Raw genomic sequence first — 53906 nt, 5'->3', positions numbered from 1 at the left:
CGAGCCGCTGCTGGTTTCGGTGCCTATCGACGTGGACATGTGGCCGCTCTGGGACATGATCAAGCTCCCACGGCTGGTCATCCGCGGCGCGCAGAGCGACCTGCTCACCGAGCCCGTATATACCCGCATGCTAGAAAATGGCGCCGAGGGCTACGTGGTGGAGGATGCGGGCCATGCCCCGGCGCTGATGGATTATGAGTCGATGGCGCGAATCAAGGCGTTTCTGCTCGCGGGGCTGTAAGCGGCGGATGACGCTTTTGTGTCGGTGGCGTGACGGGTTTGCCGCCCGGACGGAACTGGCTACATTCCAGCCTGATGGCTGACAGTTTTATCTCCCGCGCGCAATTACCGCTGCTGCGTCGCGCGCTCGTCTCGGCGGGGCGGGCAACAGCGTCACAGCGTGTCTCGCTGGTTGCCGCGGGTTGCGCCTACTACGCCACGCTGGCGCTGTTTCCCACCATCACCATGCTCATCTCGCTTTACGGGCTGGTGTATAACCCCGATACCGTGCAGCCGCAGTTGCATTATCTGCAAAGCTTCATGCCCCCAGCGGCGTTTTCGCTGATCTCTGACCGGATCCAGAACGTGGTGGCGCAGCCGGCCAAGGGGCTGGGGGTGAGCTTCCTCATCTCGCTGGCAATCTCGCTGTGGTCGTCCTCCACCGGCACTAAATCCGTGCTCAACGCACTCTCACTAGCCTACCATGAGCAAGAGACACGGGGGATCCTGCGATTCCAGCTCGTGGCGATGGGCATGACGCTGATCGCCATTATAGGCACGGCCATGGCCATAGGCTTTCTGGTGTTCGTGCCGGTGGTGCTGGCGTTTCTGGGGCTTTCGGGTTCCACCACCTTTCTCGTCGGGCTGATCAGCGCCGCGGCGATGGTTGTGTTCCTGCTGCTGGCGCTGGGGCTGCTCTACCGCTTCGGCCCCGCCGGGGCGGGCAGGGTGTTCCACGCGCCGGGCGCGGTTATCGCGACCTTCCTATGGCTGCTGGCTTCCTGGGCGTTCGGGCTCTATGTCGGGCATTTTGCCGCGTACAGCGTGGTTTACGGGCCGCTTGCCACGCTAATTGGCCTGATGATGTGGTTCTATATCTCCGCTTACGTGGTGCTGTTCGGTGCCGAGGTGAATGCGGCACTCGACCGTGAATGGCGCCATTACAAGCTGCACCATGCCAGCCGGCAGGCGAGGGAACGTGACCGAAAAGCATGACTTGGCTGAAATCGCGGGGCTGGAGCCGAGTGCCGCTTGTGCCCGTGTTGGGGCCGCACCCGAGGGGTTGAGTGCTGTTGAGGTCGCGGCTCGGCTGAAGCGTTTCGGCCCCAACCGCGTGGCGCGTGAGGAGCGCCTGAGCGTACTCGCGGAGCTGTGGCGCAACGCCAAGACGCCGCTGAACTTTATGCTCATAATTCTGGCCGCCGTCTCCTGGCTACTGGCGCAGGATGCCCGCTCGGCCATCGTCATCGCCATCATGGTCGTTCTCAGTGTTGGGCTCGGTTTTATTCAGGAACACCGCTCCAGCGAAGCCGCCGCGCAGCTCGCCAATATGGTGAAGATCCACGCCACGGTGCGCCGCCTCGGCACGCCGGGCGCGGATGAGGAGGGCTATGCCGAGATTGGACTCGATGAGCTGGTGCCGGGCGATATCGTCCGCCTCTCGGCTGGCGACATGATCCCCGCCGATGTCCGGCTGCTCACGGCCAAGGATGTGTACGTTAACCAGTCGGCGCTGACGGGGGAGTCGATGCCGCTGGAGAAATCCGCCTTGGCGCAGGGCAAGGGGGCGGACGATCTGTTCGCGCTGCAGAACATCTGCTTCATGGGCTCGAATGTCATTAGCGGCTTCGCCACCGCATTGGTGGTGCACACGGGGGCGGCCACCAGCTTTGGCCAGCTTGCCGACAAAATTACCGGCGCCAAGGGGCTGACGAGCTTCGACCGTGGCATTGCCGGTTTCGCCGGGCTGATGATCCGCTTCATCATGGTCATGGCTCCCGCCGTGTTCCTCATCAACGGGCTGACCAAGCATAACTGGCTGGAGGCGGCGCTGTTCGCGGTGGCCGTGGCGGTGGGGCTGACCCCTGAGATGCTGCCGATGATCGTGACCGTGAACCTCGCGCGCGGGGCGATCATGATGGCGCGCAGGAGGGTGATCGTGAAGCGGCTGAACGCGATCCAGAATTTTGGCGCGATGGACGTGCTCTGCACCGACAAGACCGGCACGCTTACGCAGGACCGTATCATCATGAAGTTGCACCTCGATGTGCGCGGTGATGAGGATAACGGCGTGCTGATGCTGGCGTACCTCAACAGCCATTTCCAGAGTGGGCTGAAGAATGTGCTCGACCATGCGGTGCTGGAGCATGTGGAGCTGGAGGAGCATCTCGATCTCGACACCGGGTTTCGCAAGGTCGATGAAATTCCCTTCGATTTTTCCCGACGCCGCCTCTCGGTGGTGGTGCGAAAGCCCGATGCGCCGCCGCTGCTCATTTGCAAGGGCGCGGTGGAGGAGATCCTTAGCGTCTGCACCGGTTACGAGCTGAAAGACGCTGTGCAGGCTTTGGATGCGGACGAGCTGCCGAAGATCGCCGCCGTGGCGCGGGCGCTGAATCAGGACGGGTTCCGCGTTGTCGCCGTCGCCACGCGCGAGTTTCCGCCCGAGCGGCTGAACAATTTCAGTGCGGCGGATGAGGCTGGGCTGACGCTGCGTGGATTCATCGCCTTCCTCGACCCGCCGAAAGAGACCGCGCCCGCCGCCATCGCCCGGCTGGAGGCTTCAGGCGTCGCGGTGAAGATCGTCACGGGCGATAATGACCTCGTCACTCGCAAGGTCTGCCGGGATGTGGGGCTGGAGATCACCGGGCTGATGCTGGGGCGCGAGGTGGAGGCGATGAGCGATGCGGAGCTTTCCATCGCGGCTGAGCACGCGAACGTGTTTGCCAAGGTCTCGCCGGAGCAGAAGGCGCGGATCATCGCCGCACTTCGGGCGCGCAAGCATGTCGTCGGCTTCATGGGCGATGGCATCAATGACGGCCCGGCCCTGAAGGAGGCGGATGTCGGCATCTCCGTCGATACCGCCGTGGATATTGCCAAGGAGAGTGCCGGGATCATCCTGCTGGAGAAGAATCTCTCCGTGCTGAATGATGGCGTGCTCGCCGGGCGCGAGGTGTTCGGCAACATCATCAAATACATCAAGATGGGGGCCAGCTCGAATTTCGGGAACATGTTCAGCGTGCTGGGGGCGAGTATTTTTCTGCCATTTTTGCCGATGTTGCCCATCCAGGTGCTGACCAACAATCTGCTCTACGATTTCTCGCAGACGGCGATCCCGACAGACCATGTGGATGAAGATTACCTCACCCGCCCGCGCAAATGGGAGCTGGGGAATATTACGCGCTTCATGATCTTCATCGGCCCGATCAGCTCGCTCTTCGATTACGCCACCTTCTTCACCATGCTCTATGTGTTCCATTGCTGGAATAATCCCGCGCTGTTCCAGACCGGTTGGTTCGTGGAATCGATCCTGACGCAGACGCTGATCATCCACATCATCCGCACCGGGCATATTCCCTTCGTGCAGAGTTGGGCGAGCCCGGCGCTGATCGCCGCCACGCTGATCATTTGCGGCATCGGTATCGCGCTGCCATTCACGCCGCTCGGCGCAACTTTGGGCTTCGTGCCGCTGCCACATTTGTTCTGGCCGATCGTCGGCAGCTTCCTGCTCAGCTACGCGGTGCTGACGACCGTCGTAAAAACATGGTTCATCCGCCGCTGGGGGCTTTAGTCCCGGTACAAGGCCTTCGGCCAGCGGCGGTGCAGCCATAGCCACGCGCCGGGCTTTTCCCTGATCCAGCGTTCAAGAGTCTGGTTCACCGCCGTGGTGAGCGCCAGAGCGTCGGCGGTTTTGTCGCCGGTATTGGGCAGAGCCATTGGCGGCTCGCAGATGATATGCAGCCGCGCGGGCGCCACGCGCACCACATGCACCGGAAAAACCGGGCAGCGGAACTTGAGCGCGAAGCTGGCCAGCGCGTCCATGGTCATGGCCTCGTGTCCGAAGAAGGGCACGGAGATGCCGTTATCCAGCTTCTGGTCCACCAGCAGGCCGAGATGCCCGCCCTTGAGCATATGCGCATAGGCCGCGCGCGCGCCTGCCGCGCCCTTGGGAAACATCGTCACCTTGCGGCCGAAATTCGCCTCGCGCAGGCGCAGGATCATGTCGTTGACCAGCGGGTTGGAGGCGGCGCGATACATGAAGCCGACGTCCACCCCATGCGCGAAGGCGCCGGGGGGCGTGACCTCCCAATTGGCGATATGGCCGGTGATGAAGATCGACGGGCCTTCCGTGCCATTCTTCAGCGCGGGAACTACGTTTTTCTCCCAGCCGATGAATTCGTAACCAGGGCCGCTTTTGGTCTCCTTGATGTCGCCGATGCGCACCAGCTCGGCGGCGGTCTGGCCCAAATTCTGCCAGCACTCCCTGACGATCTTTTTACGCTCGGGGGCGGAGAGTTCCGGCATGGCGAGGCGCAGGTTCTTATCGGCGATCTTGGAGGTGGGGATCAGCGGGCCGATGGCTCCCGCCACCGCGCCGCCAATGCGTGAGGCGGTCTCGGGCTTGAACGGTTGCAGCGCCTTGATCAGCGCCAACACGATGGCCGCTTCCACACGGTGGCCGAATTTGATCTTGTCGTTGCTCATCGCAGCAGTTTTCCCAAGGCGGCCGGGTTCTCCCAGCGCAGGCGGGCGCGTACCACGACGCAGGCATTGCGCAAAGGCGCAGGCAGTTTCACGTAATCCTTCTCCGTCGTCACCAGTAGGGCGGACTTGTCGGCGGCGTCGGCGAGCAGTGTGGTCACGTCCCGCGTGGTGTAGGGGTGATGGTCGGGGAAGGCGTGGCGGTTGATGATTTCGGCACCCAGCGAGAGTACGGAACGGAAGAATTTCTCCGGCCGCCCGATGCCAGCAAAGGCGATCACCCGGCGGCGCTCCAGGGGGGCGACGCAGTCGGGGACTAGGTCGGCGCGCAGCACGGGCAAGCTGGGGGGCAGGGCCGCGAGCGCGCCGGTTTCGTCCTCACCGATGAGCACTGCCGCCTGGCAGCGGGCGGCGGCCTCGGCCACCGGCTCGCGCAGGGGCCCGGCGGGCAGCAGCAGGCCGTTGCCGAAGCCGTAGCCGCCATCGATGACCAGCAGGGAAAGGTCCTTGTGCAAGGCCGGGTTTTGCAGCCCGTCATCCATGACGATGGCGCTGGCCTCCTCGGCCAGGGCAAGCCGCGCCCCAGCGGCGCGGTCGCGCGACATCACGGTGGGGGCGGCTTCCGCCAGGAGCAGGGTTTCATCGCCCACCAACTCCGCCGTGTGTACGGAGCTGTCCACCAGCACCGGCCCGGCGAGCAGCCCGCCATAGCCGCGCGTGAGGGCGAAGGCGCCGGGGAGGCGGGAGAGAATGTCCAGCGCCACGATGGTTTTGCCAGCCCCGCCCACCCCTGCATTGCCCACGCAGATGACCTTGATGCCAAGCTTGAGGCCCGGACGGCTGACGCGTCGTGCCGTGGAGATGCGCGTGATGAGGCTGAAGGGGCGCAAAAGCTGGGCCAGCAGGCCGCGCTTGGTCCAGAAGGCGGGGGCTTTCATGCCGCGTTATCCAAAATCAGCCCGGTGAGGCGCGCGGGCAAAAGAGCGGCATCGGCGAAGCAGGCGGCGGCGCGTTGCCCGGCCTCGTACGCCGCTTCGGGTGCGGCGAGCCAGGTGCGGACGGCGTCGGCCAGCCCAGTGGCGTCTTTCACCCGTACCAGGGCAGCGGCCTCGGTAAGGCGATGGGCGGCCTCGGTGAAGTTCTCCAGATGCGGCCCGGCCAGCACCAGGCGGGCGAGCAAAGCGGGCTCGATGATGTTATGCCCGCCAAAGCCGAGCAGCGAATTGCCGATGAAGGCAAAAGGCGCGAGGCGGAAGAACAGCCCCAGCTCGCCCAGTGTGTCGGCCAGATAGACGTGCCCAGGGCGCGGCATTTGGCCCAGGCTGCGCCGGGGGGCGTTGGCGCAGAGTTCAGCAACCTCTGCCCCTCGTTCCGGGTGGCGCGGCGCGATGATGGTGACGAGATCTGGGTAGTTCGCCACCAGCGCCGCATGGGCGGTGGCGATCAGGTCTTCCTCGCCCAGATGCGTGCTGGCCGCCAGCCAGACCGGGCCGGGGATTTGCGCGCGCAAAGTCGCAAGCGCTTCGGCATCGGCCGGGAGGGGGGCGGCGAAGAATTTCAGATTGCCCCACTCCAGCACGCGGGATGCGCCGAGGGCGCGGAAATTCGCGGCATCGGCCGCCGATTGCGCGTGAATGGCGGCGAACCCGCCCAGCAGCCGCCGTGCCAGATCCGGCACGTGCCGCCAATTGGCGGTGGAGCGGGCCGAGATGCGCCCATTGAGCAGTACGCGCTTGATCCCCCGCGCATCGCAGCCGCGCAGCAGATTGGGCCAGATCTCGCTTTCCACAAACACCGCCGCATCGGGGCGCCAATGATCGAGGAAGCGCTTTACCCAGGCTGGAACGTCAAGCGGCACGAACTGGTGCCGCACCCCTGGTGGGAGCCGCTCCTCCGCCAGCTTGGCCGAGGTGACGGTGCCGGTGGTGAGCAGCACCGGGCCATGCGCCGCCAGCGCACGCAGCACCGGCAGTACGGACATCGTCTCCCCCACGCTGGCGGCGTGTACCCAGATCAGCCGCCCAGCGGGACGGGGCAGGGCGGTGAAGCCCTCGCGCTCGCGCAGGCGGGACGGCACTTCCTTGCCCCGCGCGGCACGGCTGCGCAGCATGCTTCGCAACGCGGGCGCGGCAAGGCGCGTGGCGGCGGCGTAGAGGCCAAGCATCATCCGGCGGCGGCCTTGTCCTGGATTTCAACCATCGCGGCCTGGATGCACGGCAGCGCCTCTTCCCACGGGCCGGTCACATGCATTGGCGCACCGACAGCCAGAACCCCGCGCCCAAAAGGCAGGGGAAAGCGCATTTTGTCCCAGGTGTTCATGGTAATGGCGCGAGAGGTCCAGACGCCGAAGGGCAGCACCGGCGCGCCGGTGAGTGCCGCCAGCCGCGCCACGCCCGGAGCCGCCACGCGGCGCGGGCCGCGTGGGCCGTCTGGCGTGATGGCCACATGCTTGCCATCGGCCAGGGCCTGGGTGAGAGCCTCCACCGCCTCGGCCCCGCCGCGCGAGGACGAGCCCGAGACCAGCTCCATGCCCAGATACCGCATGACATTGCCAATGAGCTTGCCGTCGCGGTGCATGCTGGAGAGCACCACCACGCTGCGGCGCAGGCCGCGCTTGCGGGCGATCTGCCACATGGCCGGGCCGGTGGCCAAGGTTTCATGCCAGAGCGCGGCGATGACCGGACTATTGAGGCTGGCTTGCAGATGCTCATCGCCCACCACGCGCCAGCTTTGGGTACGCAGAGTGAGGTTGACATACGTCGCCGCGAGCCACGCCAGAGCCGCCTGCACGGGCGCCGATTTCAGGAGTTTCTTCACACAAGGCGGGTAGCATTAAGCGCAACCCGCGCCAACACTCGTCAGTTCTGCCACGCGATGGTGAGGTTCTCGCGGAACGCGAACCGGAGTAGATGCCGCTCCACCACATCCTTGAATTCGGACAGCGCCTCGGCGGAGGTGGGCTCCAGCGAGATTGAAAGCCTGGCCTCGTCGGCTTTCAGCTTACACTGTCCCATGGGGAACTCGACCGAGCCCCGCTCGTTCGTCTCCCATCGGGTGAAGGGCAGCTTGTGGGAGAAATGCTTCACGAACTGGCCCAGATAGCGTTTGGCATTTTCGGTGGGGATGCTTGCCATGACGTGCATGGCTCAGGCCTCATCGATCTTGCGGGCGGCCGCATCCAGCGCGTCGGCGATGTGGCGAACCGTCTCCGCCGTGGCTGTGCCGCTGCCGAGCTTCATGCGCAGGGCAGTCTTCAGGTTCTCCATCGCGCGGGCCACGGGCAGGGCGGCCTCGCGGTTGGGGGTACTTTGCAGCCGGGCCCGGATGGCATCCAGCCCCGCCTGGTTCTGCGCCAGCGCCTCACGCCCGGCATCGGTGATGCTGTAGAGTTTCTTGCTGCCCTCGGCGGCGGCTTCGGCTTGGCTAAGTTCCTCCAGCATGGTCAAGGTAGGGTAAACCACGCCGGGACTCGGGGCATAGGCTCCGCCGGTCAGTTCCTCGATGGCCTTGATGATATCGTACCCATGGCGCGGCTGTTGGTTCAGCAGGTCCAGCACCAGCAGGCGCAGATCGCCATGCTCCAGAAAGCGCCCGAGCCGCCCGCCACGGCCGCAGCGCCGGCCGAAGCCTTCGCCACGGGCGAAGCGGCGGTGTTCGAAATATGTGTCATGGTTTTGAAAGCGGTTGAACCGCATGTGACTGTCTCCAAACCGTTAATGATACAGTTTAGATATATCTAAATACAGTTTTATACAAGAGGATTATTCAACAAGGCAGTTCACCCGTATTTTCGGGCCCAGCGAAGCGGAAAGGCTGGCCAAAGCGCCCTCGGAGGCGGCATGGGCCGAGGTGAGGGTGACTTCGGCGCAGGGGGCGGCGCGCAGCAGCGGGGCGGCGGCTGCGACCAGCGGGAAGATATGGGTGAGGTGGGCGGCGTCGCAGACGAGGCCGTCGAGCTTGCCCTCAAGAATCTCGATGCCCATGAGCAGGCTGGCCACCTGGGCGGCATCGGCAAGGTCGCAAATAACGCTGCGCGCCCCCGCCACATGTCTGGTCACCTTGCCGGCGATGATCACGGTGCCGCCCTGTGCCACCAGCCGCCGGGCGATGCCGGAATCGATGCCGCGCGCCCCGCCAGTGATGAGATACACCGCCATGCCTTTGCTCCTTAAGCTGTTGTCAGCCGTGGACCTTTTAAGTCCGCCAAGGGGTTATGCTTGGCCGGTTGTGGCCGAATTCTGGCTTTTCCTGGCCCGCATTGCGGTGATATGGCGCGTCCATGCGGAATATCTACCTTTGCGGGCTGGGGGCGCTCGGCACGATTTACGCGAAAGCCCTGGCTCCGTTTGGCCTGCGCGTGGTGGCCGATGCCGCCCGCGCCGCCCGTTACCGCGCCGAGGGCGTGCGGGTGAACGGGGAGGAAGTGGCACTTTCCTACCTTACACCCGGGGAAAACGCGCCGCCGGCGGACCTCGTGATTGTGGCGGTGAAGTGGCAGAACCTGCCCGAGGCCATCGAGTCCCTGCGCCCCTTCGTTGGGCCGGAGACGGTGATTCTCTCCCTGATGAACGGCATCGAGAGTGAGATCGTGCTGGGCCGGGCGTTCGGGATGGAGAAGCTGCTCTACGCCTTCGTGGTGGAGGTAGACGCGGTGCGCCAGGGGCAGGAGGTGCGCTACTCCAAAGCCGGGACGATCGTGTTCGGCGAGGCGCGCAACGAGACGATCTCGCCCCGCGTGGCGGCGGTGAAGGAACTGTTCACCAAGGGCGGGATTGCCTGCCGTGTGCCGCAGGACATGCTGCGCGAGCTGTGGTGGAAGTTCATGCTGAACGTGGGGGTGAACCAGCTCTCGGCGGTGCTGCGCATGAGTTACGGCGCATTTGCCGGCGAGACACTGCGCGGGCTGGTGCGCGAGGCCTGCGGCGAGGTGGTGAGCATCGCCCAGGCCAAGGGCATCGGGCTGACGGGCGCGGATGTGGAGGCGATCTTCCCCATCCTGGCGCGGCTGGCGCCGGAGCAGAAGACCTCGATGCTGCAGGATGTGGAAGCCGGACGGCAGACCGAGAACGGGATGCTCGGCGAGTCGGTGCTGGCGATGGGCCAGGAGCTAGGCATCCCCACACCGGTGAACGAGATGCTGGTGCGCTTGGTTAAGGTACTGGACGAAAAGTTATAAAAGTTTTCGGGGGTATGGGGGCTTTTTTCAAAAAGCCCCCATCTCGCGCCTTATTCCGCCGCGTCCTTCTCCATCGCGCTCTTCAATTGCCCACACGCCGCCAGAATATCCCGCCCACGCGGGGTGCGGATGGGTGAGGCATAGCCCGCGTTCATCACGATGGCGGCGAATTTCTTCAGCTGTTCCGGCGTGCTGGGCTGGTAGGCGCTGCCCGGCCAGGGATTGAAGGGGATCAGGTTCACCTTGGCGGGCAGGCCCGCGATCAGCTTCACCAGCGCCCGGGCGTCGGCCTCGGAATCGTTGACGCCGCGCAGCATGATGTACTCGAAGGTGATGCGCCGCGCGTTGCTCGCCCCCGGATAGCGGCGGCAGGCCTCGATGACCTCCTTGATCGGGTATTTGCGGTTCAGCGGCACGATTTCGTCGCGCAGCTCGTCCGTCACCGCATGCAGCGAGACGGCGAGGTTCACGCCGAGTTCTTCGCCCGCGCGGTCCATCATCGGCACCACGCCCGAGGTGGAGAGTGTGATGCGCCGGCGCGAGAGGGCGATGCCCTCGTTGTCCATGATGATCTTCATGGCTTTCGCCACGTTCTCATAATTATACAGCGGCTCGCCCATGCCCATCAGCACAATGGTGCTGAGCAAACGCGGCGTCTCGCCCCTGGGGCTCGGCCATTCGCCGTAAGCGTCGCGCGCGGCCATGAACTGGCCGACGATCTCGGCCGCGGAGAGGTTGCGCGCCAGGCGCTGCGTGCCGGTATGGCAGAATTTGCAGGACAGCGTGCAGCCCACCTGCGAGGAAATGCACACTGCGCCGCGATCTTCCCGCCGGTCGGGGATATAGACCGTCTCCACTGCCTCATGGTCGCGGAAACGGAATAGGAATTTGCGGGTGTCGTCCTTGGAGAGCTGGTCGGTCGCCACCTCCGGGCGGCCGACGATGAAGCGCTCCGCCAGCTTCTCCTGCAACGGCTTGGCGATGCTGGACATGGCCGAGAAATCCCGCACGCCCTGGTGGTAGATCCAGTGCCAGAGCTGCTTGGCGCGGAAGGGCTTCTCGCCGAAGGCGTCCATCTCGGCGACCAGTTCCTCGCGCGAGAGGCCGACGAGGTCGCGCCGGCCATCGGACAGCACGTAGTCGGGCGGGGAGAAATGCGCGGCCTTGGCGAGGATGCGCTCGCGCTCGGCGGCGGTGAGGTCGGTTACGGACATGCGGCGGAGATCGCTTTATAGGCGGCGGAGAAGCCGGTGAGGGAGAAGCTGTCCTCGACCGGTTTGCCCTTGGGCCCGGTGCCCTTGGTGGCGGCGCTGTCGGCGCTTTTGAACGCGGTGACCACGGCGGTGCCGCTGGAGGTGAAGGCGTTGGCGCCGCTGGTGTAGAAATCGAACGGCGTGGTACCGACGGTCAGCTTCACGCTAGCGGTCTTCGGGTAGGCGTAGCCGGCGGTCAGCGAGACTTCGTCACGCGAGCCGTGGCGCTGCGTCACGGTCAACATCACCTTGCCGCGGGATTTCCAGTTCGGCTTGGAGATTTGCGGGGTGGTGAAGGCGTAGCAGATCTTCGCGGCACCCGTGCCGTAGGTCGCGGCTGTCCAGTTGCCGAACTTGCCGCCATTGGCCCCGAGCGGGGCGGGGGCGTCGGCAAGGGCGAGCGTGGGCAGCACGGCGAGCAGCGCAGCTATGGGGAGGTATTTCATGCGGCACCAGATAGCTCAGGACGCCGCATGATCCAAGTGAATCTCAGCTGAGATGCAAGGCGAGCAGGGCAAGATTGATGGCAGCACCCAGGAAGAAGCCGACCAGCGTGCCGTTGACGCGGATATATTGCAGATCCTTGCCCACGCGCAGCTCCAGCTTCTCGGTGATGGTGGCGGCATCCCAGGTGCCGACCACATTGCCGATGAACTTCGCGCCCTCGGCCTGCGCGCCGGGGAGCAGGCGCAGCACCAGGGTCTGGAAGGCGGCATTCACCCGCGCCTGGGCCTGCGGGTCTTTCTCTAGCACGTCGCTGAGATTGGCCAGGGCCGCCTCGATCACCGCCACCGAGCGCCCGTGCGGGTTGGCGACGTCCATCTCCAAAGCGCGGCGCATGCGGGCCCACACGTCCCAGGCCCAGGCTTTCACCGTGTCATGCGCGAGCACGCCGCGCAGGGCTTGGCTCAGCTCGGCGGCGCGTTCCGGGTCGGTTTCCATGCGGTTGATCTCACGGTGGACCCATTCGTCGAAGGCGTCGCGCATCTCGGAGCTGTCGGGACTGATGCGCTCCAGCTCGGTATTCACCGCGCTCAGCACGCGGTTGGCCACGGTGGCGCCAAGCGCCCAGCCCACTAGCTTGCCGCCTTGCTCGCGTACACGCTCCTTGATCGCGTCGCGCAGGCTTTCCTCGCGGTTGGCCAGGGTATCCTTGAGCTGGCCGAGGATGAAGGAGAACATTTCCTGGTGCCGCCCTCCCGCTACCAGCCCGGCCAAGGCGCGGGCCACCACCACGCCGGAGGCACGCCCGCCCACCAGCTTGGGCAGCAGCCGCACCAGCAGGCGCCGGGCGCGTCCGTCCTCGATGCTCGCCAGCAGCTTGGGCAGCATCCCGGCCAGCGCCTCGGCCAGGGGGCGGGTGGCGGCGGGGTCGGCGAGGAAGCGGCGCAGGATGGCGGGGAAATCGACATTGCCGAGCACGCGGCGGATATCGGCCTCGGTGAAGACATGGTTGGCCACGAACCGGCCCAGCGCATTGCCCAGCCGTTCCTTCTGCGCGGGCAGGATGGCGGTGTGCGGAATCGGCAGCCCCAGCGGATGGCGGAACAATGCCGTCACCGCGAACCAATCCGCCACGCCGCCGATGAACCCGGCCTTGGCGGCATCGCGCAGCAGTGATGTCCATGGTGAAAGCGGGAGGAGGTAGCCGAGCATGGCGAGAGCCGCCATCAGGGCCAGCAAGCCGCTGGCGAACAGCCTGTGGCGGTTGAGCGAGACGCGCAGGCTTGCATCCGGGTCTTGGGTCATGCGCGGCAGAGTAACCGCCCTGCCGGCGGGCGCAATGGCCGCCGCGCCACCCGTTGGTTTTTGTTGCTTTTCAAGAGCTTTCGGGCGCATAATCCGGTCAGGAAACAACCCAGGCGCCCCGGTAAGGCAGGCCGGGAAGGCTTTGAAAGTCGGGGTACAAAACAATGACCGTAAAAGATTTTCCAACCCTTCATACGCGTGAGACTCAGGACCCGCCGCACCGCGCCGTGAGCCGCGCCCCCGCCAGCCATAACGTGACCGTCGCGATTTTGGGCGTGGTCTGCGTGGTCGCGGTCTTTGGGGTGCTCTGGCTGCTTTACGCGTTCGGTTGAAAAAATTGCCTAAGCCATGGACGGCATGCATGATGTGGTCATGGCGTTTTTGCAGGAAGATGTGCCGCCCCGCGGCGTTGCGTTGAATGTGTTGCCCGGCATCCGCCGCGTGGTGGCGGAGAACCCGGGGGTGATGACGTATCATGGCACCAACACCTATCTGATCGACGAGGCGGATGGGATCACGGTGGTCGACCCCGGGCCGGACAGCGCTAAGCATGTGCAGGATGTGCTGGCCGCCGCCGGGGGTAAGCCGATTCGGCGGCTCGTGCTCACCCATACCCATGGCGACCATTGCGGTGCGGTGCCGGAACTCTCCGAGCGTACAGGCGCGCCAGTTTATGCGTATCGGGAGTGCATCCATCCCGGCATCAGGCCGGATTTCCCGCTTGAGGACGGATCGCGCCTCGCCGGGTTTACGGCCCTGCATACGCCGGGCCATGCGGCGGACCATCTGTGCTATGAATATTATGCCGAGAACGGGCAGAAGATCCTGTTCAGCGGCGACCATGTGATGTCCTGGTCATCCTCCATCGTCAGCCCGCCCGATGGCGACATGCTGGATTACTACCGCTCGCTGGAGCGGCTGCTGGCGCGCGATGACGATGTTTATCTCAGCGGCCATGGCCCGCTGCTCACCGAGCCGCGCGTTTTGGTGGCGGATCTGCTCTCGCACCGTCAATACCGGGAGCGCACCATCCTGGCGGCGCTAGAGGAGCGGGACTGGGCCGTGGCGGCACTGGCGGCTCAACTCTACAACAAGCCCGATCTGTTCCTGAAAGGGGCAGCGCAGCGCAATGTGCTGGCGCATATCCTCAAGCTGGAGGCGGAAGGGATGGTGGAGGAGCACGAGCCGGATACCGAGCCGCACCCGGATACGGTGGCGATGATGCGCCCGCTGGAAGGGGTAAGGACGGAGAGCGGCGGCGATCTCTCGCATTTCTACACAGACTCGCTGCGCCGCTTCGGGCTTCGCCGCGCCGTCTAGCGGGCGTTGAGATAGGCCCTCAACGCGCTGGCGGTGAGCGGCCGGGAGAACAGGTAGCCCTGGCCGTGCGTCACTTGACTGGCGCGCATTGTCTCGTGCTGGTCGCTGGTTTCTATGCCCTCGGCGATGACCGCCTGCTGCCTGGTGCTGGCCTGCGCCGCCATGTCGCGGATGAAATTCCGCGCCGAAGGGTGGAGCGAGGTGACGATGCTGCGGTCGAGCTTGATGGCGCGGATCGGCATTTCCAGCAGGGCGGCCAGATAGGGCATGTCCGGGGTGATGTCATCCAGCGCCAGACCGTAGCCGGCGTCCCGCAGGTCGGTGATGACGGCCCGGGCGGCGGCGAGGTTATGCACGGGCTGGTCCTCGGTAAGCTCGAAGCGCACCATGTCCGGCGATAAGCCGCAGCGGGCGCGCAGATTGTCGATAAGCTGCATCAGCCCGGGATGCAGCATCGCGTCCAGCTTGAGGTTGAAAGCCAGCTTCAGATTACGCGCGGCGAAGCCGAATTCGCTATACTCGTCGAGCGTTCGCTCGATGATCGTCTTGGTGAGGATGACAGCGCGGGTGCTGCTGGTCATGGCATTGAGGATGTTCTCCGGCCCATGGAGTGTGCCGTCGGGGGCGGCGGTGCGGGCCAGGACCTCCACATGGTCGAACATGCCATCGGCCAGACGGACGATGGGCTGATAGGAAATGCGCACGGACGCCAGTAATGCCGGATCTGGCGGGCTGTGCGGCATTGTCTAAATTTTTGTAAAAGTATGCATTTTCAGCGCGAATGTAACATGAATCCGCGCTGAATGCGACAAAACTCTGACTGAATTTTAGATATTTATTTGTCGGAAACCTTCGCTGGCGCGGCGCTGCGGCGCAGCCGGTGCTCACCCAGGAACAGCAGGATCGGCGCTGCGATGAAGATCGACGAGGACGTGCCGACGACGATGCCGAACAGCATGATCCAGGCGAAGCCGGAAAGCGCATGCCCGCCGAACAAAGCCAGCGGCAGGGCCGCCAGGAACACGGTGCCGGAGGTGCCGAGCGTACGGTTCAGCGTCTCGTTGATCGAGAGGTCAATCAGCCCGCGCAGGGGCATGCTCTTATACTTGCGCAGGTTTTCGCGCACGCGGTCATAGACCACTACCTTGTCGTTGGTGGAGTAGCCGATGATGGTGAGGATGGCGGCGATGGTCACGAGGTCGAACGGGATGCGGGTGAGCACCATGAAGCCAATGGTCTTGGTGGTATCCAGCACCAGCGTGGCGACCGCGCCGACGGCGAACTGCCACTCGAAGCGGAACCAGATATAGGCCAGGATCATCACGAAGCTGAGTCCCAGCGCCTCAAGCCCCTGGGCGAAAAGCTGCTGGCTGACCGAAGCGCCAATCGCCTGGGTGGAGAGGATTTTGAAGCCTGGCGCCGCCTTGGCCAGCGCCGTCTGCGCCTCCTGGATGGAGGTTTGCGTGGCGGCGGCGTTGTCGCGGCTTTCCAGGCTGATCAGCACGCCATTGCCGCCCTGGCCAAAGGCCTGGAGCGAGGCATCCTTCAGTCCGGCATCGGCCAGCGCCGTGCGCAGGGCCGGGAAGTCAGCGGGGAGCTGGGTTTGCACCTGCAACACCACGCCGCCGCGGAAATCGAGACCGAGGTTCAGGCCGGGATAGAAGAACAGCGCGATGGACGCCGTGGACAGCACCGCGGAGACGATGAGCCCGGCGAAGCGCCCGTTCATGAAGCGGATTTTCGTGCCGTCCGGGACGAAGCGGAACAGAGGCCGGTAGAACATGATGGGTCCTTAAACGGGCAGGGAGGCCGGACGGCGCGAGATGTACCAGCGCCCGGTGAGCAGGCGCACCAGCACCGTGGCGGTGAACATGGTGGTGATGATGCCGGCGCAGATGGTGACGGCGAAGCCGCGCACCGGAGGAGAGCCGAAGATGAACAGGGTTACGTGGGCGAGGAGGGTCGTCACGTTACTGTCGATAATGGTGCCGTAGGCGCGCTTATACCCGGCCTCCAGGGCGGCCAGCGGCTTGCGGCCGTTCTTCACCTCCTCGCGAACGCGCTCGTTGATGAGCACGTTGGCGTCCACGGCCATGCCGAGGGTGAGCAGGATACCGGCCATGCCGGGCAGGGTCAGTGTGGCGCCCATCACCGAGAGGATGGCGAGCATCAGGAACAGGTTCATCACCAGCGCGATATTCGCGAACCAGCCGAATAGCCCGTAGAACGTGCCCATGAAGGCCAGCACGAACACGAAGCCCGCGCCCAGGGCGAGCGCACCGGCGCGGATGGCATCCGCGCCCAGCTCCGGGCCGACGCTCTGTTCTTCCACGATGTTCAGCGGCGCGGGCAGGGCGCCGGCGCGCAGCAGGAGGGCAAGGTCGGTGGCCGATTGGGCGGTGAAATTGCCGGAGATCTGACCTGAACCACCGGTGATCGGTTCGCGAATGACCGGGGCTTCGATGATCTTGCCGTCCAGCACGATGGCGAAGAGCTTCCCGACATTGGCGGTGGTGACATCGGCGAACTGACGCGCGCCGAGCGCGTTGAGCGAGAAATTCACCACCCACTGGCCGCTTTGCGGGTCGGTGCTGGCCTGGGCGTTCTCAAGGCTGGCGCCATCCACGGCGACGTTGGAGTACACGTCCAGCGTCTGCTGCGGGTTGTCGGCCATTGGCAGCTGCTCGTCGCCCAGCGGGGCCACGGGGCCGGGGGCGGCTGTGGAATCCACCATCTGGAAGGTCATATGCGCGGTGGTGCCGATCAGCGTCTTCACCCGCTCGGGGTCAGAGATGCCGGGGAGCTGCACCACGATCTGGTCCTTGCCCTGGCGCTGGATGGAGGGGTTGAGCACGCCCGAGCCGTCGATACGGCGCTGGATGATGGTGATGGCCTGATCCACGGCCTGGGAATTGCGCGCCGCCTGGGTGGCCTGCGGAATTGCGATGGCGATGGAGCCGTCAGCCGCCTGCGAGAGCGCAACGCTGGGGCTGGAGGAGCCAGGGGTGTAGGTGATGAGCTTTTGCAGCGCCGTCATGGCCTGCGGGCCCTGACCCTCCAGCGGGTGCAGCACAACTTGGTTGCCCGCGAGGTCCGCGTGCAGCCCGGTATAGCCGAGCCCGGCATTGCGCAGGGTCTGGCGGGTTTGGTCCACCAGGGCGTTGAGGTCCTGCTTCACGATGGCGCTGGTGTCGATTTGCAGCAGCAGATAGGAGCCGCCGCGCAGGTCGAGCCCCATATGCACCTGATTCCAGGGCAAGAAGCCCGGCCAGAAGCTGGGGCGGGCCGAAAGGTTCGGCAGGCTGAGCAGGATGCCCAACCCGCAGAGCAGCATGATGCCGAAAGTCTTGGCGCGGCTGAAGTAAAGCACGGTGGCTCCGAAATTTCCCTAAACCGGATGCGGTATGGCCGGGCGAGGCGTTGCGCGCAACCCCGTGGCGGAATACCACGGGGAACATGAGCGAGCGTTTGCAAGTGGGCTTGATCGGGGCGGGCCATTTTGGCCGCTACCATGCATTGAAACTGGCCGGTGCGAAGAGGGCGAAGCTGATCGGTTTGGCCGACGCCAACCCAGAGCGGGCCAAGACTGTGGCCTGGGAGGCCGGGTGCCCGGTGCTCGGCGAGGACGAGATTCTAAGCCGCGCCCAGGCGGTGGTGATCGCCGCTCCCGCCGAGTTCCATTACGATCTCGCCGCGCGCGCCTTGCGGGCGGGCAAGCATGTGCTGGTGGAAAAGCCCATCGCGGCGACGCTGGAACAGGCGCGCGCGCTGGTGGCGCTGGCCAGGGAGACCGGGCTGGTGCTGCAGGTGGGGCATCTGGAGCGCTTCTCGGCCGCGCACGGGGCCGTGGCCAAGCGCATGGGCAAGCCGCTTTATATCGAGGCCGTGCGCATCGCGCCGTTCAAGGTGCGGGGCACGGATGTCTCGGTGATTCTGGACCTGATGATTCACGACCTGGACCTGATCCTGGCCCTGACCGATTCGGAGGTGGTGAGCGTGGATGCCGTGGGCGCGCCCGTGGCCAGCCTGCATGACGACATCGCCAATGCGCGCATCCGCTTCGCCAATGGCGCGGTGGCGACGATCACGGCCAGCCGCATCTCGCTGAAGACCGAGCGCAAGATGCGCATCTTCTCCCAGACCGGCTATCTCACCGTGGATTTCTCGGCCCGCAAGCTGACGCTGGTGGGGCGCGGGATCGGGGTGAAGCTGCCGGGGTTCGAGGAATTCGGGGTGGAGCAGGCGGGCTGGCAGGACCATGACGCGCTGAGCGCCGAGCATGAGGCGTTCTTCGCCTCCTGCCTGGATGGCGCGCCCGTGGCGGTGGACGCCCAGGCAGGCAAGCGCGCTCTGGCGGCGGCGCTGATGGTCAGCCAGTCGATCGCCGAAAGCCGGGCCGTGGCCGAGGCGAGCGGGTTGATACCGAAATTCTCATAAAAGCTGCATAAACGCCGCCCCTTCTGTAAAACGGGCGGCGTTAAAAAAACATTTAGAAACAACAAACTATTACCTCATCTTCGACTTAACCTTGAGCATCTCGCCATCCACGGAGAAATGCCCGAAGCCGTGATGGTGGATCATCTTGGCGTCGTGCAGCTTGGGGTTCACCCAGGCCTTCACGCATTGCATGACGAACAGGTTATAGGTGCCCATCAAGGTGGTGTCCTTGACCTTGCACTCCAGGTTCACGATGGCCTCGCCGATCAGCGGCGCCACCACATGCGCGGCGGGTAGGGGGGTTAGGCTATAGACGCCGAATTTATCGGTGTCGTTGCCCGTGCAATTGCCCAGCGCGGAAACGGTTTCCACCAGTTCGGCGGGCGGCACTGCCAGCACGCACTGGCCTGTTTCCTTCAGCGCCGCGAAGCTGTGATTGCTCTGGTTGACCACACAGGCAATCAGGGGCGGTTCGAAATCCACCATCATGTGCCAGGACATGGGCATGACATTGGGCTTCGCATTCGGCGCCTGGGTGGTGAGAAGCACCGTCGGGCCGGGCTCGATGAACTGGTAGACGCGTTCGAGGGGCAGATCCTTAAGCATGGGCGGAATCTACCCGTGCCGCCGAACCGTCCGCTTGATCAGGATCAATCCGAGCCCCGCATTTCAGCGGGGCAGGTAAGCCAGAAGTTCATCGCTGCTCATCACGGCGCAGTAGATCATGTTGATGATCTCCAGTTCCTTCAGGTGCAGTTCGTAGCTTCCTGCGGCGCAGCCATCTTCCACCACGATCACGTCGAAGCTCTCATCGGCCAGCGAGCGCACGGTGGAGGCGACGCATTGGTCGGTGAAGATACCGGCGCAGACCACATGCGTGATGCCGAGATTGGTGAGGATCAGGCGCAGATTGGTGCCAGTGAGGGCCGAATCGGTGGTCTTGGTGACCACGATCTCGTCGCCCTGAGGGGCTAACGCGGGGACGATCTGCGAGGAAGCCTCGTCCTTGGGCAGGAGCAAGTTGTTCCAGCCAGGCTTTTTCTGGGAGAGCGAGCGGTCGCGCCCGTCCAGCGTCTGGCAGGCGATGCGGGCGAAGATGACCTCATGCCCGCCCGCACGGAATGCCGCGATGAGCTTGGCGATGGTGGGGATTACCGTGCCATGCATGCGGTCATGGAAGGGCGTCCAGGCGTCGAACCGCGCCTGTTCCTCCGGCGGGAGGGCGGCGCGGTCCGGGCGTTCGAGGTAGGTGTTCTGTACGTCGATGACCAGCAGGGCCGTCTTGCCGCGTTCCAGCACCGGGTCTTCGGGTTCCGGCGCGCCCTGGTAGTAGAGGGAACGGAAAGCGGTTTTCCAAGCCATATTTTATCCTACTGATTGCATCGTGATTTGGTTAACGGCAGTGAAAATCACTTGTACAGTGGTAAAAGAAATTTCCTGGGCATGCATCTCGCTAATTTTCATTTTGCAAGAGCCCATTCTTGAATTCGAAATGTTGGTATTTTGACGTAACGTGGCCACCACACTTAGGGCATGGTGTATCGACAGATATCCTGCCATTAATTGTGATGTCTTTTGCGGGAAGATTTGGAGTGACTAAAAGCTCCCCTCCGCAGCCTTCACAAATTGCCGAAATTGAAGAACTGCCCCCCGAAAGAGGGCCACGTAGGGCCTGTGTCGGAGGAATGATGTAATATCCAAGTCGTGGAAAATGTCGGCTTTCAGCGATAGACTGGTATGTATTGATTACACCTCCAATAAACGAAAGGATATCATCAAAGTCGTTCTCGCTCTGAATAGATATCCACTGCCGGCTATTGTCGTACCAGTATTCTTTTCCAGCTACGCAAATTGCGCGGATATGGGGGAATTCGCCTAAGCCTTGGTATATTCGTTTATATCTATCGGCTTCGTTTTGACGCTTTCCATTTAGATTTGAGGAAAGTGCGAATATAGCGTACCGTGTCCTTTCAACACGATGATGCTGAGGTGTTCCATCATTGTTATGTAATCCCGGCAAAAGGTTAAATTTTGAGATCTGGAGCGCATTTTCATGCGCTTGCTGAATCCCCTTCACATCGAGGCAAGTTTTGACTTCGATAGCGTACAGCGCCGACTCGATTGGAAATATACCGGTCCGCTCGTCGTAAAGAGCAGGAGGTAATATCCTTTTATCATAAAGAATAATGTCAATTTGACCGGATAAAGTTCCGTGAGTTTGTTCTATTAGCTGCCCTGTTCCTATGCCTATATCGCTCGGCAACAAAGGGCGGAACAGCCTTGAAATAAGAATTTCTAAGACTGTTCCTTTAACTCCTGGATGCGAAATCGTACTCGCGGCCCGAGCTTCTTCTATCGCCCCTTTTACCTTGGCCCTCACGAATGCTCGATATTGATTTTCCGCGGGCATTTCGGTGGTAGTTACCCCAGTTGTTTCTTCACAGCCTCGTTCACCAGGGCCGGGTTGCCCTTGCCCTGCATGGCCTTCATCACCTGGCCGACGAAGAAGCCGAACAGCTTGTCCTTGCCGGACTTGTATTCGGCCACCTTGTCCTGGTTATCGGCCAGCACCTTGGTCACGGCGGCGTCGATGGCACCTGTATCCGTCACCTGACGCAGGCCTTTTTCCTCGACGATGGCGCCCGGCGCCTTGCCGGTTTCCACCATCTCCTCGAACACATCCTTGGCGATGCGGCCGTTGATGGTCTTGTCGGTGATGAGGTCCAGCAGCGCGCCGAAATCCGCCGCCGAGACGGGCGGGTTCTCGATGCTCTTGCCGGTGCGGTTCATTGCCGCGAAGAAATCGCCGGACATCCAGTTGGCGGTCAGCTTGCCGTCGCGCCCCTTGGCCACGCTCTCGTAGAAATCGGCGGTCGCCTGATCGGCCACCAGCACGCCCGCGTCGTAGAAGGGGATGCCGTAGTCGTCGCAGAAGCGGCGGCGCTTTTCGTCCGGCAGTTCGGGCAGCTTGGCGGCCAGATCGTCCACAAAGCTCTGCTCCAGCACCAGCGGCAGCAGGTCGGGCTCGGGGAAGTAGCGGTAGTCATGCGCGTCTTCCTTGGAGCGCATGGAGCGGGTCTCGCCCTTGGAGGGATCGTAGAGCCGGGTTTCCTGCACCACCTCGCCGCCCGACTCCCACACCTCGATCTGGCGCATCGCCTCCGCCTCCACCGCGTGCATCACGAAGCGCACGGAGTTGACGTTCTTGATCTCGCAGCGTGTACGGAATTCCTCGCCCGGCTTGCGGACGGAGACGTTCACGTCCGCACGCATGGAGCCTTCTTCCATGTTGCCGTCGCAAGTGCCGAGATAGCGCACGATCTGGCGGATTTTGCGCAGATACGCGCCAGCTTCCTCCGGTGAGCGGATATCCGGCTCGGAGACGATCTCCATCAGCGCCACGCCCGCACGGTTGAGGTCGATGACCGATTTGCTGGCGTGCTGGTCGTGCATGGACTTGCCGGCATCCTGCTCCAGATGCAGGCGGGTGATGCCGATCTGCTTGAGCGTGCCGTCCTGTAGCTCGATCTCGACAATGCCGGTGCCGACGATGGGGTGCTCGAACTGGCTGATCTGGTAGCCGTTGGGCAGGTCGGCGTAGAAATAGTTCTTGCGGTCGAAGCGCGAGAACAGGTTGATCTTGGCCTTCAGCCCCAGCCCGGTGCGCACGGCCTGGGCCACGCATTCCTTGTTGATGACCGGGAGCATGCCGGGGAAACCGGCATCCACGAAGGAGACATGAGCGTTGGGCGCGCCGCCATAGGTGGCCGAAGCCCCCGAGAACAGCTTGGATTCGGAGATGACCTGGGCGTGGATCTCAAGCCCCACCACAACTTCCCAGGCGCCGGTGCGGCCTTCCAGCATGTAAGCCATTATTTCGCTCGCAGTTCAGGCAGGGCCGAGAAGCCCGCCGCGTTCTCGATCGCGGCGGAGACCGCGAAAACAGTTTCTTCGTCAAAATGCTTGCCGATAACCTGCAAGCCCAGCGGCAGCCCCTCGGCGTTCAGCCCGGCGGGGACGCTCATGGCCGGCACGCCCGCCAGCGAGGCGGGGACGGTGAACACGTCGTTCAGATACATGGTCACCGGGTCGTCCATCTTCTCGCCCAGGCCGAACGCCGCCGAGGGCGCGGTGGGGGTGAGGATGGCGTCCACCGTCTCGAACGCGGTGGTGAAGTCGCGCAGGATCAGGTTCCGCACCTTCTGCGCCTTCAGGTAATAGGCGTCGTAATAGCCATGGCTCAGCACATAGGTGCCGATCATGATGCGGCGCTTGACCTCCGGGCCGAACCCGGCGGCGCGGGTGCGCTCGTACATGTCGATCAGGTCCACGCCGTCCACGCGCTTGCCGAAGCGCACGCCGTCATAGCGGGCGAGGTTGGAGGAGGCCTCGGCCGGGGCGACGATGTAGTAGACCGCCAGGCCGTATTTGGTGTGGGGGAGGGAGATCTCGACGATCTCGGCGCCCTGCGTCTTCAGCCACTCAATGCCCTTGTCCCACAGGGCCAGGATTTCCGGGTTGGTGCCTTCGAGCCGGTATTCGGCGGGGATGCCGATGCGCAGCCCCTTCACGCCCCGGTTCAGCGCCTTGGTGAAATCGGGCACTTCGCGCTGGGCGGAGGTGGAGTCCTTCTCATCGAAGCCCGCCATGGCGTTGAGCAGGAGGGCGCAATCCTCGGTATTGCGGGCCATCGGGCCGGCCTGGTCGAGCGAGGAGGCGAAGGCCACGATGCCGAAGCGCGAGCAGCGGCCATAGGTGGGCTTGATGCCCGCAAGGCCGGTGAAGGCGGCGGGCTGGCGGATGGAGCCGCCCGTATCCGTGCCCGTGGCGGCCAGCGCGATGCGGGCGGCCACAGCGGCGGCGGAACCGCCGGAGGAGCCACCGGGAACCAGCTTGGCGTCCTGGTCGGCGGCGCGCTTCCAGGGGTTTTCTACCGGGCCGTAGCCGGAGGTGATGTTGGAGGAGCCCATGGCGAATTCATCGAGATTCGCCTTGCCCAGCGTCACCGCACCCGCCGCCTTCAGCTTGGCGGAGACGGTGCTCTCATAAGGCGGGATGAAGGGCTCCAGGATTTTGCTCGCCGCTGTGGTGCGCACACCCTCGGTGCAGAACAGATCCTTCACGGCGATGGGAATGCCGGTCAGCGCCGTGGCATCGCCCGCCGCAATGCGCGCATCGGCAGCCTGGGCCTGCTCCAGCGCCAACTCCGGCGTGGTGGTGATGTAGGCGTTCAGGCGCGGGTTCAGCGCGGCCACGGCATCGTTATAGGCCGTGGTCAGCTCCACGGCGGAAATCTCTTTCGCCGCCAGCTTGGCGCTGGCCTGGGCGATTGTCAGGTCAAAAATGCTCATTCCACCACTTTCGGCACGGCAAAGAAGTTCTGCTCCCGGTCGGGCGCGTTGGCGAGGACCTTCTCGGCGATCTCGCCATCGGTCACGTAATCCTCGCGCTGGCGCAGGGCCATCTGCGCGCCGCCCGAAAGCGGCTCGATGCCATCCACGTTCACCTCGCCAAGCTGCTCAACATAGCCAAGAATGGCGTTCAGCTCGGATTTCAGGGTTTCGACCTCGGTATCATCGACCCGTATCCGGGCCAGTCTCGCAATACGGCGCACCGTAGCGGCATCCAGCGACATTTTTGCCTCATATCTATTGGCTTGAAATTCCGGGCGGACCATACAGGCGGCCATGCCCCTCTACAACCTCGCTGATTTTTCCGCCCAGCTCGCCCCCGGTGCGCGGCTGCTCGGGCTGGACCCTGGCTCCAAGCGCATCGGCGTGGCGCTGTCGGACGTGAACCGGCAGATCGCCAGCCCGTGCACCACGCTGGTCCGGGCCAAGATGAAGCAGAACGCCGCCGAGATTGCGGCCATCGCCGCGAAGGAAGGGGTCGGGGGGCTGATTATCGGCTTGCCCTTGGATGGCGAGCAGAAGCTCGGCCCCCGCGCCCAGGCGGCGCGGGACTGGGCGCATGGTATCAGCGCCGCCACAGGACTGCCGGTGGCCATGGTTGACGAGAGCTACACCACCGCCGAGACGCATGAACGCCTCATCGAGGCCGGGGTGAGCCGGGCGCGGCGTGACGAGATCATCGACAAGCTCGCAGCCCAGGCCATCCTGCAAAAGGCGCTCGACGCGTTACGCGCCTAGCCCGAATGCTTCCGCCAGCAATTTGAAGGAGTTGCGGCGGACCTCGTGGTTGGTGACGCCGGTGGTGATGACCAGCTCATCGGCCTTCAGCTCGGCGCAGAGGGCGCGCAGGCGGTTGGCTGTCTCTTGCCCTGTGCCGACAAAGGCCCGCGCTTTAATCCCCTCCATGCGCTCTTTCTCAATTTCGGTCAGCTCCACGGTCTCGGCCTCTTCCGGCGTGGGCAGAGCGAGAAAGCGCCCGCGCGGGCGGATGGTCTGGATAAGCGCGCGGGAGCGGAACCAGTAATCGGCCTCCGCCTGGGTATCAGCCGCGAAGGCCCATACGACGATGCCGCAATGCGGCTTATCCAACACGGCGGAGGGGCGGAACTGCGTGCGGTAGATCTCCAGCGCTTCGGCGGCCCCTTCGCCATCTGAGAAGAAATAAGCGAAGCAATAGGGCAGGCCGAACCAGGCGGCGAGTTGGGCGCCGTAATTGGAGGAGCCGAGAATCCACATTTGCGGGGCGAAAGGCCCGCGCGGCTCGGCGCGCAGGGTACGGAAGGGGTGGTCCAGCGGCAGCTCAGCGCCCGAGGTCCAGGCCTGAAGATCCCGCACCTGGGCGGGGAAGGCATCCGCCGCGTGCGAGGCGTTGGGGTTGAGGGCTAAAGCCGTGCGGCCATCGGCGCCGGGCGCGCGGCCGACGCCGAGGTCGATCCGTCCTGGTGCGATGGCTTCCAGCACCCGGAACTGTTCCGCGACCTTAAAGGCCGAGTAATGCGGCAGCATGATCCCCGCCGAACCCAGCCGGATGCGGCTGGTGGTGGCGGCGATGGCAGCCATCAACACCTCGGGCGCCGAACCAGCCAGGGCCTCAGAATTATGGTGCTCGGAGAGCCAGTAGCGATGATAGCCATAAGCCTCGCAGGATTTGGCGAGGTCCAGCGTCTCGCGGATGCATTCATCCGGCGAGACACCGCTTTTCATCGGGGATTGATCGAGGACTGAAAGTTTCATGGCCCACTATATGGATCAGAAACTCCGGCTGCGAAGGGTCATGATCTTCTCATAGGGAGGCGCGGCCACCTTGGCCGCGTGAACACCCGCGCCCCACGCAGGTAGATGTAGACTCGGGTGAACCCGCGTAACATCGCGTATTCCGGCTGGGTGATCACCGGCTTGCCCGCACAGCGGTCGAGCGAGGCTTTGTCGATCAGCATGCCGTAGACGAAAATCTTCATCCGAACACTTTGCTCCAGTTGCGCCGCAAGGCAGCGTCCACCTCGTCCATGCTAACCTTCACCCCAAGATCGTGCAGACTCGTCACCCCGTGCTCGCGGATGCCACAAGGCACGATGCCGGTAAAATGGCTCAAATCGGGGTTCACGTTCAGTGCCAGCCCATGCCAGCTCACCCATCGCGTGACGCGCACGCCGATGGCGCCGATCTTGTCCTCCGCGCCATCGGGGCGGACCACCCAGATGCCGACCCGGCCCTCGCGAATCTCGCCCTTGATGCCGAATTCCCTCAGCGTCTCGATCACCCAGCGCTCGAGTCCCGCCACGTAGCAGCGCACATCCCGCGCCGGGATGGTGCCGTGCGGGCGGGTGAGGTCCAGCATCACATAGGCCACGCGCTGGCCGGGGCCGTGATAGGTCCATTGCCCGCCGCGCCCGGCCGTGTAGGTGGGGAATCGGCTGGAATCCTGCAAATCTTCAGGCTTGGCCGAGGTTCCGGCGGTGTAGAGCGGCGGGTGTTCCACCAGCCAGACCAGCTCTTCCGCGCCGTTTTCGCGGATCGCGGCAGCGCGCTCCTGCATGCGTTCCAGCGCAAAATCATAATTTGTGAGTCCAGGAGAGGTCTCCCAGGTTGCAGGCGTAAAAATCATCGTCTATAGGCTCCCAGCGTCATGCTTCGGCATGGCGGTTTCGTTTACGTGCGGTCGTGGCGGAATGGTAGACGCGCAAGCTTGAGGTGCTTGTGGGGGAAACCCCGTGGAAGTTCGAGTCTTCTCGACCGCACCATTTTCTCCTTTTAAAAAAACTTGTGTAAGACCAGGGTTGTACCGCCACGGCGGTTGGTCCATGAAACCCTCGGACTACAGGGGAGAATGCAAACATGGATGACGTTTTACGCAAGGCGGCGCTCGAATACCATCTGTATCCCCGCCCCGGAAAGCTGGCGATTGTCGCCACCAAGCGAATGGAGACCTCACGCGATCTCTCGCTTGCTTATTCGCCCGGCGTGGCCGCGGCGTGCGATGCGATCGTGGAGGATGAAGATGCATCCTTCGACCTGACCTCCCGCGCGAATCTGGTCGCTGTCATCACCAATGGAACGGCGGTGCTTGGCCTGGGCAATATCGGCCCGCTCGCCAGCAAGCCGGTGATGGAGGGCAAGGCCGTCCTCTTCAAGAAATTCGCCGGTATCGATTCGTTTGATATCGAGATCAACGAGCAGGACCCGGACAAGTTTATCGAGACCGTTGCCCGCCTTGAGCCGAGCTTCGGCGGCATCAATCTTGAAGACATCAAGGCCCCGGAATGCTTCCGCATCGAGCAGATTCTGCGCGAGAAGATGAAGATCCCGGTGTTCCACGATGACCAGCACGGTACGGCGATCATCGTCGGCGCCGCAGTGCTGAACGCGATGATCGTGCAGGGCAAGAAGATCGAGGAAGTGAAGATCGTCACCTCCGGTGCCGGTGCCGCCGCGCTCTCCTGCGTGAGGATCCTCAAGGCGCTGGGCGCTTCTCCCGAAAACATCACCATGACCGACAAGGAAGGCGTGGTGTATGCCGGGCGGCCGAATCTGGACCCGACCCTGGAGGACGTGGCCCGTGTGACCGATGCGCGCACCCTGCCGGAAGTGCTGCCGGGGGCGGATATCTTCCTGGGCCTCTCCGCGCCGCGCGTGCTCAAGGAAGAGTGGCTCGGCCTGCTCGCGCCGAATCCGCTGATCCTGGCCCTGGCGAATCCGGAACCGGAGATCATGCCGGACCTCGTGCGCCGCGCGCGGCCGGATGCGATTGTCGCCACCGGGCGTTCGGACTTCCCGAACCAGGTCAACAACGTCCTGTGCTTCCCCTTCATCTTCCGCGGCGCGCTGGATGTGCGCGCCACCGCCATTACCGAGAGCATGAAGCTCGCGGTGGTGAAGGCGATTGCGGAACTCGCCCGCGTGGAGGCCTCCGAGGCTGTGGCCGCCGCGTATGGCGGGCATGCCCCGACCTTCGGCGCCGAGTATATTATTCCCAAGCCGTTCGACCCGCGCCTGATCATGCACATCGCCCCCGCCGTGGCGCAGGCGGCGATGGATGCGGGGGTCGCTCGCCGGCCGATCGAGGATTTCGAGGCCTATAAGCACGAGTTGGAGCGTTTCGTGTTCCGCTCCGGCCAGTTGCTGCGTCCGGTTATCGAGATGGCGCGGAAGGCTTACCCGCGTATCGTCTATGCCGAGGGCGAGGACGAGCGCACGTTGCGCGCGGTGCAGAGCGTGGTGGATGACCGGTTGGCACGGCCAGTGCTGCTTGGCCGCGCTGATTCGATTGTCAGCCGCATTCAGCAGCTTGGCCTGCGCCTGCAGCCCGGCAAGGATGTGGAGATCCTCGATCTGGACCAGGAGCCGGAGCTGTTCAAGCGCCTGCTCGCAGCCTACTCGGCGAAGGTCGGCCGGCGCGGCACGCCGCCCGAAGCCGCCATTCGCCATGTGCGCAAGCGCCCCACCGTTGCCGCCGGCATGCTGCTGGCGGTGGGCGAGGTGGATGCCGCCATCTGCGGCGGCGCTGGAGATTGGTGGCGCCAGTTCCAGTACGCGCTGCCCATGATTCCGCGCCGCTCGGGCTCCGGGCGCGTGTACGCGATGACGGCGCTGATCCTGCAAACCGGCGTGCTGTTCTTCTGCGATACGCATGTGAACATGGACCCGAGCGCGGAAGAGATCGCCGAGATGACGCTGATGGCGGCGTCGAGCGTGCGGCACTTTGGCATTACCCCGAAAGTGGCGCTGCTCTCGCACTCCAATTTTGGCGTCTCTAACTCGCCTAGCGCGAAAAAGATGCGCCAGGCGCTCAGCCTGATCCATGCTTGCGACCCCGAGTTGGAAGTGGACGGCGAAATGCACGGTGACGCCGCGCTGGTGGAGCAGATCCGCCATCAGGCGCTGCCCGACTCGACGCTGCATGGCATCGCCAATCTGCTGATCTTCCCGAATCTCGACTCCGCCAACATCGCCTTCAACCTGGTGAAGGCGACGGGCGATGGCGTGACGGTCGGCCCGATCCTGCTGGGTCTGGCCAAGCCGATGCATATCGCGGTGCCGAGCGTGACCGCGCGCGGCATCATCAACCTCTCCGCCGTAGCCGCCATGGAGGCGGCGCTGGCGGCGCAGAAGTAAGCCGAAACGGACGGGGATCAGGCGGTAACGTCGATCCCCGTGCTGGCAGTGCTGCTGCTCAGGGGAAATCTCCTGCTGTCAGCGCCTTCCAGGATCTAACGCGACGGAATGTTTTACCCCAGCACGGCCAATATCGCCTTGGCCGCGGCGCTGGAGGGTGCGCCTTCCGGGGCGCGTAGCGTGGCCAGTGCCTCGGCATAGCCCGCGCGCTGGGCGGCGGCGGCTTGTTCGTCGCGCAGCAGATGCGAGAGCGTGGCCGCGAGTTTCTCCGCCCGGCAATCCTCCTGCAGCAACTCCGGCACCAAGGCGCGCTGGGCCAGAAGATTGATCATCGCCACATGAGGCACCTTGATGAGCCGCCGCCCGAGGAAGGCGGAGATGGGGTTCACCCGGTAGGTGACGGCCATCGGCACCCCAGCCATGGCGAGCTCCAGGGTCGAGGTGCCGGATTTGGTCAGCGCGGCTTTCGCGGCGGCGAAGGCGTCGTAACGCTCGGCCACGTCGCGCACGATGATCGGACGAACCGGCCAGTCCTCGGTATGGCTGGCCACATGCTCGGCCACCCCGGCGACGGCGGCCACAACGGGACGCAGGCCGTGGATTTGCGGCTCCAGCAGTGCCAAAGTTTCGCGGAACACAGGCAGCAGGCGCTTAGTCTCGGTCACGCGTGAGCCGGGCATCAGCACGATGGGCACGGCATCCGGCGCGAGACTGTGGCGGGCGAAGAAGCGCGCGGCATCGCCCTTATCAGCACCCGACTCCAGCACCGGATGCCCGGTGAACACCGGATGCAGCCCGTGCGGGGCGAAAAACTCCGGCTCGAAGGGCAGCAGGCACAGCAGCTCGTCCCACAGCCCGGGGAAATGCTTCACTCGCTCCTGCCGCCAGGCCCAGACCTGAGGCGCCACGTAATGCACGCGCTTCGGCCCGCCAGCGCCGATGGCCTTCAGCACGCGCAGGGTAAAGCCGGGGCTGTCGATGGTCAGCACGATATCTGGTTTCTCGGCGCGGATGGCCTCGACCGTCTGTGCCAGACGCTTCTTCAGATGCAGCACGCGAGGGAGGATTTCCGCCAGCCCCATCAGCGCCAGCTCCTGCATGGGGAAGAGCGAGGTCAGCCCGGCCTCCTCCATGCGCGCCCCTCCGATGCCGCTGAACTGGGTGTCAGGGCGTAATTCCCGCAGCGCCGTCATCAGCCGGTAGCCGAGAACGTCCCCGCTGGCCTCGCCAGCGATGATGAAGATGCGCGTCACGCCAGTTCCACGACAGGGCAGGGTGGCACCTCCTGCCAGTCGCGGTGGTTCAGCACGCTGCCTTCCACGCGCACGGCGTCGATGGCTGCGAAATCCACCTGCGCGAACACCAGACCCGGTTCGTTGAGTGGCCCGGCGGCGGCGACTCCGTCATCGGGGAAGCCGGTATCGCAGGGAGTGAAGAGCGCGGCGTGGCCGATATTTTCGTCGATGGAGCCGGACCAGGCGGCATTGCCCACCAGTGGTACGACGGCGACGTAGCACTGGTTCTCCACGGCGCGGGCGCGGGCGGAGAGGCGCACGCGGTTGAACCCGGCCATAGAGGCGGTACAGCACGGCACGAGGATCAGCTTGGCCCCTGCCGCCACCTGGGCGCGCACATGCAGGGGGAATTCCGAATCGTAGCAAATGGACACGCCGATGCGCCCGAAAGCGGTCTCGAATACATTTGGACCATTGCCGCCGGTTACATGCCACAGCTCATCCTCGAACCGGGTCATCGCCTGCTTGTCCTGGTAGCGCACCGCTCCGGAAGGGGCGATGAACGGGGCGCGATTATACACCTTGCCATCGGCGTTGCGCATTGGCACCGAACCCGCCAGGATGTGCAGCTTGTGCCTCTGGGCCAGTACCGTGATTTGCCCGATCAGCTCGTCGGCGGCCTTGACCACATACTCCAGCTCGGCGGCGATGTCGGGGGTTTTGATCTCCACCCCCGACAGCACCATGGAGAAATATTCCGGCAGCACCAGAATATCCGCCCCGGCGAGGGCGGCCTCGGCGGCCAGACGCTCAATGCGGGTGATGAAGGCCTTGAAGCTGGGGGGCGGGGTGACGCCGAACGGGGCGAGGGCGAGTTTCACAGGGTACGGGTCCAGAACATCAGTGGTTTCGTGGTCTCGTGGTCCGCGCCGACCTCCCGCCAGGACATGGAGCAGACCAGATCAGGATGCGGGGCATAGCCGCGCTTGCGCCAGAAATCATCCAGTGGCTGGTAATCTTTCGGCCGGGCAGGGTGGTCCGCCGGGCGCTGCACGGCGCAAAAGGCGGTGACGGGATAGCCATGCTTGCGCGCCTGGGTTTCGCGGGCCTCGAAGAATTTCACCCCGATTCCCCGGCCGCGATAGGCGGAATCCAGCACGCTCTCGCCGAAATAGAAGATACTGGAGATATCCATTCCCGCCTCGCGAAAGGGCTTCTGCACATTCGGCGTTTCGGCGCTCAGCGGAAGGCATGTGGAAGCGCCGACGATCTTCTCGCCATCGCGCGCGATGATGATCGCGGCCGCAGGCGCTTCGGCATAAACACGCATATAAGTCTGTTCGTAGGCGGGATCGCCCTCGTACAGATATGGAAACTCGCGGAACACGGTGATGCGCAACCGCGCGAGGTCCGGCAGGAGCGGCAGGATGGCCGCCCCTGTTATGGTCTCTACCTTAATGGGCGGCGATAAGCGGTGCCGCTCCGGCGATGAAGTCACGCAATGCCTCCTGCTTGGCCGACAGGCTCAGACCTGCCGTATGTGCCACCACAGGGCAATAGGCCGCCACCAGCGTATTGGTCAGATCGGCGTCGCTGATGCTGGCATTGTTGGCGCGGACCGCGCTGACCAGCGTGCGGGTGCGGTTGGCCAACGTTTCCGGGGTGACACCCTGGTAGGTGTTGAGCAGCCCATTCCCCGGATCGGCGACGGTGTTCGGTCCGCCTGCGGGGGAGATATGCGGGCAGCCTAGCGTGTCGGAGAGCGCATCGGCGCTGGCGGGCACGCTGGCGATGCCGCGCAAGCGCAGCACCTGGGCCGGTGTGGCGTTGGCAACGCCCTGATTGCCCCAGGCGGTGCGGACGTAATTGGCAACATCGGCGATCTCCTGATCCGAGAGCTTGGTGGCGAAGCTCGGCATCGGCAGCTTGGTCCAGGGGGCAAGGCCACTCAGCACCGGGCCGATCACGTTATAGGGTTCATCGGCGATGATGGAGTCGTTACCCGCCAGGTTGGGGGCGAAGCGCGGCGGCAGGCCGGCCCCGGTCTTGCCATGGCAGCCTGCGCAGTTGGCGGTATATACGTTGGCGCCACGGGCGATGGAGGCGGCGGCATCGGCCACCGCGGGGGGCGGGGTGGTCTGCTGCGGCTTGGTCGCGGTTTGTAGATAGGTGGCGATGTCCACCACGTCCGACACGGAGAGCTTGCTGGTGGAGTTGGCCACCATGTCGCCCATGGAGCCGAACGGCGAACCCTTCACCATGTTGCCGCCGTCATGCAGATAGGCCACGAGATCGGCCTGTGCCCAGCCGCCCACGCCCTGGGTTTTGTCCGAGGAGATGTTGGGCGCGTAGAGATCGTCGATGGGCGCGCCGGCATAGGCCCGGCCGAGTTCCATGGCGCTGAGGATGTTTCGCGGGGTGTGGCATTCGCCGCAATGGCCCAGCGCCTCGGTGAGGTAGGCGCCGTTCTTCATGTGCTCATCCCAGCTCGGGTCCATTTTCATGGGGCCGGCGCTGAAGAACAGCAACCGCCAGCCAAGCAGCACCGGACGCTGGTTGAAGGGGAAGGCCATGGAGCTGGGGGTGGGGGCCACGTTCACCGGGGCGAGCGAGAAGAGATAGGCCTTGATGGCCATCACATCTGCATAAGAGAGCTTGGTGTAGGAGGTGTACGGCATGGCCGGGTACAGGAATTTGGGGAACACCAGATAAGAGTGCCCCGGCGCCGTGCCATAATGCAGGGCGTTATAGAAATCCGTGTCCGACCAGTTGCCGATGCCGGTTTCCTTGTCCGGCGTGATGTTGGGGGTGGAGAGCCCGCCGAACGGCGTGGCCATCACCAGCCCGCCGGAGAAGGGCTGATGGCCCGGGCCGGTATGGCAGGGCAGGCAGTCCGCCGCGGCGGTGAGGTATTTGCCGCGCTCGATCAGCGCCGCGGGGTCCGTCGGCGCGGTGAGCGACGCGGTGGGGTAGTTGGCGCTGTCATCGGCCAGGGCGATGCGGGTAGCGGCGGCACCGCCCAAAGTGAACGCCAGAGCTGCCGCCGCGGCGACGAGACGCTTGGCGCGAAATTTCGACAATGCGAACGGCATGACCTACCCCCTCGGGATTTTATCTTCTAGATGGAATACTTATTCTTCAACTTCCGTCTTCTCAGCAAGTGGCGTAACAAATTGTGACGCATCAGCGCTTGTAAAGCTCCTCCGGGCTCACTTCGGGCTTGGCGATCTCCACCCATTCGCCATTCCGCGCCGCCAGGAAGAAACAGTTGCGCCGCCCGGTATGGCAGGCCACGCCTTTCTGGTCCACGAGCAGGAGCAGCGTGTCGCCATCGCAATCCAGGCGCATCTCGACGAGCTTCTGCTGCTGGCCGGAGGTTTCGCCCTTGCGCCAGAGCTTCTGCCGCGAGCGAGAGTAGTAACACACCTGCCCGGTGGCCAGCGTCTCGGTGACCGACTCCGCGTTCATCCAGGCCATCATCAGCACCTCGCCCGTGTCGTGCTGCTGGGCGATGGCGGCGATCAGGCCGTCGGCGTTGAAGTTGATCGTGTCGAGGATTTTGCTCATCGGGCCAGCATTCCATTGGTCAGGCAGGACTCGTCGAAGCGGCAGACGATCTGCTCGTCAACGTCGTGCGGGGTTGAGTTCTTGTAGTCGATGCGCCTGATGAGGTCGGCGATGATGGCAAGCCGCGCGGCTTTTTTGTCGTTCGCGCGCACGATCATCCAGGGAGCGGCGGCGCTGTCGGTTTGGCGCAACATGCGGTCGCGCGCCTCGGTATAATCGTCGAAATGCTTCAGGGCTTTTTCGTCGATCGGGGAGATCTTCCACTGTTTCAGCGGATCCTTGTGCCGGTCGTCCAGCCGCTTCTTCTGCTCCTTGCGGCTGATGTCCAGGTAGTACTTAAGAACCTTGATGCCCGCCTGGTCGAGCATCGCCTCGAACACCGGCGCGTTACGCAGGAACTCATGGTATTGGGCGTCCGTGCAGAAGCCCATGACCGGCTCCACGCCCGCGCGGTTGTACCAGGAGCGGTTGAACAGCACGATTTCGCCCGCGGCAGGCAGATGCTCGACATAGCGCTGGAAATACCATTGCGTGACCTGAACATCCGATGGCTTGGGCAGGGCCACAATGCGGATGTCGCGCGGTGAGAGATGTTCGGTGATGCGCTTGACCGTGCCATCCTTGCCGGCGCCGTCACGCCCTTCCAGGATGATGAGTACTTTCATGCCCTCCGAGATGACATGGCGCTGAAGTTTCACCAGCTCGATCTGCAGGTGGCGGAGGGTTTTGTCGTAATCGGGATCCTTGGACATTGCGGGAGTATAAGGCCCTTCCCGCAGGGCTGGTCAATCTTCGAGCAACAAGTTGCGGATCTTCTCTAGTTCCGCCGCCCCCACGCCCAGCGCGTCGTGCAGATAGGCCTCAACGTTCCCATGCTTGGCCTCGATGGCATCGAAGGCGATGCGCAGATACTCAGGATGTGCGTCCAGCAGCGGCATGTATTCCTCCCGTGCCAGGGTGGAGAGGCCGGAATAGCCCGGATCGCGGAGCATCATCTGCTCCAGCCCGTCGATGGCCTGGTTGGTCAGGGTGTAGTCATGTTCAATGGTCTCGCGCGGCACGTCCAGCGCGTAGAGGATCAGCGCGGCGGCGAGGCCGGTGCGGTCCTTGCCGGCGGAGCAGTTGAACAGCAGCGGCAGGCGGCTCTGGCTGAGAAGGTAGAAAAGTTGGCGGTAGCTGGCGGCCTGTTCGAATGGCAGGTTGCGGTAGATATCGTGCATGGCGGCCAGCATCGCGCCCTGGCGGTGCCCGCCCTGGGCGATATAGTTTTGCAGGCTGCCAACGCTGAAGCCGCGCTCCGATGCGTGGTAGCCGACTTCCTGGCCTTGCCAGTCCATTGGCACGCGCGCACGCTCATGCGGGGTGCGAAAATCGCAGATCGCCTTGATGCCGAGATTGCGCAGCTCGGCCCGGCCCGATTCGGTGAGGTTGCTGATGGCACCGGAGCGGTACAGCACGCCCCATTTCAGGCGCTGGCCGCTGCGCGTGCGGTAACCGCCCAAGTCGCGCAGATTATGCCCGCCTTCGATTCCCAGAGCGCGAGGCGCGGTGAGGGAGGCGTCGAAAGAATCGGCCAGCGTCATGCGCGCACCTGCTGATAATTTGGAATGAAATTGGAGCGGGCGAAGGGATTCGAACCCTCGACCCCAACCTTGGCAAGGTTGTGCTCTACCCCTGAGCTACGCCCGCTCATGGCGCTATGTTCCACGCACACCGGAAGAACCGGAAATAAATTGGAGCGGGCGAAGGGATTCGAACCCTCGACCCCAACCTTGGCAAGGTTGTGCTCTACCCCTGAGCTACGCCCGCTCGGCGCGTGGTGGGGGCTCTTTAACCACCACCGGGACGGATTGCAAGCGCGCCTCACAACTAAAATGCTTTGGGGTGTGAGAGTTGAGGGCAATCGCCTATATAGGGAGCGGAAAACGCATAGGACGGAACAAGAATGAGCAGCTTTCTCAACCCCGCGCAGGACGCGCCCGCCCCCGCCCAGCAGCCGATGATCGTGGATGGCGACCAAGCCAATTTCATGGCCGATGTCATCGAGGCCTCGCGCGAGTTGCCCGTGCTGGTGGATTTCTGGGCGACTTGGTGCGGCCCCTGCAAAACCCTCACCCCCGCGCTGGAAAAGGTGACGAAGGCGCAGGGCGGGCGGGTGAAGCTCGTGAAGATCGACGTGGATAAGAATCGGGAACTGGTCACCCAACTCGCCCGCATGGGGTTGCCGATGCAGTCCGTGCCAACGGTCGTGGCCTTCTGGCAGGGGCAGATCGCCGACACCTTCTCGGGCGCGCTGCCCGAGAGCGAGCTGAAGCGATTCGTCGAGGCGCTGCTGAAGCTGGCGGGCAGTGCCGCCCCGGCGGTGGACCTCATCGCCCAGGGCAAGACGTTGCTGGAACAGGGGGCCGCCGAGCAAGCGGCGCAGTATTTCGCCGCCGCCTTACAGGAGGACCAGGAGAAGCCGGAAGCCTGGGGCGGGCTCTCCCGCGCGCTGCTAGCGCTGGGCGATGAGCATCAGGCCGCCGAGGTGCTGACCCAGGTTCCGGGAAAGATCGCCGAACATGCCGAGATCGCCGGTGCGCGATCGGCTCTGGCTTTGGCGCAGGAAGGCCGCAAGGCGCAGTCCGCCATGGCCGGGCTCTCCCAGCGTATCGCCGTGGATCCGGACGACCATGAAGCCCGCTACGAGCTGGCCTCGGCGCTGAACGCCTCAGGCGCGCGGGCCGAGGCGGCGGCGGCGCTGCTCGAGATCGTGCAGCGCGACCGTGCTTGGAACGAGGATGCGGCGCGGCTGCAATTGCTGAAATTCTTTGAGGCCTGGGGCATGGACGACCCGGCCACAATGGCGGCGCGGCGCAAGCTCTCGGCCCTGCTGTTCCGCTGACGGCGATGGCCGTGCGAGGGCCACAGCTGGACCAGCTGCCGGATGAATTCCCGGTCTTTCCGCTCGGTGGCGCACTGTTGCTGCCGGGTGGGCATCTGCCGCTCAACATCTTTGAGCCGCGTTACCTTGCCATGGTCGAGGATGCGCTGGGAGAGGGGCGGTATTTCGGTATGGTGCAGCCGGATAAGCGCCTCGGCCACGGTGAGAACGGCCCCGGTTTGTACCGAATCGGCTGCCTGGGCCGGCTCACCTCCTTCGACGAAACCAATGACGGGCGCTTCCTCATCACCCTGACGGGGGTGATCCGTTTCACCATCGTCGAGGAGATCGAGATGCGCCGGGGCTACCGGCGCGTGCGTGCGGGACTGGCCGGATTCGCGGCCGATTTGCGCGTGCCGGGCGAGGGCGCGCTGCCATTCCCCCGCCCGCAGCTGGAGGATGCGCTACGCCGCTACTTCACCAGCGCTGGGATGGACGTGAACTGGAACGGGCTGGAGACGATGCCCGATGCGACTCTAGTGACCTCGCTCAGCATGGCTTGCCCCTTCACCAACGAGGAGAAACAGGCTCTGCTGGAGGCGAAGGACCTGACAGAGCGCGCCCGCGCCCTGCTGGCGCTGTTGGAAATCGGCGCCCGCGACGGGGATTTTGATGACGATTTTGAACCGAAAGCGAGTTGAACATGCCGACCGAGACAATCAACCCCCCGCTGGACCCGCGGCTGCTGGAGATCCTGGTCTGCCCGCTCACCCGCGGCCCGCTGACCTATGACCGCGAGCATAATGAGCTGATCAGCCCCAAGGCCGGTCTAGCCTACTCCATCCGCAACGGCATCCCCATCATGCTGGCGGAGGAAGCACGCCAACTGGAGCCGTGACGGAACCCGCGCAGATTAAAATCCGCCAGGCGGCCAAGCGGCTCGACCTCGACTACGAGGACGGCAGCAGCTTGAGCTTTCCGGCGGAATTTCTGCGCGTGCAGCCGCCCGCCGGTCCGGGTGTTGCGGAACTGGTGGCGGGCAAAAGGCTGGTGCAAATCCTCGCTGCCGAGCCCACGGGCAGCTGTGCCTTGCGGCTGAAATTCTCGGATGGCTACGAGTCCAGCCTCTATTCCTGGGATTATCTGCGCGAGCTGGGGCGTGAGCAGCAGGTCCGCTGGCGGCATTATCTACATCTTTTGGAACAGGCGGGGCTGGAACGGGATTGACGATGCAGACAGAGGCTGAGCCGGAAGTCTCGCCCGCGCGCATGCGGCTGATGGCGGTGATCATCGCCACGGCGCTGTTCATGCAGAATCTGGATTCCACGGTCATCTCCACTGCTCTGCCGGCCATGGCTCAGAGCTTCCACGCCGTGCCGCTGCATATGAGCGTGGCACTCACCTCGTATCTTATCAGCCTTTCGGTGTTCATCCCGGCCTCGGGCTGGGTGGCGGACCATTTCGGCGCGCGGCAGGTGTTCCGCGGCGCCATTGTCATCTTTACGGTCGGCTCGGTGCTGTGCGGCGTGGCAGGGAGCGTGGGGGAGCTGGTGGCGGCGCGCATCGTCCAGGGGCTTGGCGGAGCGATGATGCTGCCTGTTGGGCGGTTGCTGCTGCTGCGCTCCGTCTCGCGCAAGCAGATGGTGGATGCTATGGCCTGGCTCACCATGCCTGCCCTGGTGGGGCCGGTGCTTGGCCCTCCGCTAGGAGGCTTCATCGTCTCCTATTTCTCCTGGCGTTGGGTGTTCGACATCAACGTCCCCATCGGCATCATCGGCGCGGTGGCGGTCAGCATGTTCATCCCCGATGTGCGTGAGCCGGACCGGGGCGGAAAACTGGACCTGCTGGGGCTGGTGTTCTCGGGATTGGCTATGGCCTTTCTGATGGCCGGATTCGAGACCGTGGGGCGGTATCTGGTGCCCATGGGCTGGACCATCGCGGCTTTTCTGGCGGGGGCGGCGTGCTGCCTCGCCTATGCGGCGCATGCGCGGCGCACCCCGCATCCTGTGCTGGATTTCTCGCTGCTCGCCATTCCCACCTTCGTCAACTCCATGCTGGCGGGAAGCCTGTTCCGAATCGCCGTTGGCGCACTGCCGTTCCTGCTGCCGCTGATGCTGCAACTCGCCTTCGGCTACACACCGTTGCAAAGCGGCCTCGTCACCTTTGCCGCCGCCGCCGGGGCGCTGCTGATGAAGCCAGCGGCACAGCCGCTGCTTTCTCGCTTCGGGTTCCGTACGGTGCTGATCTGGAACGGGGCTATCGCGGCGGCGATGATGGGCCTGTGCGCGTTGTTCCAGCCCAACTGGCCGTCTCTAGTGCTGGATGCCATCCTGTTCACCGGCGGGTTTTTCCGCTCGTTGCAATTCACTGCCTACAACACCATCGCGTATGGCGATGTGCCACGCCCGAGAATGTCCGCCGCCACGACCCTTTACGCCACGGTGCAGCAACTCACGCTGACGCTGGGCATCGTGGCGGGCGCCTTCATTCTGGAAATCTCCACCCGGCTGCAGGGGCATAAGGAAGCGGTGCAGTCGGACTATGCCATCGCGTTCGTCATTGTCAGCGCGGTGGCGATGCTTGCGGCGCCGCTCTGTGCCAGGCTGCCGCGCAACGCGGGCGAGGCCCTGAGCGGGCACCATCCAGCAACGGAGGAGAAGGCATGACCGGCCAAGAGCAAGAGACTGCCCCCACTGCCGCAAGGCGCAACGCTGTCATTTTTATCGTACTGATTGGGTGCGTCAGCCTGTTCGCGGACATGACCTATGAAGGCGGACGTAGCATCGCCGGGCCGTTCCTGGAATCACTCGGCGCGTCCGCCGTTGTTGTTAGCACGGTGGCCGGGTTTGGCGAGTTTCTGGGCTATGGTGTGCGCTATTTCTCCGGCCGGGCGGCGGACCGCAGCGGGCGCTACTGGCCGCTGCTGCTGAGCGGCTATGTCATTAACCTTCTCTCCGTGCCGTTGCTGGCTTTTGCCGGGAGCTGGCCAATCGCGGCGCTGCTGCTGGTGAGCGAGCGCTTCGGCCGCGCCATTCGGGCACCGATTCGTGGCGCCATGCTCTCCCACGCCGCCAGCCGCACCGGGGCGGGATGGGGCTTTGGCCTGCACACGGCGCTCGACCAGATAGGCGGGCTATCCGGCCCGTTGCTGGTGGCGCTGCTGCTGGCACTGGGCGCGGGGTTTCACCGCAGCTTTGCCGTGCTGTTGTTGCCAGCTCTTGCGGCGCTTCTGCTGCTTGCCGTGGCGCAGCGGCTCTACCCGGACCCACGCAAGCTGGAGCTGCGCGTTGCCGCGGTCGATCCTGGTGCCTGGGCGGGGTTCGGCGCCAAGTTCCGGCTGCTGACGGTGGCAGCGGCACTGATGGCGGCGGGCTTCGTCGATTTCGCTCTGATAGGCTTCCATTTTGCACGGGCGCATACGGTGCCGCTCTCGTGGATTCCGGCCGTCTATGCCGCTGGCATGGCCGCCGAGGGGGCGGCGGCGTTGCTGCTGGGGTGGCTGCTCGACCGCCTGGGCCCGCGTGCTGTAGCCGTTGGGATTACTCTGGCCACGCTGGCCGTGCCGCTGGTGTTTTTCGGCGGTGCGGGCTGGGCCGTGGCCGGGGTGGTGTTGTGGGGCGTAGGCATGGCCACGCAGGACACGCTGTTCCAGGCCATGCTGGGGGATTTCATCAGCCCCGCGCGCCGCGCCACGGCTTATGGCCTGTTCGATGCGATCCGTGGTGCTGCCTGGCTGCTGGGCAGCGTGGCGCTGGGATTGCTCTACGGTGCCGGGCTGGGGTGGCTGGTGGCGGCTTCGGTATTGTTCCAGGCCGCCGCCATTCCGGTGTTTCTGCTCGCGGCGCTTACACCTCGAAGCTGAGCTCTTCCGGCCAGTTCGGTTTGGTCATGGCGCGCGGCATGTGGATGCCGCATTCAGTCTTGGCCTTGCCCGCCCAGCGGCCGGAGCGCTTATCCTGCCCCGGCAGCGGCTTGTGGGTGCACACGGCGCAGCCGATCGAGGTATAGCCCTCGGCCTGCAACGGATGGCGCGGCAGGTCGTGCGTCTCGAAATAGGCTTCCAGGTCCGCGTCGGTCCAGAAGGCCAGCGGGTTTACCGTGATCCGCCCGTCAGCCCCGGTTTCCACCAGCTGCATGTTGGAGCGCGTGGCGGACTGGCCGCGCTTGCGCCCGGTGATCCAGGCCTCGAAGCCTGTCAGTGCCTCGTCCAGCGGGTTGGTCTTGCGGATGGCGCAGCACAGATCGGGGTCTTTCTCCCACAGCCGCCCGTCAGGGTCATACGCCGCGAGCTGCGCTCCGCTCGGCTTGATGGAGCGGACATCGGTGAGGCCAAGACGCGCCACCAGCTCGTCGCGATAGGCCAGCGTCTCGGCGAAGAGTTTGCCGGTATCGAGAAAGATCACGGGCACCGACTTGTCGATCTGCGCGACCATGTGCAGCAGGATCGCCGATTCCGTGCCGAAGGAGGAGACCAGCGCGATCTTGCCGGCGAAGCGGCGCGTGATCGCGTCGCGCAGCACGGCCAGGGCGTCAGTGGAGTCGAGGGAAGAGATCGTGTCGAGCATCTTGTGTGATCCCTGGCCGGCGGTGGCCGGTGCGATGTCATTTACAAAAGACATATGGTCAATTCGCTTTTGGGCAGGAGAGCCAACAGCGCTCATCGGCGAGCGCCTCGAGGCGCTGGGCCGCCTCCGCCATCGGGACTTTTTGCGCCCGCCAGGATTGGCGCAGTGCCGCCGCCTCCTTCACCCGTTCCGCCCAGATGGCGGGGAAGCAGGCTTCCAGCCGGCGGCGGATTGCCCCGGCAAGCCCAGGTGCCGCGCCGCCAGTGGAGACGGTGAGCAGCAGATCGCCCCGGCGGATTTCCGCCACGGCGTGGAAATCGCAATAATCCGGCTCATCCTCGACATTCACCAGCACGCGCAAGCGGCGCGCCGCCTCGGCCAGCGGGACGAACTGCTCGCGCGGCATACCGGCGATCCAGAGCATATGCAGGCGGGACAGCTCCGCCTCACCAGGCAGGGTTGGTTGCAGGGCGGCACCCGCCTCCGCCGCCAGGGTGGCATCCTCGCCCCCCGCGTAAACGTGCAACTCCTCGGCCCCCGCCGCACGCAAGGCGCGCAAGCGGCGGAGCGCCGCCGGGCCGGTGCCGGCAAGGCCAAGGCGCAGACGATGAGGGGCCAATGCCACGGGGATCATGGCACTTTAGAAGATGATTTTTCTCAACGTTGCAATGGCGTTAAAAAAATAAAGATTTTCTCCTGCCTTTGCCAAAAAGCATGAAATGGTTTTTCGGATTTGCCACGGTCGCGGCAAACACAAACCATCAAATTCCTATTGAAATTGTCTTTTTCTGAGCCTGGGACTCAAATCTGAGTCTCGCTGATGGTCAGATCCATGGCAAAAACGGTGCCGCGCGGCCCGGTTTCCTCCAGTACCAGATCACCGCCATGGGCGCGGATCAAATCGCGCGCGATGGCCAAGCCCAGCCCGGTGCCGCCATAACGGCCAGAGCTGGTGAAGGGCTGGAATAGCCGGTCCTGCACGCGCAGGGGCAGGCCAGGACCGTCATCGGCCACGCGCATGCGGGTCACGCCGCCGCGGCTCTCGGTGCTCACGGTGATGGTCTTGCAGCCCGCCTCGGCGGCGTTGCGCATCAGGTTGACCAGCACGCGGTAGATCTGCCCACTATCGAGCGATAGGACCAGCGGGGCGGGTACCTCGTTGCGGATGGCCACGCCGCTATTCACCGGCGCCACCACCAGTGCCGCCTCATCCACCAGATCGTGCAGCGGTACGGCTGAACGTACCACCGGGGGTGGACCTTCGCGGGCGAAATCCACGGTGCGGGTGACGAGTTGTGCCGAGCGCTCCACAGCGGAAACCAGGGTGCGCGAGGCGCGTTGGACCGCGGGGTCGTTGATGCTTTCCAGCCGGTCCGAGACCAGCAGCGCGGAGCTGAGGATGTTGCGCAGGTCGTGGCTGATCTTGGCCACGGATGTGCCTACGGCGGCAAGGCGCGCGTTGCGCCACAGGGCGGCGCGCATCTCGTCCTGCATCGATTTCAGCTCGCGCGCGGCGCCTGAAATCTCGTCTTCGGGCCGGTTGGCCAGCCAGGAGAGGTCGCTGGCGCTTTCCTGCTCCGGGTCCTCGCGAAAATTGATGATGCTGGTGGTGATGATGCGCATCGGGCGCACCAGCAGCCGGTCCAGCACCGCGAAGATGAGCAGGCCCGTAACCAGCGCCATGATGACGGTGACGGTGAAGGCATGCTCGGCATGGGCGTGCAGATCGGCATCGAGCGGCGTCTCGTTCACCGTGACTTCCAGCACGGCGCCAGGCTGGAGCGGGGAGGGGGCGATGATCTGCATTTCCCGTCCGCCCAGCCCGGCGAGATGAATGACAGCTCGCCAAGTGCTGTACCACAAGGTCTCGTCGGTCAGCACGGCGCTGCGGTCGATGGGCGGAATGGGTCGGGTCGTACGCAGTGTCAGGGGAGGCTGGCCGGGCTCTTTAAGGATGATCTCATCGTCCAGGGCGAAGGAAAGGAGCGAATCCTGCGCTTGCGGCGAGAGCGTGGCGCCGGACTGCGCCAGCGGGTAGGTGGCCAGATGTGCGTGGGCGATACGATCCCACAGCCATGCCTGACGCTCGCGCCCCAGGCCGGGAAGCATTACCACCAATTCGATGATCAGGATGATGGCGACCGTAAGCCACAACACCCGGCCGGAGAGCGTGTCTCCGAACAGCTCAAATTTGGGCTGGTTGGGGCGGGGAGCAGGATTCATGCCGTGTGCAGGGCGGTCTCCGCGGCCTCGCGCCCTGCCGCGAACAGGATTTCGAGAAAGCTTTTGTCGGTATTCATCTTCGAGGTCAGCGGATGCTTGGCCAGGGCCTCGTCGGCGGAGATGTCGAGCAGGCGCGTATGCCGGGGCAGCAGGGAGAGTTCGGCCTCCAGCGGCGCCTGGAAGGCGATCTCGTGCAGCCGGTGCACGATATCCGATGTGGAGTTCGGCACGCCCTTGCGCTGGCGCGGCTGGGCGCGGACCAGCACGAGCTGGTCCGGCCGAGGGGAAAGAACCGGCGCCAAAGGCGGATTGCAGGAATAGCCGCCATCCCAGTAATGCCGCCCCTCGATCTCGATGGCCGGAACCATCATCGGCAGGCAGGCGGAGGCCAGTAGATGCTGCACGTCGATCTCGGCGTTGCCGAACACCTTCGATTCGCCGGATTCGACATCCGTGGCGCCGACAAAAAGCCGAGGTGCGGACGGTTTGCGGATCGCCTCCTTGTCCAGCAGATCCTTGATCAGCGGTGCCAGGGGATTCTGTCCCAGCGGGTTGAGCTGGCCGGGATCGAACACGCGGAGCACGTTGGCCAAACCCGTCCAGGCCAGCTCATTGCCCAGCTCGATACCCTTGTCCCAGCCCCAGAGCCAGTCCAGCGGCGAGGCTATGGTGCTGAAAACATTGGCTTCGCCGACGCGGGTCCAGAGCTGGCGCATCGCGGCGCGGGCACCTTCCGGCCCGCCATGCACAAAGCCCTGCACCGCCATGGCGGCGTTCATGGCCCCCGACGACACCCCGGAAACGGCGGAGAATTCCAGCCCTTCCTCGAATAATCTGTCGAGTACGCCCCAGGTGAAGGCGCCGTGCGCGCCCCCGCCCTGCAAGGCCAGTACGATCCGGGAGCGGGCTTGGGAGGAAAATATCATGGCTACCAATAACCTGTTGCGCGTTCCCGTGCCATGCGCAACCTCGCCAAGCGGTCATGCGCATTGACGGCGACGGCCGAGCCCGCCTATACGGCGGCATCGCGCCTTGCCGGGGACGGTTTGGCGCTCGTCCTATTTTTGTCTTTCGCCGGAGTAGAATACCGTGAAACGGACCTATCAACCTTCCAAACTCGTCCGCAAGCGCCGGCATGGGTTCCGCGCCCGCATGGCGACCGTTGGCGGCCGCAAGGTGCTTGCCAACCGCCGCGCCAAGGGCCGCGCCAAGCTTTCCGCCTAAGCCCCGCGCGCCGCGCCAGGGGTTGGGCATGGCTCGGCTGACACCGCCGAAACGCTTCAAGAAGCGGGCTGATTTTCTGCGCCTCGCGGCGCGGGGTAAAAAAATCGCCAAAAGCGGGTTTGTCATGCAGGCGCTCAGCAATGGCGCCGAACCCGAGTTGCGCCTGGGCTTTACCGCGACCAAGAAAATCGGCAACGCCGTCACCCGCAACCGTGCCAAGCGCAGGTTGCGGGAGGCGGCGCGTCTTGGTTTGGCCGGACGGGAGCTGCCCGGCGTGGAGCTGGTGCTGATCGCACGGAAGGAGACGGCCAGCGTGCCGTTCGCCAAGCTTCAGCGCAATCTGGCTTTGGCGTTGGACGAGGTGCTGACATGAGCCCGGCGGCCTACATGCTCTCGGGCGCCATCCGGGTGTACGAGTTGACCCTGCGCCCGGTTATTGGTGCGAATTGCCGGTTTTTCCCCTCCTGTAGCGCCTATGCGCGCGAGGCCATCTGCGTCCATGGCGCGGGCAAGGGCAGCGCGCTTGCGGCAAAGCGGATTCTGCGTTGCCATCCCTGGCATCCGGGCGGGTACGACCCGGTTCCCCCATCCACGAAACACTCCTGAAAGCCCCCATGGATCAGAAGCGTCTGCTGCTTGCCGTCTCCGTGTCGCTCGTCATCTTGCTGGCGTTCACGTTCATCCAGGACAAGTTCCTGCCGCATCCCGCACCGGTTCCGGCCCAGGTGCAGGCGCCCGCTCTGGCGGAACAGGCCGCCGGTGCCCCCGGCACTGCCGCGCAGCAGGCTCCAGCCCCCGGTCCACGCCTGACGGTGGACGCGCCGCTACTCAAGGGTAGCATCGGCCTGACCGGCGCGGTGTTCGACGATGTGGTGCTGAAGCAGTACCACGAGACCCTGGCAGCCGATTCGCCGCTGGTGCAGGTCATGGGCCGCCGTGGCGGCGACAAGCCCAGCTATGTGCAGTTCGGCTGGACCGCCCCTGCGGGCGTGAAAGTGCCGGATGACAGCACCGTGTGGTCCCCCAGCGCCAATGAGCTGACGCCGCAGACGCCGGTGACGCTCTCCTGGGATAACGGCCAGGGCCTGACCTTCCAGCTCCAACTCGCCGTGGACGACAAATACATGTTCACGGTCACGCAGAACGTGCTCAACCATGGGGCCGCCGCTGTGCAGCTCTATCCGTGGTCCCGCGTGGTGCGCGACTATAAGCCCAAGGAGCAGAGCAGCTGGGTGCTGTTCGACGGCCCGCTCGGCGTGTTCAACGGCACGCTGAAGCAGGAGGGCTACAAGGCGCTGAAGAGCGACGGCGAGAAGGCCGCCGGTGGCGTGGCCTATACCGAGACCGCTCCGGGCGGCTGGGTCGGCATTACCGACAAATACTGGCTCTCCGCCGTGGCGCCCGACCAGTCCGCCAGCATGACCGGCTCGATGAGCTACGGCACCGTGAATGATGGCGACGGCTCGGCCTACGAGACCTCCTTCATCACCGCCCAGCCGGTGACCGCTGCCCCCGGCGGCAACGCCGCGTTCACCAGCCATGTCTTCACCGGCGCCAAGGTGGTGAAGATCCTGGATGCATACCAGAGCGAGTACCATATCCCGAACTTCTATAAGGCCGTGGATTTCGGGCATCTCTACATTCTGACCAAGCCGATCTTCTTCGCGCTCGACTGGCTGAACTCGCTGCTGGGCAATTTCGGCCTCGCGATCATCGTGTTCACGGTGGGGGTGAAGCTCGTGTTCTTCCCGCTGGCCAGCTACTCCTACCGCTCGATGGGCAAGATGCGCCTGGTCCAGCCGAAGATGCAGGCCCTGCGCGAGCAGTACAAGGACGACGCGGTGAAGCTCCAGCAGGCCACGATGGAGCTGTACAAGGCCGAGAAGATCAACCCGGCCTCCGGCTGCTTGCCGATGCTGCTGCAGATCCCGGTGTTCTTCTCGCTCTACAAGGTGATCTTCATCACCATCGAGATGCGCCAGGCGCCGTTCTATGGCTGGGTGAAGGACCTCTCGGTGCCTGACCCGACGAACCTGTTCAACCTGTTCGGCCTGTTGCCCTTCGACCCGACGGCGATCTATGCGCCGCTGCATATCGGTGCGCTGCCGCTGATCATGGGCTTCACCATGTTCCTGCAACAGAAGCTGAACCCCGCCCCCGCCGACCCGGCCCAGGCGCGCATGTTCCAGCTTATGCCGATCGTCTTTACCTTCATGCTGGCAGGCTCGCCATCCGGGCTGGTCCTGTACTGGGCATGGAACAACCTTCTTTCCGTGGGGCAGCAATGGCTGATCATGCGCCAGACGGCGGCACAGGCGAAGGCCTGAACTTCGACGCGGGGGATTACACCCCCGCGCAGATCGAGGCAGGGCGCAAGCTCTTCGCCTCGGGCTGCGAGTTTTTCTACGCCGCACAAACGTTGGAAACCCTGCCCGCACCGGCAGGAACGGAGATCGCCTTCGCCGGGCGCTCCAATGTGGGCAAATCCTCGCTGCTGAACGCCCTCACTGGGCGCAAGGCGCTGGCGCGCGTGTCGCACCAGCCGGGGCGCACGCGCCAGCTCAACTTCTTTCGCTGCGCCGCCGGCCCCATCGTGCTCGTGGACATGCCGGGCTACGGCTATGCAGAGGCTCCGAAGGAGATCAAGCGCGACTGGCAGGGGCTGATGCTGGACTACCTGCGCGGCCGCCCGAATCTGCGCCGCGTGCTGCTGTTGCTCGATTCGCGGGTGGAGATCAAAGTCTCCGACCTTACCGTGATGGAGCTGCTCGATCAGTCTGCCGTGGCGTTCCAAATCGTGCTGACCAAGGCCGATGCGGTGAAGCCGAACGCGCTCAAGCGCAAGCAGGACGAGGTGATGGCGCTAGCCAAAAAACATCCGGCGGCGTTGAACAGCCTGTTCACCACGTCTAGTGAGACGGGGCAGGGGATCGAGGCGTTGCGTGCCTCCATCGCCGAGTTTCTGTAACGCCAGGGGAGCGGCACGATGACCGATGATGCCATGACCACAGCGGCGCAGGAGGCGCATATCGTCGCCCGCGCGCTGCCTTATCTGCGCCGCTATGCCGGGGCCACCATCGTGGTGAAGTATGGCGGGCACGCGATGGAAGGCAGCTTGGCCAACGAGTTCGGGCGCGACATCGCTCTGCTCAAGCAGGTTGGCATCAACCCGGTGGTGGTGCATGGCGGCGGGCCGCAGATCAATGCCATGCTCGACCGGCTAGGCATCGAGTCCCGCTTCATAAACGGCCTGCGCGTGACCGACGCGGCGATGGTCGAGGTTGTGGAGATGGTCCTCTCCGGCGCCGTGAATAAGCAGGTGGCGGGGCTGATCAACCGCGCTGGCGCGCTGGCGGTGGGCATCTCGGGCAAGGATGGCGGGCTGATCCGCGCGCGCAAGGCGCAGCGCACGGTTAAGGACCCGGATTCCAATATCGAGCGCGTGCTGGATCTCGGCTATGTCGGCGAGCCCTCTTTCATCGATACCCGCGTAATCCATGCGCTGACCGGCGCCGGGCTGATCCCCGTTATCGCCCCGGTGGGCAGCGGCGAGGATGGGGAGACCTACAACATCAACGCCGATACCGCCGCCGGGGCCATCGCCGGTGCGCTGAATGCGCAGCGCCTGCTGATGCTGACCGACGTACCGGGCGTGCTCAACAAGGAGAAGCAACTGCTCTCCGATCTGACCATGGCGCAGGTGAAGGATCTTATCGCCGACGGCACCATCTCCGGTGGCATGATCCCCAAAGTGGAGACCTGCATGGAAGCCGTGACGCAGGGCGTGAAGGGCGCCACTATCCTGGATGGCCGCGTGCCGCACGCGCTGCTGCTGGAGCTGTTCACCGAAGGCGGCATCGGCACGATGATCCACAAGTAACGAGCTTTCCCCGGGCTGCATAGCAGTTCGGGGAAGTTCCGCGTCATCCGCGTTTGCGGGTTGTTCTGCTGCTCTGTCCCTGCGCCGGAAACAAGCCCGTGCGGTGGGGGCAAGCATGAGCGAGGGTACGGACAGCTGACCTTGGCGCTGTCGCTCAAGTATCTACGCACGCGGATCGGCATTTTCCTCAGTTTGCCGATGGCCAGCATCGATGCCCTGGCGCTGAGCCCCAAATTGCGCGAGATTAGTCACCCTGAAGGCCAATCCATGCAAGGTGCTCAAAGACGTGACGGAACACTCTGATTATAAAATTTATTATAACCCTTCCTGCGGAACGGCCCGGAACACGCTGGCACTGCTGCGGGAAGCGGGGGTTGAGCCACAAGTTATTGAATACTTAAAAAACCCGCCCTCGCGCGTGGAGCTAGCGGGGCTGGCCAAGCAGATGGGCGATGCGCGCCTGCTGCTGCGCGAGAAGGAGAAGCTGGCGGACGAGTTGGGCCTGAAACAGGCCGATGACGAGGCGATCTTGGACGCCATCGCAGCGCACCCGATCCTACTCAACCGCCCGGTTGTGGTGTCGCCCAAGGGAGTGAAGGCTTGCCGCCCCGCTGAACTGGTGAAGGAGCTGCTCTAGCCAGATGCCAGATGTTGAGGAGCTGGGCGCGGAGGAAACGCCATCCTGGCCACGGCTGCGGCAGGTTCTCGGGCCCGGGCTGATTACCGGCGCGTCGGACGACGACCCCAGCGGCATCGCCACATACTCTCAGGCGGGCGCGCAATATGGCTACGCGCTGGGCTGGGCCATGCTGCTGACCTATCCGCTGATGTGCGCCATCCAAGTGATCAGCGCCCAGATCGGCCGCGTAACCGGGCTGGGCTTGGCGGGTAATTTGCGCCGCTTCATGCCTCGGCGGGCGCTGCATCTCATCGTTCTGCTGTTGTTGCTGGCCAATACCATTAATATAGGCGCGGATCTGGGCGCCATGGCCGCCGCCGTGCGGCTGCTGGTGCCGGTGCCCATGCCCGTGGGCATCGCGGCCTTCGCCATTGTTTCCGTGCTGTTGGAAGTTTTCGTGCGTTATGCGCGCTATGTCGCGGTGCTGAAATGGCTGACGCTGTCACTGTTCGCATATGTCGCCACCGTGTTTATCGCCGATGTGCCCTGGAAGCAGGTGGGCGTGGAACTGGTTCTGCCGCATATCCAGTTTACTAGCGACTACTTCACCGTCGTCGTCGCGGTATTCGGCACCACCATCAGCCCGTATCTGTTCTTCTGGCAAGCAGGCGAGGAGATGGAGGACGAGCGCGGGGACCCCGTGGCCAAGCCGTTGATCGAGGCGCCGGAACAGGCCGGGCGGGAGCTGCGGCGCATCCGGCTGGATACCTATATCGGCATGGCGTTTTCCAATGTCATCTCGCTGGCCATCATTTTCACCACCGCCGCCACGCTGCATGTGCACGGGATCACCAATATCCAGACATCATCGGATGCGGCTGAAGCCCTCCGGCCTATCGCTGGGCCCTTGGCTTTCACCGTGTTCGCGCTTGGCATTATCGGCACCGGGCTATTGGCATTGCCGGTATTGGCGGGGTCCGCCGCCTACGCACTGTGCGAAGCCTTCGGCTGGCCGGTGGGGCTGGCTTATCAAGCCCCGCGGGCAAAGGCGTTCTACGGCACCATCGCCGTTGCCGTGTTTGTCGGCGCGCTGCTGAATTTTTCCAGTCTCGACCCGGTGAAGGCTCTGTTCTGGAGCGCCGTGATCAACGGCCTGGTGGCTGTACCGCTGATGGCGGTGACCGTGCTGCTTGCCGCCAGCCCGCGGATCATGGGACAGTTCAGTATTGGGCCAAGGCTGAAGATGCTCGGTTGGCTGGGTACGCTGGTGATGCTGGTGGCGGGCATCGGGATGTTCGTCACCATGTAGCCCGTTTGGGCGGAGCGGAGTTCCTCCAGCATTGCCATCAGCTGGGCGGCGCAAAAGAACAGCATGCAGATACAGCCGAACAGCGAAGCCAGGCCGATTACGATATGTCCATCAAACGGCATCGTTTGGTCCTCCTGATTCAAAAAAGACTGAGCTGACCCGCCGCCGGGGTGGCGCGCGGCACGGCAAACTGGGAGCAGTCCAACACCGCATTGCCGCCTTCCAGACCGAATTGTTTCACCGCACGGGCAAAGCGCTGGTGCAGCATCTCCACATACGGACCGGAGCCGGTGAAGCGGGAATGGAAATCCGGGTCGTTCAGCTTGCCGCCGCGGCTCTGGCGGATCAGGCTCAGCACATGGCTGGCCCGGCCGGGCAGGTGTTTCTCCAGCCAGTCGACGAATAGGGGCGCCAGCTCATGCGGCAGGCGAACGAGCGTGGTGTGCGCGCTACGTGCTCCGGCCTTGGCGGCTGCTTCCACAATGCTCTCCATCTCGGCATCGTTCACGCCGGGGATCATCGGTGAGGCCATCACTCCCACCGGAATCCCTTGGGCCGAAAGCTCGCGGATGACGGAAAGACGCCGGGCGGGTGAGGCGGCACGCGGTTCCAGCGTGCGTGCCAGGGTTGGATCTAGCGTGGTGACCGAGATGAACACCCGCGCTAGACGTTTTGAGGCCATGCGCGCCAGGATATCGGCATCGCGCAGCACCCCGGCGGATTTGGTGACGATGCCGACCGGGTTACCGAACTTCTCCAGCACCTCGAGGATCGCCCGTGTCAGTCCCAGCGTGCGCTCCACCGGCTGATACGGGTCGGTGTTGGAGCCCAGCACGATCACCGCTGGCTTATACCCGGCACGGGAGAGTTCTTTCTCCAGCAGGCGCGGCGCCTCGGGCTTGAAGACGATCTTGGTCTCGAAATCGAGCCCGGCGGAAAAGCCGAGATAAGCATGGCTGGGGCGAGCGAAGCAGTAGATGCAGCCGTGTTCGCAGCCCCGGTAGGGGTTCACGCTCTGTCCGAAGGCGATGTCCGGGCTGTCGTTGCGGGTGATGATGCTGCGTGTGGCGTCGCGGATCAGCATGGTTTGTGGCTTGGTGGCGTCTTCCTTGGGCAGGTCCCAGCCATCGTCGAAGGCTTCCCCGTGCGCGCGCTCGAAGCGGTTGGGGGGATTCACGGGGGTACCACGGCCCTTGATCGCGCCATGACCGATCTCGCTGTTGACCTGTATCCGGGACACCACCATGATGTTCATGCTCCGTTCTTGTTTTTATAAATCATTTCGCATTGCGACAGTCAAGAACAAAACAAGAACATTTAAGACAAAAAAACCGCCCATGGCCTGCGCGCATGAGCGGTCCGGTTTAGTTCGCCTCTGCGGTATAGACGTTGAGGTTGAGCTGCGGGAAGTTACCTTCCGCCAGATCGTTCAGGCTCTCGGGTTTGCTCCCGATCTCTTCCGCATAGAGCCAGCTATCGGCCAGCACTTGGCGGACGTAGCGCCTGGTCTCATTGTTCGGGATGCTCTCGATGAACAGCAGCGGGTCGCTGGTATCCTGCACCTGGGTAGACCACGAGGCAGCGGCGTTTGGCCCCGCATTATAGCTGGCGAGAACGGCCAGGAGGTTGTTGTTCACCCCCGGCTGCCCCCCAAGGTAGCGCAGATAAGCCTGCCCCATGGCCAGATTGGCCGAAGGGTCGGCCAGTGAGCCATCCACGCCCTGGGTACGACGCACCATGGTGGCTGTTTCGGGCATCAGCTGCATCAGGCCGCGCGCGCCGCAGCGGGAAACCGCATGGGCGTCGAAGCCTGATTCCGTGCGGGTGAGGGCGTAGACCAGCGACGGATCGACCGTGAACCCGCCCGAGGGATGCAACGAGGGCAGGGGCAGACGCGCACCCGCGATCTCATCCACCGGGCTTGGCATGGTGCCGGCAATGGCCACGGTGACATCGACCAGCCCGGCACGGGCGGCCACGGCCATCACCGAACGGGCAAGCGCCGGATTGCTCTGCATCTGCGGCCATAATGCCCGCAGCGCCAGGGCGGCCTGCTCTGGTTCGCCGATCTGGATCAGCGCGAAGGCGCGATGCCCCTCGGGGATCGCGTCCACGGCCAGCACGTCGGCTTCGGTCAGCGTGGCGGAGATGCCGGTGGGGCCAAAGCCCTGGCCGAGCAGCTTGCCAGCCAACATGCCGTAGAAGGTGGTGTTGGCCCAGGCGGCTTGATGCAGCCAGTTCAGATACTGTTCCGGCTGTTGCAGGCGCAGGGCCGCGCGCGCGGCCCAGAACTGGCTGGCGGCGCGGTCATCGTCCGAGATGCCTGGGATCTGCGCCGTGGAGGCAAAGATGCTCAAGGCGGTGCTGATATCACCATGCTCCCAGGCATTCAGCCCTGTCACGAAGCGCTGGTGCCATATGTAGCTGTCCGGCGCAAAGACCGGCATGGCCGCCGCACCCGGGGTGATGGTGGTTTCTGGCATCAGTGCCGTTCGGGGCGCGGGCGGCAGCTCGGCCCGGTGCAGCTTGAGCTGCATGAGCTTGTAAATATCGGCGGCTTCCGGCTCACTCGAATATTTGTCCCACCAGGCGGTGAGTTCAGAGGGTTTGGTGACGTAATCCGCGCTCATGTAGCGTGCGGCCAGCACGCTACCGAGCAGGGAGGTATCGCCAAGCCGGCCAATAAGATGGTCGGCTTCGGCGTAGGCGCCGTTATCCTGCAATTGCAGGATGCGCTGGTACAATGCCACGTCGCTCGGGGCGAGCGGTTGCGGCAAGGTGATTTCCACATCCCCAGAAGGGGCATTGCGCGGTACGGCGTAGGCCACGCTATCGCCATTCATGGCGCTAAGCGGCGCTGTGGGGGGCTGAGACGTTCCCGGGCCTTGTCCCAAATCGGGGGACTTCGCCGACGCCTTCGTGGGATGCACGAGGCTGAGGGCAAAAACGGAAGCCGTGGCAACAGCCAGACGGAAACCGTTCAGGCGGGGAAGCGGTTTGGGGGCTCCTCGCATAACCAAGGGCCCTACACGTCATATCCAAGTGACGCAACCCTATTCAGCGAGACAAATCCCTATTTTTTAGACAAAATACCTGCTTTCAATAGATTGCAAGGGAGGTTTGCGATCAAATTTTCGTGAGAATCATCGATTCTAGGCGGTTTCTAACCAAGCTTTAAGGGTTAGCATATCCCGCCACGCCTCTGCCTTGGCCAGCGGCGTGCGCAGCAGATAGGCGGGGTGATACGTCGCGAGACAGGGCAGCG

Annotated in this window: 60 protein-coding genes and 3 tRNA genes (2 of these 63 only partly in view); 25 read left to right on the top strand and 38 right to left on the bottom strand. The window is 64.2% G+C overall.

What is annotated here, in order from left to right:
* From HNP71_RS03915 to mgtA, 3 genes are all read left to right on the top strand, one after another.
* Nucleotides 1–241: the 3' end of an alpha/beta fold hydrolase gene (locus HNP71_RS03915; RefSeq protein ID WP_183265560.1), read on the top strand. Its footprint begins 614 nt before the window's first position; the window shows 241 of its 855 coding nt (coding positions 615–855); its start codon lies off the left edge, out of view; the stop codon is at nucleotides 239–241.
* A 74-nt stretch (nucleotides 242–315) separates the two neighbouring features.
* A complete protein-coding gene (locus HNP71_RS03910; protein WP_183265559.1) occupies nucleotides 316–1215 on the top strand; it encodes a YihY/virulence factor BrkB family protein in 900 nt (299 codons plus the stop codon).
* Nucleotides 1199–3787, top strand: a complete 2589-nt coding sequence (gene mgtA, locus HNP71_RS03905) for a magnesium-translocating P-type ATPase (RefSeq protein WP_221246607.1) — start codon at nucleotides 1199–1201, stop codon at nucleotides 3785–3787. Before HNP71_RS03910 ends, mgtA begins: the two co-directional genes overlap by 17 nt.
* Here mgtA and HNP71_RS03900 read toward each other — a convergent pair.
* The 7 genes from HNP71_RS03900 to HNP71_RS03870 all read right to left on the bottom strand — a co-directional run bounded on the left by HNP71_RS03900 (nucleotide 3784) and on the right by HNP71_RS03870 (nucleotide 8855).
* The gene (locus HNP71_RS03900) at nucleotides 3784–4701 is read right to left on the bottom strand and encodes a lysophospholipid acyltransferase family protein (protein WP_221246606.1); all 918 of its coding nucleotides are present in this window, start codon (nucleotides 4699–4701) and stop codon (nucleotides 3784–3786) included. The two genes, mgtA and HNP71_RS03900, sit on opposite strands and share 4 nt — an antisense overlap.
* Nucleotides 4698–5636, bottom strand: coding sequence for a tetraacyldisaccharide 4'-kinase (lpxK, locus tag HNP71_RS03895; protein WP_183265558.1), 939 nt, complete (start codon nucleotides 5634–5636; stop codon nucleotides 4698–4700). The genes HNP71_RS03900 and lpxK overlap by 4 nt, the downstream gene beginning before the upstream one ends.
* On the bottom strand, nucleotides 5633–6865 hold the full coding sequence (locus HNP71_RS03890) for a 3-deoxy-D-manno-octulosonic acid transferase (protein ID WP_183265557.1): 1233 nt from the start codon (nucleotides 6863–6865) through the stop codon (nucleotides 5633–5635). The genes lpxK and HNP71_RS03890 overlap by 4 nt, the downstream gene beginning before the upstream one ends.
* On the bottom strand, nucleotides 6862–7515 hold the full coding sequence (locus tag HNP71_RS03885) for a DUF374 domain-containing protein (RefSeq protein ID WP_183265556.1): 654 nt from the start codon (nucleotides 7513–7515) through the stop codon (nucleotides 6862–6864). Before HNP71_RS03885 ends, HNP71_RS03890 begins: the two co-directional genes overlap by 4 nt.
* Nucleotides 7516–7556: 41 nt before the next feature.
* A complete protein-coding gene (locus HNP71_RS03880) occupies nucleotides 7557–7841 on the bottom strand; it encodes a DUF2218 domain-containing protein (protein WP_183265555.1) in 285 nt (94 codons plus the stop codon).
* Between the two features lie 3 nt (nucleotides 7842–7844).
* A complete protein-coding gene (locus HNP71_RS03875; RefSeq protein WP_183265554.1) occupies nucleotides 7845–8393 on the bottom strand; it encodes a PadR family transcriptional regulator in 549 nt (182 codons plus the stop codon).
* Nucleotides 8394–8459: 66 nt separating this feature from the next.
* Entirely contained in the window at nucleotides 8460–8855 is a 396-nt protein-coding gene (locus HNP71_RS03870) for a Rossmann-fold NAD(P)-binding domain-containing protein (RefSeq protein ID WP_183265553.1), read from the bottom strand.
* A gap of 122 nt (nucleotides 8856–8977) precedes the next feature.
* Here HNP71_RS03870 and HNP71_RS03865 point away from each other — a divergent pair, with 122 nt between their 5' ends.
* A complete protein-coding gene (locus HNP71_RS03865; protein WP_183265552.1) occupies nucleotides 8978–9874 on the top strand; it encodes a ketopantoate reductase family protein in 897 nt (298 codons plus the stop codon).
* A gap of 50 nt (nucleotides 9875–9924) precedes the next feature.
* On the opposite strand, the gene rlmN is transcribed toward HNP71_RS03865, so the two are convergent.
* The 3 genes from rlmN to HNP71_RS03850 are packed head-to-tail and all read right to left on the bottom strand — an operon-like array spanning nucleotide 9925 to nucleotide 12876.
* Complete coding sequence (gene rlmN / locus HNP71_RS03860; RefSeq protein WP_183265551.1) at nucleotides 9925–11088, bottom strand: 23S rRNA (adenine(2503)-C(2))-methyltransferase RlmN; 1164 nt, start codon at nucleotides 11086–11088, stop codon at nucleotides 9925–9927.
* Nucleotides 11079–11573 (bottom strand): invasion associated locus B family protein, encoded by a 495-nt coding sequence (locus tag HNP71_RS03855; protein ID WP_183265550.1) that lies wholly within the window; start codon nucleotides 11571–11573, stop codon nucleotides 11079–11081. The genes rlmN and HNP71_RS03855 overlap by 10 nt, the downstream gene beginning before the upstream one ends.
* A 43-nt stretch (nucleotides 11574–11616) precedes the next feature.
* A complete protein-coding gene (locus HNP71_RS03850; protein WP_183265549.1) occupies nucleotides 11617–12876 on the bottom strand; it encodes a DUF445 domain-containing protein in 1260 nt (419 codons plus the stop codon).
* Between the two features lie 164 nt (nucleotides 12877–13040).
* Between HNP71_RS03850 and HNP71_RS03845 the strand changes: the two genes are divergently transcribed.
* Together HNP71_RS03845 and HNP71_RS03840 are read left to right on the top strand one after the other, a co-directional pair.
* A complete protein-coding gene (locus HNP71_RS03845; protein ID WP_183265548.1) occupies nucleotides 13041–13208 on the top strand; it encodes a hypothetical protein in 168 nt (55 codons plus the stop codon).
* Nucleotides 13209–13224: 16 nt separating this feature from the next.
* Entirely contained in the window at nucleotides 13225–14196 is a 972-nt protein-coding gene (locus HNP71_RS03840; RefSeq protein ID WP_246344050.1) for an MBL fold metallo-hydrolase, read from the top strand.
* On the opposite strand, the gene HNP71_RS03835 is transcribed toward HNP71_RS03840, so the two are convergent.
* From HNP71_RS03835 to secD, 3 genes are all read right to left on the bottom strand, one after another.
* Nucleotides 14193–14900, bottom strand: a complete 708-nt coding sequence (locus tag HNP71_RS03835; protein WP_183265547.1) for an EAL domain-containing protein — start codon at nucleotides 14898–14900, stop codon at nucleotides 14193–14195. The genes HNP71_RS03840 and HNP71_RS03835 overlap by 4 nt on opposite strands.
* 131 nt (nucleotides 14901–15031) lie before the next feature.
* Nucleotides 15032–15979 (bottom strand): protein translocase subunit SecF, encoded by a 948-nt coding sequence (gene secF, locus HNP71_RS03830; protein WP_183265546.1) that lies wholly within the window; start codon nucleotides 15977–15979, stop codon nucleotides 15032–15034.
* Between the two features lie 9 nt (nucleotides 15980–15988).
* Complete coding sequence (secD, locus tag HNP71_RS03825) at nucleotides 15989–17530, bottom strand: protein translocase subunit SecD (protein ID WP_183265702.1); 1542 nt, start codon at nucleotides 17528–17530, stop codon at nucleotides 15989–15991.
* A 122-nt stretch (nucleotides 17531–17652) separates the two neighbouring features.
* Between secD and HNP71_RS03820 the strand changes: the two genes are divergently transcribed.
* Complete coding sequence (locus tag HNP71_RS03820) at nucleotides 17653–18633, top strand: Gfo/Idh/MocA family protein (protein ID WP_183265545.1); 981 nt, start codon at nucleotides 17653–17655, stop codon at nucleotides 18631–18633.
* 69 nt (nucleotides 18634–18702) lie between these two features.
* Here the strand turns inward: HNP71_RS03820 and HNP71_RS03815 are convergent, their stop codons facing one another.
* The 6 genes from HNP71_RS03815 to gatC all read right to left on the bottom strand — a co-directional run bounded on the left by HNP71_RS03815 (nucleotide 18703) and on the right by gatC (nucleotide 24268).
* On the bottom strand, nucleotides 18703–19239 hold the full coding sequence (locus tag HNP71_RS03815; protein WP_183265544.1) for a flavin reductase family protein: 537 nt from the start codon (nucleotides 19237–19239) through the stop codon (nucleotides 18703–18705).
* A gap of 63 nt (nucleotides 19240–19302) precedes the next feature.
* Nucleotides 19303–19995 (bottom strand): cysteine hydrolase family protein, encoded by a 693-nt coding sequence (locus HNP71_RS03810; protein WP_183265543.1) that lies wholly within the window; start codon nucleotides 19993–19995, stop codon nucleotides 19303–19305.
* A 91-nt stretch (nucleotides 19996–20086) separates the two neighbouring features.
* On the bottom strand, nucleotides 20087–21013 hold the full coding sequence (locus tag HNP71_RS03805) for a DUF6602 domain-containing protein (RefSeq protein WP_183265542.1): 927 nt from the start codon (nucleotides 21011–21013) through the stop codon (nucleotides 20087–20089).
* 41 nt (nucleotides 21014–21054) lie between these two features.
* Nucleotides 21055–22506, bottom strand: a complete 1452-nt coding sequence (gene gatB / locus HNP71_RS03800; protein WP_183265541.1) for an Asp-tRNA(Asn)/Glu-tRNA(Gln) amidotransferase subunit GatB — start codon at nucleotides 22504–22506, stop codon at nucleotides 21055–21057.
* A complete protein-coding gene (gene gatA, locus HNP71_RS03795; protein ID WP_183265540.1) occupies nucleotides 22506–23984 on the bottom strand; it encodes an Asp-tRNA(Asn)/Glu-tRNA(Gln) amidotransferase subunit GatA in 1479 nt (492 codons plus the stop codon). Before gatA ends, gatB begins: the two co-directional genes overlap by 1 nt.
* Nucleotides 23981–24268 (bottom strand): Asp-tRNA(Asn)/Glu-tRNA(Gln) amidotransferase subunit GatC, encoded by a 288-nt coding sequence (gatC, locus tag HNP71_RS03790; RefSeq protein ID WP_183265539.1) that lies wholly within the window; start codon nucleotides 24266–24268, stop codon nucleotides 23981–23983. The genes gatA and gatC overlap by 4 nt, the downstream gene beginning before the upstream one ends.
* Nucleotides 24269–24320: 52 nt before the next feature.
* Between gatC and ruvX the strand changes: the two genes are divergently transcribed.
* Nucleotides 24321–24782, top strand: coding sequence for a Holliday junction resolvase RuvX (gene ruvX, locus HNP71_RS03785; protein WP_183265538.1), 462 nt, complete (start codon nucleotides 24321–24323; stop codon nucleotides 24780–24782).
* Here ruvX and HNP71_RS03780 read toward each other — a convergent pair.
* Genes HNP71_RS03780 through lipB form a run of 3 tightly spaced genes read right to left on the bottom strand, consistent with a single transcriptional unit; the run spans nucleotide 24771 to nucleotide 26649 of the window.
* Nucleotides 24771–25778, bottom strand: a complete 1008-nt coding sequence (locus HNP71_RS03780) for an LLM class flavin-dependent oxidoreductase (protein WP_183265537.1) — start codon at nucleotides 25776–25778, stop codon at nucleotides 24771–24773. The genes ruvX and HNP71_RS03780 overlap by 12 nt on opposite strands.
* A 38-nt stretch (nucleotides 25779–25816) precedes the next feature.
* On the bottom strand, nucleotides 25817–26002 hold the full coding sequence (locus tag HNP71_RS03775) for a hypothetical protein (RefSeq protein ID WP_183265536.1): 186 nt from the start codon (nucleotides 26000–26002) through the stop codon (nucleotides 25817–25819).
* The gene (lipB, locus tag HNP71_RS03770) at nucleotides 25999–26649 is read right to left on the bottom strand and encodes a lipoyl(octanoyl) transferase LipB (protein WP_183265535.1); all 651 of its coding nucleotides are present in this window, start codon (nucleotides 26647–26649) and stop codon (nucleotides 25999–26001) included. The genes HNP71_RS03775 and lipB overlap by 4 nt, the downstream gene beginning before the upstream one ends.
* Before the next feature lie 50 nt (nucleotides 26650–26699).
* Between lipB and HNP71_RS03765 the strand changes: the two genes are divergently transcribed.
* Together HNP71_RS03765 and HNP71_RS03760 are read left to right on the top strand one after the other, a co-directional pair.
* Nucleotides 26700–26785, top strand: a tRNA-Leu gene (locus HNP71_RS03765).
* Between the two features lie 94 nt (nucleotides 26786–26879).
* Complete coding sequence (locus HNP71_RS03760) at nucleotides 26880–29156, top strand: NADP-dependent malic enzyme (protein WP_183265534.1); 2277 nt, start codon at nucleotides 26880–26882, stop codon at nucleotides 29154–29156.
* A 113-nt stretch (nucleotides 29157–29269) separates the two neighbouring features.
* Here HNP71_RS03760 and lpxB read toward each other — a convergent pair whose 3' ends face one another.
* The 9 genes from lpxB to HNP71_RS03715 all read right to left on the bottom strand — a co-directional run bounded on the left by lpxB (nucleotide 29270) and on the right by HNP71_RS03715 (nucleotide 35767).
* Nucleotides 29270–30409, bottom strand: coding sequence for a lipid-A-disaccharide synthase (lpxB, locus tag HNP71_RS03755; RefSeq protein WP_183265533.1), 1140 nt, complete (start codon nucleotides 30407–30409; stop codon nucleotides 29270–29272).
* The gene (locus tag HNP71_RS03750; protein WP_183265532.1) at nucleotides 30406–31272 is read right to left on the bottom strand and encodes a nitrilase-related carbon-nitrogen hydrolase; all 867 of its coding nucleotides are present in this window, start codon (nucleotides 31270–31272) and stop codon (nucleotides 30406–30408) included. The genes lpxB and HNP71_RS03750 overlap by 4 nt, the downstream gene beginning before the upstream one ends.
* Nucleotides 31269–31889, bottom strand: coding sequence for a GNAT family N-acetyltransferase (locus HNP71_RS03745; protein WP_343062199.1), 621 nt, complete (start codon nucleotides 31887–31889; stop codon nucleotides 31269–31271). The genes HNP71_RS03750 and HNP71_RS03745 overlap by 4 nt, the downstream gene beginning before the upstream one ends.
* Nucleotides 31846–33483: a c-type cytochrome gene (locus HNP71_RS03740; RefSeq protein ID WP_183265531.1), complete on the bottom strand. Its 1638-nt coding sequence runs from the start codon at nucleotides 33481–33483 to the stop codon at nucleotides 31846–31848. Before HNP71_RS03740 ends, HNP71_RS03745 begins: the two co-directional genes overlap by 44 nt.
* A gap of 91 nt (nucleotides 33484–33574) precedes the next feature.
* On the bottom strand, nucleotides 33575–33958 hold the full coding sequence (hisI, locus tag HNP71_RS03735; protein ID WP_183265530.1) for a phosphoribosyl-AMP cyclohydrolase: 384 nt from the start codon (nucleotides 33956–33958) through the stop codon (nucleotides 33575–33577).
* On the bottom strand, nucleotides 33955–34710 hold the full coding sequence (ppk2, locus tag HNP71_RS03730; protein WP_183265529.1) for a polyphosphate kinase 2: 756 nt from the start codon (nucleotides 34708–34710) through the stop codon (nucleotides 33955–33957). The genes hisI and ppk2 overlap by 4 nt, the downstream gene beginning before the upstream one ends.
* A 33-nt stretch (nucleotides 34711–34743) precedes the next feature.
* Nucleotides 34744–35541 (bottom strand): tyrosine-protein phosphatase, encoded by a 798-nt coding sequence (locus HNP71_RS03725; RefSeq protein ID WP_183265528.1) that lies wholly within the window; start codon nucleotides 35539–35541, stop codon nucleotides 34744–34746.
* A gap of 31 nt (nucleotides 35542–35572) precedes the next feature.
* Nucleotides 35573–35647: transfer RNA gene (locus tag HNP71_RS03720), tRNA-Gly, on the bottom strand.
* Nucleotides 35648–35692: 45 nt separating this feature from the next.
* Nucleotides 35693–35767, bottom strand: a tRNA-Gly gene (locus tag HNP71_RS03715).
* A 136-nt stretch (nucleotides 35768–35903) separates the two neighbouring features.
* Here HNP71_RS03715 and HNP71_RS03710 point away from each other — a divergent pair.
* From HNP71_RS03710 to HNP71_RS03685, 6 genes are read left to right on the top strand one after another with little or no spacing between them, the layout of a single operon-like run.
* A complete protein-coding gene (locus HNP71_RS03710) occupies nucleotides 35904–36842 on the top strand; it encodes a tetratricopeptide repeat protein (RefSeq protein ID WP_183265527.1) in 939 nt (312 codons plus the stop codon).
* Between the two features lie 5 nt (nucleotides 36843–36847).
* The gene (locus tag HNP71_RS03705; protein WP_183265526.1) at nucleotides 36848–37522 is read left to right on the top strand and encodes an LON peptidase substrate-binding domain-containing protein; all 675 of its coding nucleotides are present in this window, start codon (nucleotides 36848–36850) and stop codon (nucleotides 37520–37522) included.
* Between the two features lie 2 nt (nucleotides 37523–37524).
* Entirely contained in the window at nucleotides 37525–37719 is a 195-nt protein-coding gene (locus tag HNP71_RS03700; RefSeq protein ID WP_183265525.1) for a Trm112 family protein, read from the top strand.
* Nucleotides 37716–38048: a gamma-butyrobetaine hydroxylase-like domain-containing protein gene (locus HNP71_RS03695; RefSeq protein WP_183265524.1), complete on the top strand. Its 333-nt coding sequence runs from the start codon at nucleotides 37716–37718 to the stop codon at nucleotides 38046–38048. Before HNP71_RS03700 ends, HNP71_RS03695 begins: the two co-directional genes overlap by 4 nt.
* A 2-nt stretch (nucleotides 38049–38050) precedes the next feature.
* Nucleotides 38051–39487, top strand: a complete 1437-nt coding sequence (locus HNP71_RS03690) for an MFS transporter (protein ID WP_183265523.1) — start codon at nucleotides 38051–38053, stop codon at nucleotides 39485–39487.
* Nucleotides 39484–40683 carry an MFS transporter gene (locus HNP71_RS03685; RefSeq protein ID WP_183265522.1) on the top strand — a complete coding sequence of 400 codons (1200 nt, stop codon included), beginning with the start codon at nucleotides 39484–39486 and terminating at the stop codon, nucleotides 40681–40683. Before HNP71_RS03690 ends, HNP71_RS03685 begins: the two co-directional genes overlap by 4 nt.
* Here the strand turns inward: HNP71_RS03685 and HNP71_RS03680 are convergent.
* The 4 genes from HNP71_RS03680 to HNP71_RS03665 form a co-directional block, all read right to left on the bottom strand.
* The gene (locus HNP71_RS03680; RefSeq protein ID WP_221246605.1) at nucleotides 40667–41386 is read right to left on the bottom strand and encodes a phosphoadenylyl-sulfate reductase; all 720 of its coding nucleotides are present in this window, start codon (nucleotides 41384–41386) and stop codon (nucleotides 40667–40669) included. The genes HNP71_RS03685 and HNP71_RS03680 overlap by 17 nt on opposite strands.
* A gap of 58 nt (nucleotides 41387–41444) precedes the next feature.
* Nucleotides 41445–42020: a precorrin-2 dehydrogenase/sirohydrochlorin ferrochelatase family protein gene (locus tag HNP71_RS03675; protein ID WP_183265520.1), complete on the bottom strand. Its 576-nt coding sequence runs from the start codon at nucleotides 42018–42020 to the stop codon at nucleotides 41445–41447.
* A gap of 167 nt (nucleotides 42021–42187) precedes the next feature.
* On the bottom strand, nucleotides 42188–43609 hold the full coding sequence (locus HNP71_RS03670) for a sensor histidine kinase (protein WP_183265519.1): 1422 nt from the start codon (nucleotides 43607–43609) through the stop codon (nucleotides 42188–42190).
* Nucleotides 43606–44535, bottom strand: coding sequence for a patatin-like phospholipase family protein (locus tag HNP71_RS03665; RefSeq protein WP_183265518.1), 930 nt, complete (start codon nucleotides 44533–44535; stop codon nucleotides 43606–43608). The genes HNP71_RS03670 and HNP71_RS03665 overlap by 4 nt, the downstream gene beginning before the upstream one ends.
* 163 nt (nucleotides 44536–44698) lie before the next feature.
* On the opposite strand from HNP71_RS03665, the gene rpmH reads away from it, so the two are divergent.
* The 9 genes from rpmH to HNP71_RS03620 all read left to right on the top strand — a co-directional run bounded on the left by rpmH (nucleotide 44699) and on the right by HNP71_RS03620 (nucleotide 50641).
* Entirely contained in the window at nucleotides 44699–44833 is a 135-nt protein-coding gene (gene rpmH, locus HNP71_RS03660; protein ID WP_027285151.1) for a 50S ribosomal protein L34, read from the top strand.
* Between the two features lie 28 nt (nucleotides 44834–44861).
* On the top strand, nucleotides 44862–45206 hold the full coding sequence (rnpA, locus tag HNP71_RS03655; RefSeq protein ID WP_183265517.1) for a ribonuclease P protein component: 345 nt from the start codon (nucleotides 44862–44864) through the stop codon (nucleotides 45204–45206).
* Nucleotides 45203–45439: a membrane protein insertion efficiency factor YidD gene (gene yidD / locus HNP71_RS03650; protein WP_183265516.1), complete on the top strand. Its 237-nt coding sequence runs from the start codon at nucleotides 45203–45205 to the stop codon at nucleotides 45437–45439. Before rnpA ends, yidD begins: the two co-directional genes overlap by 4 nt.
* A gap of 8 nt (nucleotides 45440–45447) precedes the next feature.
* Complete coding sequence (gene yidC / locus HNP71_RS03645) at nucleotides 45448–47160, top strand: membrane protein insertase YidC (protein WP_183265515.1); 1713 nt, start codon at nucleotides 45448–45450, stop codon at nucleotides 47158–47160.
* Nucleotides 47118–47801, top strand: a complete 684-nt coding sequence (yihA, locus tag HNP71_RS03640) for a ribosome biogenesis GTP-binding protein YihA/YsxC (protein ID WP_183265514.1) — start codon at nucleotides 47118–47120, stop codon at nucleotides 47799–47801. Before yidC ends, yihA begins: the two co-directional genes overlap by 43 nt.
* Before the next feature lie 18 nt (nucleotides 47802–47819).
* Nucleotides 47820–48713, top strand: a complete 894-nt coding sequence (gene argB / locus HNP71_RS03635) for an acetylglutamate kinase (RefSeq protein ID WP_183265513.1) — start codon at nucleotides 47820–47822, stop codon at nucleotides 48711–48713.
* A 141-nt stretch (nucleotides 48714–48854) separates the two neighbouring features.
* Nucleotides 48855–49016 (top strand): hypothetical protein, encoded by a 162-nt coding sequence (locus HNP71_RS03630; RefSeq protein ID WP_183265512.1) that lies wholly within the window; start codon nucleotides 48855–48857, stop codon nucleotides 49014–49016.
* On the top strand, nucleotides 48988–49350 hold the full coding sequence (gene arsC, locus HNP71_RS03625) for an arsenate reductase (glutaredoxin) (protein ID WP_343062198.1): 363 nt from the start codon (nucleotides 48988–48990) through the stop codon (nucleotides 49348–49350). The genes HNP71_RS03630 and arsC overlap by 29 nt, the downstream gene beginning before the upstream one ends.
* 4 nt (nucleotides 49351–49354) lie before the next feature.
* Nucleotides 49355–50641, top strand: a complete 1287-nt coding sequence (locus HNP71_RS03620) for an NRAMP family divalent metal transporter (protein ID WP_183265510.1) — start codon at nucleotides 49355–49357, stop codon at nucleotides 50639–50641.
* A 139-nt stretch (nucleotides 50642–50780) separates the two neighbouring features.
* Here the strand turns inward: HNP71_RS03620 and HNP71_RS03615 are convergent, their stop codons facing one another.
* The 3 genes from HNP71_RS03615 to HNP71_RS03605 form a co-directional block, all read right to left on the bottom strand.
* A complete protein-coding gene (locus HNP71_RS03615) occupies nucleotides 50781–51896 on the bottom strand; it encodes a PA0069 family radical SAM protein (RefSeq protein WP_456304178.1) in 1116 nt (371 codons plus the stop codon).
* Nucleotides 51897–52005: 109 nt separating this feature from the next.
* A complete protein-coding gene (locus HNP71_RS03610; protein WP_246344049.1) occupies nucleotides 52006–53484 on the bottom strand; it encodes a lytic transglycosylase domain-containing protein in 1479 nt (492 codons plus the stop codon).
* 309 nt (nucleotides 53485–53793) lie between these two features.
* A protein-coding gene (locus tag HNP71_RS03605; protein WP_183265508.1) for a uracil-DNA glycosylase crosses the window boundary here: on the bottom strand, nucleotides 53794–53906 show its 3' end. The gene runs 670 nt beyond the window's last position; the window shows 113 of its 783 coding nt (coding positions 671–783); its start codon lies beyond the right edge, outside the window; it ends in the stop codon at nucleotides 53794–53796.

This window comes from Acidocella aromatica (genome assembly GCF_014201825.1).
GTDB lineage: Bacteria > Pseudomonadota > Alphaproteobacteria > Acetobacterales > Acetobacteraceae > Acidocella > Acidocella aromatica.
Note: the sequence above shows the minus strand (reverse complement) of the source record. Positions and strands in the feature narration are given on the sequence as shown.

What these genes read in the sequence shown, in the direction of transcription:
- HNP71_RS03850 (WP_183265549.1), bottom strand. Translation starts at nt 12,876, where the DNA reads ATGACCCAAGACCCGGATGCAAGCCTGCGCGTCTCGCTCAACCGCCAC.
- HNP71_RS03710 (WP_183265527.1), top strand. Translation starts at nt 35,904, where the DNA reads ATGAGCAGCTTTCTCAACCCCGCGCAGGACGCGCCCGCCCCCGCCCAG.
- yidC (WP_183265515.1), top strand. Translation starts at nt 45,448, where the DNA reads ATGGATCAGAAGCGTCTGCTGCTTGCCGTCTCCGTGTCGCTCGTCATC.
- HNP71_RS03865 (WP_183265552.1), top strand. Translation starts at nt 8,978, where the DNA reads ATGCGGAATATCTACCTTTGCGGGCTGGGGGCGCTCGGCACGATTTAC.
- gatC (WP_183265539.1), bottom strand. Translation starts at nt 24,268, where the DNA reads ATGTCGCTGGATGCCGCTACGGTGCGCCGTATTGCGAGACTGGCCCGG.
- HNP71_RS03815 (WP_183265544.1), bottom strand. Translation starts at nt 19,239, where the DNA reads ATGCTTAAGGATCTGCCCCTCGAACGCGTCTACCAGTTCATCGAGCCC.
- hisI (WP_183265530.1), bottom strand. Translation starts at nt 33,958, where the DNA reads ATGAGCAAAATCCTCGACACGATCAACTTCAACGCCGACGGCCTGATC.
- rnpA (WP_183265517.1), top strand. Translation starts at nt 44,862, where the DNA reads ATGGCTCGGCTGACACCGCCGAAACGCTTCAAGAAGCGGGCTGATTTT.
- HNP71_RS03910 (WP_183265559.1), top strand. Translation starts at nt 316, where the DNA reads ATGGCTGACAGTTTTATCTCCCGCGCGCAATTACCGCTGCTGCGTCGC.
- HNP71_RS03845 (WP_183265548.1), top strand. Translation starts at nt 13,041, where the DNA reads ATGACCGTAAAAGATTTTCCAACCCTTCATACGCGTGAGACTCAGGAC.
- HNP71_RS03740 (WP_183265531.1), bottom strand. Translation starts at nt 33,483, where the DNA reads ATGCCGTTCGCATTGTCGAAATTTCGCGCCAAGCGTCTCGTCGCCGCG.
- gatA (WP_183265540.1), bottom strand. Translation starts at nt 23,984, where the DNA reads ATGAGCATTTTTGACCTGACAATCGCCCAGGCCAGCGCCAAGCTGGCG.
- HNP71_RS03840 (WP_246344050.1), top strand. Translation starts at nt 13,225, where the DNA reads ATGGACGGCATGCATGATGTGGTCATGGCGTTTTTGCAGGAAGATGTG.
- lipB (WP_183265535.1), bottom strand. Translation starts at nt 26,649, where the DNA reads ATGATTTTTACGCCTGCAACCTGGGAGACCTCTCCTGGACTCACAAAT.
- HNP71_RS03705 (WP_183265526.1), top strand. Translation starts at nt 36,848, where the DNA reads ATGGCCGTGCGAGGGCCACAGCTGGACCAGCTGCCGGATGAATTCCCG.
- HNP71_RS03685 (WP_183265522.1), top strand. Translation starts at nt 39,484, where the DNA reads ATGACCGGCCAAGAGCAAGAGACTGCCCCCACTGCCGCAAGGCGCAAC.
- HNP71_RS03810 (WP_183265543.1), bottom strand. Translation starts at nt 19,995, where the DNA reads ATGGCTTGGAAAACCGCTTTCCGTTCCCTCTACTACCAGGGCGCGCCG.
- ppk2 (WP_183265529.1), bottom strand. Translation starts at nt 34,710, where the DNA reads ATGTCCAAGGATCCCGATTACGACAAAACCCTCCGCCACCTGCAGATC.
- yidD (WP_183265516.1), top strand. Translation starts at nt 45,203, where the DNA reads ATGAGCCCGGCGGCCTACATGCTCTCGGGCGCCATCCGGGTGTACGAG.
- gatB (WP_183265541.1), bottom strand. Translation starts at nt 22,506, where the DNA reads ATGGCTTACATGCTGGAAGGCCGCACCGGCGCCTGGGAAGTTGTGGTG.
- HNP71_RS03690 (WP_183265523.1), top strand. Translation starts at nt 38,051, where the DNA reads ATGCAGACAGAGGCTGAGCCGGAAGTCTCGCCCGCGCGCATGCGGCTG.
- HNP71_RS03760 (WP_183265534.1), top strand. Translation starts at nt 26,880, where the DNA reads ATGGATGACGTTTTACGCAAGGCGGCGCTCGAATACCATCTGTATCCC.
- HNP71_RS03675 (WP_183265520.1), bottom strand. Translation starts at nt 42,020, where the DNA reads ATGATCCCCGTGGCATTGGCCCCTCATCGTCTGCGCCTTGGCCTTGCC.
- argB (WP_183265513.1), top strand. Translation starts at nt 47,820, where the DNA reads ATGACCGATGATGCCATGACCACAGCGGCGCAGGAGGCGCATATCGTC.
- HNP71_RS03615 (WP_456304178.1), bottom strand. Translation starts at nt 51,896, where the DNA reads ATGAACATCATGGTGGTGTCCCGGATACAGGTCAACAGCGAGATCGGT.
- HNP71_RS03670 (WP_183265519.1), bottom strand. Translation starts at nt 43,609, where the DNA reads ATGAATCCTGCTCCCCGCCCCAACCAGCCCAAATTTGAGCTGTTCGGA.
- HNP71_RS03820 (WP_183265545.1), top strand. Translation starts at nt 17,653, where the DNA reads ATGAGCGAGCGTTTGCAAGTGGGCTTGATCGGGGCGGGCCATTTTGGC.
- HNP71_RS03775 (WP_183265536.1), bottom strand. Translation starts at nt 26,002, where the DNA reads ATGAAGATTTTCGTCTACGGCATGCTGATCGACAAAGCCTCGCTCGAC.
- secD (WP_183265702.1), bottom strand. Translation starts at nt 17,530, where the DNA reads ATGCTGCTCTGCGGGTTGGGCATCCTGCTCAGCCTGCCGAACCTTTCG.
- HNP71_RS03665 (WP_183265518.1), bottom strand. Translation starts at nt 44,535, where the DNA reads ATGATATTTTCCTCCCAAGCCCGCTCCCGGATCGTACTGGCCTTGCAG.
- HNP71_RS03870 (WP_183265553.1), bottom strand. Translation starts at nt 8,855, where the DNA reads ATGGCGGTGTATCTCATCACTGGCGGGGCGCGCGGCATCGATTCCGGC.
- HNP71_RS03890 (WP_183265557.1), bottom strand. Translation starts at nt 6,865, where the DNA reads ATGATGCTTGGCCTCTACGCCGCCGCCACGCGCCTTGCCGCGCCCGCG.
- HNP71_RS03680 (WP_221246605.1), bottom strand. Translation starts at nt 41,386, where the DNA reads ATGCTCGACACGATCTCTTCCCTCGACTCCACTGACGCCCTGGCCGTG.
- HNP71_RS03700 (WP_183265525.1), top strand. Translation starts at nt 37,525, where the DNA reads ATGCCGACCGAGACAATCAACCCCCCGCTGGACCCGCGGCTGCTGGAG.
- HNP71_RS03875 (WP_183265554.1), bottom strand. Translation starts at nt 8,393, where the DNA reads ATGCGGTTCAACCGCTTTCAAAACCATGACACATATTTCGAACACCGC.
- yihA (WP_183265514.1), top strand. Translation starts at nt 47,118, where the DNA reads ATGGCTGATCATGCGCCAGACGGCGGCACAGGCGAAGGCCTGAACTTC.
- HNP71_RS03780 (WP_183265537.1), bottom strand. Translation starts at nt 25,778, where the DNA reads ATGAAACTTTCAGTCCTCGATCAATCCCCGATGAAAAGCGGTGTCTCG.
- HNP71_RS03880 (WP_183265555.1), bottom strand. Translation starts at nt 7,841, where the DNA reads ATGCACGTCATGGCAAGCATCCCCACCGAAAATGCCAAACGCTATCTG.
- rlmN (WP_183265551.1), bottom strand. Translation starts at nt 11,088, where the DNA reads ATGTCCGTAACCGACCTCACCGCCGCCGAGCGCGAGCGCATCCTCGCC.
- HNP71_RS03725 (WP_183265528.1), bottom strand. Translation starts at nt 35,541, where the DNA reads ATGACGCTGGCCGATTCTTTCGACGCCTCCCTCACCGCGCCTCGCGCT.
- HNP71_RS03610 (WP_246344049.1), bottom strand. Translation starts at nt 53,484, where the DNA reads ATGAATGGCGATAGCGTGGCCTACGCCGTACCGCGCAATGCCCCTTCT.
- secF (WP_183265546.1), bottom strand. Translation starts at nt 15,979, where the DNA reads ATGTTCTACCGGCCTCTGTTCCGCTTCGTCCCGGACGGCACGAAAATC.
- HNP71_RS03855 (WP_183265550.1), bottom strand. Translation starts at nt 11,573, where the DNA reads ATGAAATACCTCCCCATAGCTGCGCTGCTCGCCGTGCTGCCCACGCTC.
- HNP71_RS03900 (WP_221246606.1), bottom strand. Translation starts at nt 4,701, where the DNA reads ATGAGCAACGACAAGATCAAATTCGGCCACCGTGTGGAAGCGGCCATC.
- lpxK (WP_183265558.1), bottom strand. Translation starts at nt 5,636, where the DNA reads ATGAAAGCCCCCGCCTTCTGGACCAAGCGCGGCCTGCTGGCCCAGCTT.
- ruvX (WP_183265538.1), top strand. Translation starts at nt 24,321, where the DNA reads ATGCCCCTCTACAACCTCGCTGATTTTTCCGCCCAGCTCGCCCCCGGT.
- HNP71_RS03620 (WP_183265510.1), top strand. Translation starts at nt 49,355, where the DNA reads ATGCCAGATGTTGAGGAGCTGGGCGCGGAGGAAACGCCATCCTGGCCA.